The sequence below is a fragment of the Paraburkholderia ginsengisoli NBRC 100965 genome, from assembly GCF_000739735.1.
In the GTDB taxonomy this organism is placed as follows: domain Bacteria; phylum Pseudomonadota; class Gammaproteobacteria; order Burkholderiales; family Burkholderiaceae; genus Paraburkholderia; species Paraburkholderia ginsengisoli.
The window spans coordinates 57,138-114,167 of sequence record NZ_BBJF01000024.1 but is presented as its reverse complement, the minus strand read 5'-3'; the positions used below and the strand labels follow the sequence as shown (position 1 = coordinate 114,167).

52 protein-coding genes and 1 pseudogene (2 of these 53 running past the window's edge) are annotated in these 57,030 nt (G+C 62.8%); 32 read left to right on the top strand and 21 right to left on the bottom strand.

The window, feature by feature from the left end:
* Positions 1-75, bottom strand: the start of a protein-coding gene (locus BGI01S_RS26910; protein WP_042329390.1) for a LysR family transcriptional regulator. The gene continues 873 nt to the left of window position 1, outside the view; only the first 75 of its 948 coding nucleotides appear in the window; it begins with the start codon at positions 73-75; its stop codon lies off the left edge, out of view.
* 104 nt (positions 76-179) lie between these two features.
* On the opposite strand from BGI01S_RS26910, the gene BGI01S_RS26905 reads away from it, so the two are divergent.
* The 6 genes from BGI01S_RS26905 to BGI01S_RS26880 all read left to right on the top strand — a co-directional run bounded on the left by BGI01S_RS26905 (position 180) and on the right by BGI01S_RS26880 (position 4,068).
* Entirely contained in the window at positions 180-914 is a 735-nt protein-coding gene (locus BGI01S_RS26905; RefSeq protein WP_042329389.1) for an SDR family NAD(P)-dependent oxidoreductase, read from the top strand.
* Between the two features lie 29 nt (positions 915-943).
* Complete coding sequence (locus BGI01S_RS26900; RefSeq protein WP_409372107.1) at positions 944-1,585, top strand: NADPH-dependent F420 reductase; 642 nt, start codon at positions 944-946, stop codon at positions 1,583-1,585.
* A gap of 191 nt (positions 1,586-1,776) precedes the next feature.
* A complete protein-coding gene (locus BGI01S_RS26895) occupies positions 1,777-2,193 on the top strand; it encodes a nuclear transport factor 2 family protein (protein WP_042329387.1) in 417 nt (138 codons plus the stop codon).
* 165 nt (positions 2,194-2,358) lie between these two features.
* The gene (nthA, locus tag BGI01S_RS26890) at positions 2,359-3,027 is read left to right on the top strand and encodes a nitrile hydratase subunit alpha (RefSeq protein WP_042329385.1); all 669 of its coding nucleotides are present in this window, start codon (positions 2,359-2,361) and stop codon (positions 3,025-3,027) included.
* Entirely contained in the window at positions 3,024-3,695 is a 672-nt protein-coding gene (gene nthB, locus BGI01S_RS26885) for a nitrile hydratase subunit beta (RefSeq protein WP_042329384.1), read from the top strand. The genes nthA and nthB overlap by 4 nt, the downstream gene beginning before the upstream one ends.
* A gap of 1 nt (position 3,696) precedes the next feature.
* Entirely contained in the window at positions 3,697-4,068 is a 372-nt protein-coding gene (locus BGI01S_RS26880) for a nitrile hydratase accessory protein (protein ID WP_042329383.1), read from the top strand.
* 221 nt (positions 4,069-4,289) lie between these two features.
* Here BGI01S_RS26880 and BGI01S_RS26875 read toward each other — a convergent pair whose 3' ends face one another.
* The 3 genes from BGI01S_RS26875 to BGI01S_RS26865 all read right to left on the bottom strand — a co-directional run bounded on the left by BGI01S_RS26875 (position 4,290) and on the right by BGI01S_RS26865 (position 7,979).
* On the bottom strand, positions 4,290-4,526 hold the full coding sequence (locus BGI01S_RS26875; protein ID WP_042329381.1) for a hexameric tyrosine-coordinated heme protein: 237 nt from the start codon (positions 4,524-4,526) through the stop codon (positions 4,290-4,292).
* 216 nt (positions 4,527-4,742) lie between these two features.
* Positions 4,743-6,314, bottom strand: a complete 1,572-nt coding sequence (locus tag BGI01S_RS26870) for a tannase/feruloyl esterase family alpha/beta hydrolase (RefSeq protein ID WP_167335680.1) — start codon at positions 6,312-6,314, stop codon at positions 4,743-4,745.
* A 720-nt stretch (positions 6,315-7,034) separates the two neighbouring features.
* Positions 7,035-7,979: a LysR family transcriptional regulator gene (locus tag BGI01S_RS26865; RefSeq protein ID WP_042329380.1), complete on the bottom strand. Its 945-nt coding sequence runs from the start codon at positions 7,977-7,979 to the stop codon at positions 7,035-7,037.
* Positions 7,980-8,117: 138 nt separating this feature from the next.
* Between BGI01S_RS26865 and BGI01S_RS26860 the strand changes: the two genes are divergently transcribed.
* Entirely contained in the window at positions 8,118-8,882 is a 765-nt protein-coding gene (locus BGI01S_RS26860; protein ID WP_042329378.1) for an SDR family oxidoreductase, read from the top strand.
* 73 nt (positions 8,883-8,955) lie between these two features.
* A complete protein-coding gene (locus tag BGI01S_RS26855) occupies positions 8,956-9,747 on the top strand; it encodes an SDR family NAD(P)-dependent oxidoreductase (RefSeq protein ID WP_042329377.1) in 792 nt (263 codons plus the stop codon).
* Between the two features lie 1,265 nt (positions 9,748-11,012).
* Here the strand turns inward: BGI01S_RS26855 and BGI01S_RS31335 are convergent.
* Together BGI01S_RS31335 and BGI01S_RS26845 are read right to left on the bottom strand one after the other, a co-directional pair.
* Entirely contained in the window at positions 11,013-12,281 is a 1,269-nt protein-coding gene (locus tag BGI01S_RS31335; RefSeq protein ID WP_322786974.1) for a two-partner secretion domain-containing protein, read from the bottom strand.
* Positions 12,282-12,706: 425 nt separating this feature from the next.
* A complete protein-coding gene (locus tag BGI01S_RS26845; protein WP_408638634.1) occupies positions 12,707-13,618 on the bottom strand; it encodes an AraC family transcriptional regulator in 912 nt (303 codons plus the stop codon).
* A gap of 154 nt (positions 13,619-13,772) precedes the next feature.
* On the opposite strand from BGI01S_RS26845, the gene BGI01S_RS26840 reads away from it, so the two are divergent.
* Together BGI01S_RS26840 and BGI01S_RS26835 are read left to right on the top strand one after the other, a co-directional pair.
* The gene (locus BGI01S_RS26840) at positions 13,773-14,606 is read left to right on the top strand and encodes an oxidoreductase (RefSeq protein WP_042329375.1); all 834 of its coding nucleotides are present in this window, start codon (positions 13,773-13,775) and stop codon (positions 14,604-14,606) included.
* A gap of 151 nt (positions 14,607-14,757) precedes the next feature.
* On the top strand, positions 14,758-15,417 hold the full coding sequence (locus BGI01S_RS26835; RefSeq protein WP_042329374.1) for a dihydrofolate reductase family protein: 660 nt from the start codon (positions 14,758-14,760) through the stop codon (positions 15,415-15,417).
* A gap of 257 nt (positions 15,418-15,674) precedes the next feature.
* On the opposite strand, the gene BGI01S_RS26830 is transcribed toward BGI01S_RS26835, so the two are convergent.
* Positions 15,675-16,712, bottom strand: a complete 1,038-nt coding sequence (locus BGI01S_RS26830; RefSeq protein WP_042329373.1) for a helix-turn-helix domain-containing protein — start codon at positions 16,710-16,712, stop codon at positions 15,675-15,677.
* A gap of 298 nt (positions 16,713-17,010) precedes the next feature.
* Between BGI01S_RS26830 and BGI01S_RS26825 the strand changes: the two genes are divergently transcribed.
* Positions 17,011-17,295 carry a hypothetical protein gene (locus BGI01S_RS26825; protein ID WP_042329372.1) on the top strand — a complete coding sequence of 95 codons (285 nt, stop codon included), beginning with the start codon at positions 17,011-17,013 and terminating at the stop codon, positions 17,293-17,295.
* A gap of 728 nt (positions 17,296-18,023) precedes the next feature.
* Complete coding sequence (locus BGI01S_RS26820) at positions 18,024-19,928, top strand: AAA family ATPase (RefSeq protein ID WP_042329370.1); 1,905 nt, start codon at positions 18,024-18,026, stop codon at positions 19,926-19,928.
* 181 nt (positions 19,929-20,109) lie between these two features.
* On the opposite strand, the gene BGI01S_RS29850 is transcribed toward BGI01S_RS26820, so the two are convergent.
* Both BGI01S_RS29850 and BGI01S_RS26815 read right to left on the bottom strand, forming a co-directional pair.
* Positions 20,110-20,361, bottom strand: a complete 252-nt coding sequence (locus tag BGI01S_RS29850) for a hypothetical protein (protein WP_084585512.1) — start codon at positions 20,359-20,361, stop codon at positions 20,110-20,112.
* A 124-nt stretch (positions 20,362-20,485) separates the two neighbouring features.
* A complete protein-coding gene (locus BGI01S_RS26815) occupies positions 20,486-21,673 on the bottom strand; it encodes an acyltransferase family protein (protein WP_042329428.1) in 1,188 nt (395 codons plus the stop codon).
* A gap of 252 nt (positions 21,674-21,925) precedes the next feature.
* Here BGI01S_RS26815 and BGI01S_RS26810 point away from each other — a divergent pair, with 252 nt between their 5' ends.
* Genes BGI01S_RS26810 through BGI01S_RS26800 form a run of 3 tightly spaced genes read left to right on the top strand, consistent with a single transcriptional unit; the run spans position 21,926 to position 25,082 of the window.
* The gene (locus tag BGI01S_RS26810; protein WP_042329369.1) at positions 21,926-22,225 is read left to right on the top strand and encodes a hypothetical protein; all 300 of its coding nucleotides are present in this window, start codon (positions 21,926-21,928) and stop codon (positions 22,223-22,225) included.
* Positions 22,226-22,281: 56 nt separating this feature from the next.
* A complete protein-coding gene (locus BGI01S_RS26805; RefSeq protein WP_042329368.1) occupies positions 22,282-23,415 on the top strand; it encodes an OpgC domain-containing protein in 1,134 nt (377 codons plus the stop codon).
* Entirely contained in the window at positions 23,412-25,082 is a 1,671-nt protein-coding gene (locus BGI01S_RS26800) for a tannase/feruloyl esterase family alpha/beta hydrolase (RefSeq protein WP_042329367.1), read from the top strand. The genes BGI01S_RS26805 and BGI01S_RS26800 overlap by 4 nt, the downstream gene beginning before the upstream one ends.
* A 244-nt stretch (positions 25,083-25,326) precedes the next feature.
* On the opposite strand, the gene BGI01S_RS30400 is transcribed toward BGI01S_RS26800, so the two are convergent.
* A complete protein-coding gene (locus BGI01S_RS30400) occupies positions 25,327-25,752 on the bottom strand; it encodes a hypothetical protein (RefSeq protein ID WP_042329366.1) in 426 nt (141 codons plus the stop codon).
* 362 nt (positions 25,753-26,114) lie between these two features.
* Here BGI01S_RS30400 and BGI01S_RS26790 point away from each other — a divergent pair, with 362 nt between their 5' ends.
* The 3 genes from BGI01S_RS26790 to BGI01S_RS26780 all read left to right on the top strand — a co-directional run bounded on the left by BGI01S_RS26790 (position 26,115) and on the right by BGI01S_RS26780 (position 29,317).
* A complete protein-coding gene (locus BGI01S_RS26790) occupies positions 26,115-27,041 on the top strand; it encodes an ABC transporter ATP-binding protein (RefSeq protein WP_042329365.1) in 927 nt (308 codons plus the stop codon).
* The gene (locus tag BGI01S_RS26785) at positions 27,038-27,799 is read left to right on the top strand and encodes an ABC transporter permease (RefSeq protein WP_042329364.1); all 762 of its coding nucleotides are present in this window, start codon (positions 27,038-27,040) and stop codon (positions 27,797-27,799) included. The genes BGI01S_RS26790 and BGI01S_RS26785 overlap by 4 nt, the downstream gene beginning before the upstream one ends.
* Before the next feature lie 84 nt (positions 27,800-27,883).
* Entirely contained in the window at positions 27,884-29,317 is a 1,434-nt protein-coding gene (locus tag BGI01S_RS26780) for an amidase (protein ID WP_042329362.1), read from the top strand.
* 95 nt (positions 29,318-29,412) lie between these two features.
* Here the strand turns inward: BGI01S_RS26780 and BGI01S_RS26775 are convergent, their stop codons facing one another.
* Positions 29,413-30,414: a helix-turn-helix transcriptional regulator gene (locus tag BGI01S_RS26775; protein WP_042329426.1), complete on the bottom strand. Its 1,002-nt coding sequence runs from the start codon at positions 30,412-30,414 to the stop codon at positions 29,413-29,415.
* 207 nt (positions 30,415-30,621) lie between these two features.
* On the opposite strand from BGI01S_RS26775, the gene BGI01S_RS26770 reads away from it, so the two are divergent.
* From BGI01S_RS26770 to BGI01S_RS26755, 4 genes are all read left to right on the top strand, one after another.
* Entirely contained in the window at positions 30,622-31,533 is a 912-nt protein-coding gene (locus BGI01S_RS26770) for an AraC family transcriptional regulator (RefSeq protein ID WP_042329424.1), read from the top strand.
* 508 nt (positions 31,534-32,041) lie between these two features.
* On the top strand, positions 32,042-32,467 hold the full coding sequence (locus BGI01S_RS26765) for a DUF3830 family protein (protein WP_042329361.1): 426 nt from the start codon (positions 32,042-32,044) through the stop codon (positions 32,465-32,467).
* A 190-nt stretch (positions 32,468-32,657) separates the two neighbouring features.
* Positions 32,658-33,878: a sensor histidine kinase gene (locus BGI01S_RS26760; RefSeq protein ID WP_042329360.1), complete on the top strand. Its 1,221-nt coding sequence runs from the start codon at positions 32,658-32,660 to the stop codon at positions 33,876-33,878.
* A 359-nt stretch (positions 33,879-34,237) separates the two neighbouring features.
* On the top strand, positions 34,238-37,549 hold the full coding sequence (locus tag BGI01S_RS26755) for a YadA-like family protein (protein WP_042329422.1): 3,312 nt from the start codon (positions 34,238-34,240) through the stop codon (positions 37,547-37,549).
* Positions 37,550-37,689: 140 nt separating this feature from the next.
* On the opposite strand, the gene BGI01S_RS26750 is transcribed toward BGI01S_RS26755, so the two are convergent.
* The 3 genes from BGI01S_RS26750 to shiA all read right to left on the bottom strand — a co-directional run bounded on the left by BGI01S_RS26750 (position 37,690) and on the right by shiA (position 40,913).
* Complete coding sequence (locus tag BGI01S_RS26750; protein WP_042329358.1) at positions 37,690-37,824, bottom strand: MFS transporter small subunit; 135 nt, start codon at positions 37,822-37,824, stop codon at positions 37,690-37,692.
* A gap of 10 nt (positions 37,825-37,834) precedes the next feature.
* Positions 37,835-39,238: an L-lactate MFS transporter gene (locus BGI01S_RS26745; protein WP_042329357.1), complete on the bottom strand. Its 1,404-nt coding sequence runs from the start codon at positions 39,236-39,238 to the stop codon at positions 37,835-37,837.
* Between the two features lie 355 nt (positions 39,239-39,593).
* Positions 39,594-40,913, bottom strand: coding sequence for a shikimate transporter (gene shiA / locus BGI01S_RS26740; protein WP_042329356.1), 1,320 nt, complete (start codon positions 40,911-40,913; stop codon positions 39,594-39,596).
* Positions 40,914-41,292: 379 nt separating this feature from the next.
* On the opposite strand from shiA, the gene BGI01S_RS26735 reads away from it, so the two are divergent.
* The 6 genes and pseudogenes from BGI01S_RS26735 (at position 41,293) to BGI01S_RS26710 (ending at position 46,503) form a co-directional block, all read left to right on the top strand.
* A complete protein-coding gene (locus tag BGI01S_RS26735; protein WP_042329355.1) occupies positions 41,293-41,514 on the top strand; it encodes a hypothetical protein in 222 nt (73 codons plus the stop codon).
* Positions 41,492-42,211, top strand: a complete 720-nt coding sequence (locus BGI01S_RS26730; RefSeq protein WP_042329353.1) for a GntR family transcriptional regulator — start codon at positions 41,492-41,494, stop codon at positions 42,209-42,211. Before BGI01S_RS26735 ends, BGI01S_RS26730 begins: the two co-directional genes overlap by 23 nt.
* 475 nt (positions 42,212-42,686) lie before the next feature.
* Positions 42,687-43,238, top strand: a pseudogene (locus BGI01S_RS26725) (thiamine pyrophosphate-binding protein); the annotation flags it as partial.
* Between the two features lie 153 nt (positions 43,239-43,391).
* A complete protein-coding gene (frc, locus tag BGI01S_RS26720) occupies positions 43,392-44,639 on the top strand; it encodes a formyl-CoA transferase (RefSeq protein WP_042329351.1) in 1,248 nt (415 codons plus the stop codon).
* Positions 44,640-44,693: 54 nt separating this feature from the next.
* Positions 44,694-45,515, top strand: coding sequence for a fumarylacetoacetate hydrolase family protein (locus BGI01S_RS26715; RefSeq protein ID WP_042329350.1), 822 nt, complete (start codon positions 44,694-44,696; stop codon positions 45,513-45,515).
* 61 nt (positions 45,516-45,576) lie between these two features.
* Positions 45,577-46,503 carry an NAD(P)(+) transhydrogenase (Re/Si-specific) subunit beta gene (locus BGI01S_RS26710; RefSeq protein ID WP_042329349.1) on the top strand — a complete coding sequence of 309 codons (927 nt, stop codon included), beginning with the start codon at positions 45,577-45,579 and terminating at the stop codon, positions 46,501-46,503.
* 74 nt (positions 46,504-46,577) lie between these two features.
* On the opposite strand, the gene BGI01S_RS26705 is transcribed toward BGI01S_RS26710, so the two are convergent.
* Together BGI01S_RS26705 and BGI01S_RS26700 are read right to left on the bottom strand one after the other, a co-directional pair.
* A complete protein-coding gene (locus BGI01S_RS26705; protein WP_042329347.1) occupies positions 46,578-46,886 on the bottom strand; it encodes an HAD family hydrolase in 309 nt (102 codons plus the stop codon).
* Positions 46,887-46,982: 96 nt separating this feature from the next.
* The gene (locus BGI01S_RS26700) at positions 46,983-47,930 is read right to left on the bottom strand and encodes a LysR family transcriptional regulator (protein WP_042329346.1); all 948 of its coding nucleotides are present in this window, start codon (positions 47,928-47,930) and stop codon (positions 46,983-46,985) included.
* 410 nt (positions 47,931-48,340) lie between these two features.
* Between BGI01S_RS26700 and oxlT the strand changes: the two genes are divergently transcribed.
* The 3 genes from oxlT to BGI01S_RS26685 all read left to right on the top strand — a co-directional run bounded on the left by oxlT (position 48,341) and on the right by BGI01S_RS26685 (position 52,231).
* On the top strand, positions 48,341-49,684 hold the full coding sequence (oxlT, locus tag BGI01S_RS26695) for an oxalate/formate MFS antiporter (protein ID WP_042329345.1): 1,344 nt from the start codon (positions 48,341-48,343) through the stop codon (positions 49,682-49,684).
* 30 nt (positions 49,685-49,714) lie between these two features.
* Positions 49,715-50,695, top strand: coding sequence for a LysR family transcriptional regulator (locus BGI01S_RS26690; RefSeq protein WP_042329344.1), 981 nt, complete (start codon positions 49,715-49,717; stop codon positions 50,693-50,695).
* Positions 50,696-50,779: 84 nt separating this feature from the next.
* Complete coding sequence (locus BGI01S_RS26685; RefSeq protein WP_042329419.1) at positions 50,780-52,231, top strand: aldehyde dehydrogenase family protein; 1,452 nt, start codon at positions 50,780-50,782, stop codon at positions 52,229-52,231.
* Between the two features lie 106 nt (positions 52,232-52,337).
* Here the strand turns inward: BGI01S_RS26685 and BGI01S_RS26680 are convergent, their stop codons facing one another.
* The 4 genes from BGI01S_RS26680 to BGI01S_RS26665 form a co-directional block, all read right to left on the bottom strand.
* On the bottom strand, positions 52,338-53,315 hold the full coding sequence (locus BGI01S_RS26680; protein ID WP_042329418.1) for a 2-dehydropantoate 2-reductase: 978 nt from the start codon (positions 53,313-53,315) through the stop codon (positions 52,338-52,340).
* Positions 53,316-53,609: 294 nt separating this feature from the next.
* The gene (locus BGI01S_RS26675; RefSeq protein ID WP_042329343.1) at positions 53,610-54,230 is read right to left on the bottom strand and encodes a LysE family translocator; all 621 of its coding nucleotides are present in this window, start codon (positions 54,228-54,230) and stop codon (positions 53,610-53,612) included.
* Positions 54,231-54,355: 125 nt separating this feature from the next.
* Positions 54,356-54,898 carry a hypothetical protein gene (locus BGI01S_RS26670; RefSeq protein WP_042329417.1) on the bottom strand — a complete coding sequence of 181 codons (543 nt, stop codon included), beginning with the start codon at positions 54,896-54,898 and terminating at the stop codon, positions 54,356-54,358.
* A 274-nt stretch (positions 54,899-55,172) separates the two neighbouring features.
* Complete coding sequence (locus BGI01S_RS26665) at positions 55,173-55,757, bottom strand: IMPACT family protein (RefSeq protein ID WP_042329342.1); 585 nt, start codon at positions 55,755-55,757, stop codon at positions 55,173-55,175.
* Positions 55,758-56,160: 403 nt separating this feature from the next.
* Between BGI01S_RS26665 and BGI01S_RS26660 the strand changes: the two genes are divergently transcribed.
* Positions 56,161-56,787: a LysE family translocator gene (locus BGI01S_RS26660; RefSeq protein WP_042329340.1), complete on the top strand. Its 627-nt coding sequence runs from the start codon at positions 56,161-56,163 to the stop codon at positions 56,785-56,787.
* Positions 56,788-56,836: 49 nt separating this feature from the next.
* On the opposite strand, the gene BGI01S_RS26655 is transcribed toward BGI01S_RS26660, so the two are convergent.
* Positions 56,837-57,030 carry the 3' portion of a hypothetical protein gene (locus BGI01S_RS26655; RefSeq protein WP_042329339.1) on the bottom strand. 175 nt of this gene lie beyond the right edge of the window, so 194 of the gene's 369 nt are visible here — the last part of the coding sequence; its start codon lies beyond the right edge, outside the window — the gene reads right to left on this strand; the stop codon is at positions 56,837-56,839.

Here is a 57,030-nt window from a genome sequence, read left to right as displayed (position 1 = left end):
AGCCCCGGAAAAGCTTCCCTGATCACACACGGCAACGAAGGCCCGAAGTTGATTGATGGTGACGTTATCGAGCATATATCTAAAAAGTAGATGGTACTGATAGATATTCAGTCAATTGGACTCATGAATCAAGTGGTCCAGAATTGCATTTCTCGCTTTTGTTTCGAAGGACGTATGACATGAACAGACTAAATGGAAAGACCGCCGTGATCACCGGTGGCGCTACCGGCATCGGCCGGGCCGCAGCAAAGCGATTCATCCAGGAAGGCGCCTTCGTCTTCATCTTCGGCCGGCGGCAAGACGCACTCGACGCCGCTGTTGCCGACCTCGGGCCCAATGCCCGCGCGGTGAAGGGCTCGGTCTCCGATCTGGCCGACCTCGACCGACTCTACGCGGAGGTGAAGGCCGAGCGCGGAACCCTCGACATCGTTTTCGCCAATGCCGGGACGGGAGGCCAGCTTGCGCTAGGCAAGATCACCGCCGAGCACATCGACGAAACTTTCGACACCAACGTGAAGGGTACGATCTTCACGGTACAGCAGGCGCTGCCGCTGATGGGCAAGGGCGGTTCGATAATCCTGACCGGATCGAGCGCCGGCACCACGGGCGCCCCGGCAATGAGCGCCTACAGCGCGAGCAAGGCGGCAGTGCGCAACCTTGCACGGACCTGGGCGGAGGACCTGAAGGGCACCGGCATCCGGGTCAACGTGCTGTCACCCGGCGCGACGGCAACCGAACTCGCGAAGGAAGCGCTAGGCGAGGAAGGGCAGAAGGTCTTCGCCTCGATGACTCCGCTTCAGCGCATGGCCGATCCGGCGGAGATCGCAGCGGCGGCCGCCTTTCTCGCGTCGTCGGACAGCAGCTTCATGACCGCCAGCGAGGTTGCCGTTGACGGCGGCCTTGCGCAACTCTGACAGGCTACGCCCGCCGGTCACTCCATTCGATATTCGGAGCCCGTAGGGCGTCGCACACCAAAGGAAAATATATGAGCTACGCAATTATTGGCTTCGGCAAGATTGGCCAGGCGCTTGCCAGGGCGTTTGCACGAAGAGGCATCGAAGTATCCGTTGCAACCACTCGCGACCCGGAAAGCTTTGCGTCCGCTGCGGCCGCGATCGGACCTGAGATCATTCCTAAAAAACTGGCGGAAGCGGTCAAGGCGGACATCGTCTTTTTGGCTGTCGGTTACAAGTCGCACCAGGATGTCGCGAAGGCGCTGTCTACCTGGCAGGGGAAGACTATCGTCGATGTGACCAATGCCTACGGCGTGCCCCTCGAGGAACTGGGGGGACAACCTTCTTCCAGGGTTGTCGCGCAGGCGTTCACTGGCGGCAGGCTGGTCAAGGGCTTCAATCATTTGGGCGCTGCCGTCCTTGAACAGGATCCGGCGGTACATGGTGGCAGGAGAGTCGTGTTCCTGGCGAGTGACGATGATGGCGCCGCAGAGGAGATTGGTGCGCTTGCGGAAAGTCTCGGTTTCGCGCCGATCAAACTTGGCGGTCTTTCGGAAGGCGGACTTCTTGTGCAGGGGCGGGGAAATAGTTGGGGTCAACTGATCTTTAAGGATTTGGTCAAGTTCGACTGATGAATCGTGCTCGCAAATTTCGATGTGATCCTGCCTCGGGGACAAAGGGCCAACCACAGTTTGATTGAAGCGAGCGCGACGCCGGCAGTAAGCCGCGCTCCGCTCAGCTTGCGCCACGTCCTCGCCGGCAAATCCGCAAGGTAGCCGATTAGATCGGACACGATTCGATAAAAGGAAAATGGAGAGACTCAATGAGCATCGAAGAGAACATTCAGATCGTGAAGGATTTCTTTGCAGCGATAGGCGGCGGCGATAAGCAAGCTCTGCTGGCGTTGGTTGCCGAAGATATCGAGTGGATCATTCCGGGCGAAGACTGGCCACTGGCCGGCACGCACCGCGGGCACGCCGGATTGGCGAAAGTGCTTCAGAAGGCTTCCGACGAGGTGGAAATGACATATCCGAAGCCTCCCGAATTCGTGGCGCGGGGAGACCGGGTTCTGGTCGTCGGGGTCGCTATGGGGAAAATCAAAGCCACGAACAGGACGTTCAAGGACGACTGGGTATTCGCCATTACCGTTCGAAATGGCAAACTGACGAATATCCGGGAATATATCGACACGCAAGCACTGGCGCGAGCCTCCGGGACGGACGCGAGTCCCGAGCCCTGAACCATCGAGATCGATACCACGCACCGTCGAATTCGCCGCCTGAATGTCGCGATAAGACCGAAGGTCGATGTCTTTTGTTGGCCGGGAACGATGCCCAAGCGTTTTGCTTTTGGGTCATGGAGCAACCATACTGGTTCTAAATGGCAATCTTCGGAGCGGACTTCGATGAGCCGAAACGATCCTGAAAGCGACCCGCAAGAGCATGCGCATGCCGACGCTCATGACCACATCGGTAGCGTGTTGTCAGAGATGGATTTGCGTGTGCGTGCGCTGGAGTCCCTGCTAGTGGAGAAGGGGTACGTCGATCCCCGCTCCCTTGATATCCTGATCGAGACATACGAGCACCAAGTCGGGCCGCACAATGGCGCGCGCGTGGTCGCGAAGGCATGGCGCGAGACGTCGTACAGGCAATGGCTGTTAGCCGACGCGACCGCTGCGATTGCTTCACTCGGCTACACCGGCAGGCAGGGCGAACACATGGTGGTGCTGGAGAACACGCTCGCGGTGCACAACATGGTGGTCTGCACGCTGTGTTCGTGCTATCCGTGGCCGGTGCTTGGGCTTCCGCCGGTCTGGTACAAGTCGGCGCCGTACCGGTCGCGCGCGGTGATCGATCCGCGTGGCGTATTAAGGGAGTTCGGCTTCGAATTGCCTGCCGAAGTAGAGTTCCGCGTGTGGGACTCCACTGCGGAGGTGCGTTATCTCGTATTGCCCATGCAGCCAGCTGGAACCGTAGGCTTCTCTGAGGAGGCGCTGGCTGAACTGGTGACACGTGACTCGATGATCGGCACAGGATTGCCGAAGATGCCGGAATCGAAACGGGGGGCCGCATGAACGGCGCACAAGACGTTGGCGGCATGCAGGCATTCGGCCCGATACGCGCGGAAGCGGACGTCTCGCTTTTTCACGCCGACTGGGAGCGCCGCGTGCTGGCGATCACGCTGGCGATGGGCGCAACCGGCAAGTGGAACATCGACATGTCTCGTGCCGCGCGGGAGAGCTTGCCACCTGTGCAATACCTTTCCAGTAGCTACTACGAGATCTGGTTCGAAGGATTAAAGAGACTGCTGCTGAGTACGGGGCTTGCAACGGCAGAGGAAATCGGGACGGGCGAGGCGAAGGGTGCTGCGGCACCGGTCCCTCGCGTGTTGACGGCCGACGCGGTAGCCGCCGCGCTGCTCCGGGGCAGTCCGGTCAATCGCCCCACGGCCGTCGTTGCACGCTTCAAGGTCGGTGACAGGGTGCAGACCCGTCAGCTGAACCCATCCACGCATACCCGTTTGCCGCGATACTGCCGTGGCAGACGAGGGCGCATTATTGCCGTGCATGGTGCGCACGTTTTCCCCGATGCCAACTCAGTTGGGCTCGGCGAACAGCCGCAATGGCTCTATACGGTGTGCTTCGATGCCGCCGAACTCTGGGGGACCGATACGACAGCGGCATCGGTCTGCGTCGACTGCTGGGAGCCTTATCTTGACTACCCGAACGCGGGGTCTGCCTGATATGACTTTCGCCCTGCCGGATCTTCCGGAACTGCCTGCCGCTTTGTCGGCGTTGCCTTGCAACGACGCGGGACCCACTTTCGCCGCACCGTGGGAAGCCCAGGCGTTTGCCATGACCGTGGCCTTGCACAAGAGCGGCATGTTCACCTGGGCTGAGTGGGCAGAATGTCTTAATCAGGCAATCCGCGATGCGCAGGCCGTCGGCGACCCGGACCATGGCAACACGTACTACAGTCACTGGCTAACGGCGCTGGAGCGAATCAGCACCATCAAGGGACTCGTGACAGACGAGGTGCTCCGGCAGCGTCGCAATGCGTGGAATGACGCCGCACGCGATACTCCGCATGGGCAGCCGATCGAGCTCCGGCGATAGCGTCCCTCACACGCCAGTGAGAGGTCCATGTCATGCTTCCTTGCCCAGGAATAGGTTTTAGAATTTGTCGTCTGTCTTCGTGCGGCCAGCATGTGACGTTCGCTCGGGCAGGTGAGGCGACGCTCGAACGACTCTCGCATCTCAACAGCGGCCATACCGCTCACGAGATCATTGGTCAGCCGATCGGCCTTCGAGGTTTACCGGCAGCAATCTTGAGGCGATTAGTCTCGCCAATAGTTATTCGCCGCAGCGATGGTGGCGAACTCGAGCGCCACGACGTGGCCAACCTGAATGAGGTCCGAAGCATCGTTCGCATAGATTGCGCGCAACTTCGCTCGCGTGTCGTCGTCAGGTTGGGTGGCCTTGACTACAAGGCGCGCCATTTTGATCGCCAGGTGTCGACCATCCTCGGGCGTCGCCGTAATGAGGGAATTGCCGGGTACAAGCGTGATGTCCATCGAACGACTCCTTTAGTTTGGCTAATAAAACTGGCAGCGCCGCTTCGAGTTTGGGCGCTCTTTCTTCCACCACCAGATCACGGTCGACAGATCGCGCGTATCCAGGACGAGATTCACGTGGTCGATGCAGGCACGCCAGCGCTGAAGATTGCCGCTGATACGCGACGCGCGAAGATAACGGGTGCGGCAGCCCCTCGCGCGTCGCGCTGGCGTGCGTTATCCCTGCACGCAGGTAAATGAAGCCGCGCTGTTCACGTCGCCCGCGCCGTTATAGCTAGGCCACGCCGGATACTGGCATAGCGGGCGCGTGCGTCCCGGTACGCCCGCGGTATCGGTGACCACCTGATGCACCGGCTGCGTGCCGTGCTCGGCCCAGTTCTCCAAGGTCGTGAGCGAGTCCCACGACGCGTTGAACTCGGTGCCGACCCCGTGCTGCATCCCCGGAATCTCGTAGAAGCGCACGAACGAGTCGACGGCGCCAAAGCCCATCGTCAACAGTAAGCGCTGATAGTAGATCTCGGTTGCCCGCGTGCTGACGGTCTCGTCCACCGTGCCATGCGCCATCAGCAGCTTGCCGCCGCGTCGCATGAAGGACGTCAGATTTGCGTCGGTCGCGTCGAGTCCAGACAGCGTGCTGATCCGCCCAGACCATCGACCGGCAAGCGCCGGATTGAACGTCAGCGAGTTGGCGTTCGGGTTGTCCATGACCGTGTAGCGGACGAACTCGTCGCTGATCTGTCCGTCGAACATCGCGCTGCTCTGCAGCGGATACGACGGCTGCGTCGTACCGAGCGCGAGCAACGTGACCGTGTCCTCGAGCGGCGAACTGCTGCCCACTCCGAGATCGGCGCCATACACGTTAAAGCCAGGGTACTGCGTTTCGCCGCTTTCGAGCGGATACTCAAATACGAGGGGCGTGTTCATCGTGTTGAGCGCCGCGATCTGCCGGTCCGACAGACACGTGTCGTCACGTGCCGTACCGCCGGGGCAGCGCAGTCGCTTGCCGTCGACGTACGCTGTCGCCGGATTGAACGTCGCATTGCACGCCTGCACGTTACTGATCAGCCCGTCGACGACGCCGTCGAGCCCATCGCACGCCTGCATCACCGCTTTGAGGAGTAGCGCGCGCTGCGCCGTGTCGAGGTACGCGCCCGGCGCCGCGAAGCCTTCCGTCGCTCGCAACTGCTGCAGGCTCAGCGTCGTGAAGTCGTACGCGGGATAAAATGCGATCACGCCATCCCAGTCCTGCGGCCAGCGTTGCGCGACGGTCAGCGCTTCGCGTCCGCCAGTTGAGCCGCCCGCGAAATACGCCTTGTACGGATGCGTGCCGTAATGCTTGTCGATGATCTCGAGCGCGGCGTCATGCGTCTTCTTCAGCGCATCGCCCATGAAGTTCTCGTACGCCTCGGCGTTGACGGAGAACGCACCGTCCACCGAGTCCGTCCCCTCGTGCCCGGAATCACTCGCGAACACCGCGTAGCCGCGCGACAGCGGTCCCGGCAGATGGGTCGGCGCGCTTGGCACGTTATCGGTTACGTCGGGAATCGAGCCGTTGAAACCACCGCCGCCGAGCATCAGGATCTTGCCGTTCCACCGGTCCGGCAACGCGACATTGAACAGGATGTCCGGGGCGGACCGATCGACCGGATGAATCGCGCCGGCCACGAGGCAGTACGACCCTGTAGCCGTCGGCCCGTTGCCGCTCGCTGCCACCTGTATCGTTGATGTGACGACGGCGCCGGTTGTCGGCAAGTCGATCTCGCGGGCCCGGATAGTCAAGCCGTTCAATTGCGGACAGCCTGTTTTCGACGAGGGCGGCGCTTTGTGCGGTGCGCATGCCGCGCCGCGGCATGGACCGGTCGCCGGCTCCGCATACGCGCCGCTGCTCCACATGGCGCACAGGACCAGCACACGGAACGCACCCAGCCACGTTGGCACGCGTCCACACTCACGCCACAGCCTGCTGCTCGAGTTCATCGCGTTGTCTCCTTCCAAATGAGGCCTTGGAGACGGCGCCGGACATTGCGGCATTGGCCTGTACGCCGCAACGCACACATGACCGTTATCTCTTCCGGTCAACCGCGCGGCCACCGCGTGCGCGACGATCAACAGCCGTGTTGCGCGCGATACCCGCCCGACACCGCATAGCTGAACCTGCTGTCAACTCAGTAGAAGATTTTCAACGGCCCGTCGATGCAATGCTCGAAGGTCGTCGCATTCGCGCTCGTATTGACGTATGACCAAAGCCGCTGCGTTGCGCTATTGCAAGCGAAACCGCAACGGCTCAACCGGCACATTGGCCGTAACGCTCGCGAAGGAGATGGTTCGATACATCATAGTCGCTGACGCGCGTAGCAGACACCGAATCGCGCTCACGTGCACGCTTGATGTTCACACGGAGTTTTATGCTGTCAAGCGTCTGACGTTAGACGCTCGGGTCAAACGGTCGCGAGCCTGGTATTGAACGATCTTGTCCGAACATATCGGACGCATGGTCTGGACGCGCCTTCAGTTCTTCTTCGGCGCGACAGCTGTCCGATTACCATCATCCCGATCCCATGGGGGCACGCCACCGAACGCATCGACAAGGAAATCGATCATGACACGCACTCTGGCGCTCAGGTGCCGACGGCTTGGGTACATGGCGAGTATGTCGATCTCAGGCAGGCGATACTCAGGCAACACGTGAACGAGCGTGCCGGCACGGAGATCGTTGCCGATCAGGAAGGTGGGTTGCCAGATCACGCCTTGCCCGGCGAGCGCTGCTGCGCGCGCCGTATCGCCGTTATTCGTATGCATGTGACAGTCGACCTTCACCATATGAGTCTTGCCGCCATCGTCGATCAGTTGCCATTCGTCGCCAGTGGTCGCATAGGTGTACCCGATACAACGATGGCCGAGCAGGTCGATTGGCGTTGCCGGAACGCCGGCGCGAGCCAGATAGGCTGGCGACGCGCACAGAATGTTTTGCGATGTCGCGAGCTTGCGGGCTGCGTGGTTAGTCGAGCCGGCGCGCGAAATGCGAATGGCGAGATCGTAGCCTTCATCGACGATATCGACGACGCGATCAATCAGCCCAACGTCGAGTTCGATGCCAGGATATCTCGACATGAACTCGGCCCATAGCGGCGCGAGATACAGAATGCCAAAACTCACGGGCGCATTGATGCGCAGGCGTCCGCGGGGTTCGACCGATGCGGATGACACGAGCCCCTCTGTCTCGGCGACCTCGTCGAGGATGGACTTGCAGCGGGCGTAAAGCGTCTCGCCGCCCTCGGTCAGAGACAGCGTGCGTGATGTGCGATTCAGCAGGCGCGTGCCCAGGTGCGCTTCCAGTTCATTCACATAGCGGGTCACGTTCGCGGGCGACGTGCCGAGCGCATCCGCTGCGCGCGCAAAGCCACCACGGCTCACCACCGTCACGAAGACCTCGAAGGCACGCAGGCGGTCCATGCAACCCTCCCGTCATTCACAAAAAGTGAGTGATAGAACCATGTTTTAGGCCTTCCTGGCACCAGGACTGAAGCCTATATTCCTTTCACGGGCCAAGGCATAGGGCAGTGGCCGACCAGATGCATCAGGAGATAACACATGCAACGCTTGACAGGAAAAGTCGCCATCGTGACGGGTGCCAGCGCAGGAATTGGCCGCGCTACTGCAAAGCTGTTCGCGAAGGAAGGCGCCAAGGTAGTCATTGCGGCGCGCCGCGCGGCGGAACTTGAAAAGCTCGCTGCGGAGATCGTCGGCGAAGGCGGCGAAGCCGCGTATCTGGCCGGCGACGTGCAGTCGGAGGACTTTGCGAAGGCGCTGGTCGCACTCGCAGTGAGCCGCTTCGGCCGTCTGGACATCGCCTACAACAACGCCGGTACGCTGGGCGAGATGGGCCCGACCACTGGCATCTCCGAAGCTGGCTGGAACGCCGCGCTTGCGACCAATCTGACCAGTGCCTTCCTGGGAGCGAAGCACCAGATTCCTGAAATGCTGAAGCAAGGTGGTGGATCTATCATTTTCACGTCGACGTTCGTCGGTTACTCGTTTGCGTTTCCCGGCACCGCGGCTTACGCGGCGAGCAAAGCCGGACTGATCGGCTTGACGCAAGCACTCGCCGCCGAGTACGGCGCGCAAGGCGTGCGCGTCAACGCGGTGTTGCCGGGCGCGGTGGACACGGAGATGTATCGCGACATGAACGACAGCAGCGAATCGCAGGCGTTCGTCACCGGGCTGCATGCGCTCAAGCGCGTTGCCAAGCCAGAAGAACTGGCGCGTTCGGTGCTGTATCTCGCATCGGACGATTCGTCCTTCGTGACCGGTACCGCTTCCCTGGTCGATGGTGGCGCATCGATTACACGTACGTGAACCTCCTGGCGGCGTCCGACGTTCAAGACCGGTTGTCGCCATTTCTACTTTATCCATTGAAAGGACATCACTCATGGACCTGGATCTGACAGGCAAACTCGCGCTCGTGAGCGGCAGCACGGCAGGCATCGGTCACGCTATCGCCCGTACGTTGGCACAGGAGGGCGCTCGTGTGATCGTGAACGGCCGCTCCCAGTCATCTGTGGATGACGTAGTCGCGCAGCTGAAAGCGGAAACGGGCAGCGACGTGCGGGGATTTGCGGGCGATCTCAGTACGGCCGCTTCAGCAGAAGAACTCGCGCGACGCTATCCGGGCGTGGAAATTCTGGTCAACAACCTGGGCATCTTCGAGCCCAAGCCGTTCGAAGAGATTCCCGACGCGGACTGGCAGCGGTTCTTCGACGTCAATGTCTTGAGTGGGGTACGCCTCGCTCGCCTCTTTTTGCCCGCGATGAGGCAGGCCAACTGGGGGCGCATCATTTTCATTTCGAGCGAAAGCGGGGTGCAGATTCCAGCTGAAATGATCCATTACGGGATGACCAAAACCGCGCAGCTGGCGGTTTCACGGGGACTCGCCGAAGCCGTTGCCGGCACGGGCATTACAGTCAATAGCGTGCTGCCGGGGCCGACGAAATCGCGGGGAGCGAGTGAATTCGTGGAGAACCTCGCAAAGGCCGACGGCAAATCGTTTGAAGCGTTCGAAAAGGAGTTCTTCGAGAAGGCACGTCCCACGTCGCTCATCAAGCGATTTAGTTCGCCGCAGGAAATCGCGTCGCTCGTGGCCTATATCGCCAGTCCGCTTTCGTCGGCGACGACGGGAGCTGCGTTGCGGGCCGACGGAGGCGTCATAAAGAGCGCCTTCTAGACCCACGCCAGCATTGAGCCGGGCTCTCCATCTGTTTCGTCGATCGATATTCCGACGCAAACCGGCCCGGCTGAACCTTGATCCGACGATTACCCATACGTCCGTTTCTGCCCGCGCCCGCGCTCGCCGCTGCTGCTAGCGGCGCCCCCATTTCGCGTCAGGCCTACCAGTGCAGCGTCGGCAACGAACCGGCCACCCACGTGCCGGTCGCGGTGAAATCCCACGTTGGGCCGAAGCTCGCCGGGTCCCTCAACTGCGCTTCCGTGAGTCCGCTCGAGGCGGCCACCGACGTGCCCGAGCCGACGCCCGCCAACGCTCCTGACGTCTCGCTGTTCCAGAACACGTTCGCGGCAATCGAGCCGCTGTTCGTGCCCGCGATGCCGCCCGTCGTCGAGTTCGCGCCAACCGGGAGATGGGACCAGGCATACGATTCACTGATGGAGCCCGTATTGCTGCCAACTAGCCCTCCGACGGCTATCGCGCTGCCGTTCAAGGGTTCTTGCGCATACGATCGGGAGATCGCGCCGTTGTTCGTACCGACAAGGCCGCCGACTGTGCTTTGCGCGCCGGCTGTGACCGAACCGAGCGCATAAGACTTGTCGATGGAACCGTTGTTGAGGCCGGCGAGTCCGCCTATCTGGCCCGCGCCATGGATGTTCACGCCAGTCCACGACTGCTCGATGCGTCCGAAGTTCTCGCCGACGAGCCCGCCGGCCACCGTGCCCGTGTTGCCGATGGCAGTGATGGTGCCCGTTGCGCCGTCATTGACCATATACCCCCAGTTAATAGCGGCTAGCAGTCCGACCGCTCCTCCCGAGGAGGTCGCGGTGCCATCCGCGAGCGTGAAATTTCGCACGACGCCGGTTTTGCCGATTGCGCCAAAGAGGCCGGTATTGGCCGAGAGATTCAAATCCGCAGGGAGATGCCCCATGCCGTCGAACTGGCCGGTGAACGGATTCGCTGCGGTGCCGATGCCGCTGAAAGCCGGCGCAGCCGCGAATTCCAGCCCCCCGGCACCGAATGCGTAATTCCCGGCGAGGTTGTTATTCACCGCGCTCAGATCTGCCATGGAGTTCACAAGCTGATAAGCCGTGAACTGCGTCACGAGCCCGCTGAACGGCGTAGGGCTCCAGGATGGGTTGGTGCGGACGTCGCCACGCGTGTAGCTGCCGTTCCTGTCGTAAAGCGCCACGACGATACCCGTACTACGTGACCAGTCGACCGTGCCGAGATTGAGCACGCTGCCGCCGTTGTCAAATCCGTGACTATCGGCGGACAGCGTGAGAGAGCCGGCGCCCGTATTGGCGATGTTCGCCTGCGGTGCGATAGTCAGCGAGTGCGCCGCATTGAGCGTCAGCGACGCGGCCCCTTGCCAGCGCACGCTCGACTGCACCGCGATGTCTCCCTCGCCGTTCGCACCATACTTGCCGTCGGCGCCGATCGCGTCCACGGTGATCGACGCGCCACGGCTCAGACTTGCGACGAGGGCGCTGGCCGTGCTGGCATCGGCGGTTGAAATCTCCGGCGGTGATATTCCACGCTTTCGCCTGAACATCTGCGCCACCGACCTTGACGCTCCCGCCCGCCATATCAACGATGCCGCCGCTGCCGTCCGCATTGCGCGCACTGATCCGCGCCCCGCTCGCATCGACATTGCCGGCGACGAGGTTGCCGGCCTGGTCGACCGTGTTCGCGACGAGCCACACGTGGCCGTTGCGCGTCGCAGTGCCTGTGGCCCGCAGCGCGGCTGAACGGCCCGCAAGCGCGAAGATATTGCCGTCGGCCGCTTGCAGGTTGATCAGCGCCGCCTGCACGGCGCCTGAGTTCGTCACCGTGCCGCCGCTTCCCACGTCCACGAAGACCTGCTGATACTTGCCGTCGGATAACGACACCTTACGACCCACGGCGAGTTCGGCATTGCCGTTCGGCGCATCGATTTTCCCTGAGTTCTTGACCTCGTTGGCCGATATGAGAAAGACGTCCCCGCCCGACGAACTGATCTTGCCGAGATTGACCACATTCGCCGTAGAACTGCCTGTGTACGACGCTCCACCGTACAGAGGGGGATTGAGAAAATCATTGTTGGAGACATCCAGTGTCGAAGCGACGAAGCGCGTGCCCGTCGACACCACGCCGCCTGGTCCGATGAGCACGCCATTCGGATTGACAAGATAGACACTGCCGGTGCCCGTCAGCGAGCCATAGATCGCCGAGAGATCGTTACCGGTCACGCGATTGAGTGTGGCGCCCGTGCCGTTGTCGATCGACACCTTGTGGCCCGATCCGATCGAAAAACTGTTCCACTCGATGATGCCCCGCGAGCCGGATTGCGTGATGCTCAGGTTCGCACCGTGCTGGGCGATGCTTCCCGAACCCGCGACATAATGGCCGCCTTGTGGCAGGATTCCCGCCGCGAAACTTGGCTGTTCGGCAAACAGCCCTGGCAGCGAGAGGCCTACCGCGAGCCAGGTGTTTCGGATCGGGCGGCGGCGGGCCGCGCGCTTGACGCGCGCAGATCTGGCAGCATGGCTCATAGGTCACCTTTCTGCGTGAGGGCAAAACGATGGGCCAACATAGGGGAGGCAAACCGGGCCCGGCCGCGTGCGCCCGTGTAGGGAAAGTAGCACACGGCAATGTCGAGATTCGTCTAAACCTAGCGTATCCAGACCAAACACAAGCGACCCCAAAAACGGTCGCCACGCGCGGCTGCGAGCACGCAGTTCTGTAAAGGAAGCCGGGCTAGTCGGAGTTCGATCGCCTCTCAGGATTGAGTGGCCGATATGAACGACCCTTCTCGCGCAAAGCATTGATGTCCTGGTCGGACGAACCACGTTAGCGACACTGATCGGCCGGTATCCGTCCGCCATGACGATGTTGTGGGCGCCTGCTTCTCGCCGTCGAGACGCACATTCGTGGATGTCCGATCACCGATCTGCGATCAAATCGAACCGCGCGCAATTCAGTGCGACGAGACATAAGCCGTATCAGCGAATGCTGCGGGGATTGCGAAGCTCTCACGCATACGCTTAGCCTCTGCGGCCGGCGTCAAGCCAAACAGACGCTTGAATTCCCTGCTGAACTGAGACGGGCTCGTGTAACCCACCGCGTGTCCCGCGGCCTCTGCGGTCAACGCCTCGCGCACCATTAACAGGCGAGCCTGATGAAGGCGGGTCGACTTCACGTATTGCATCGGCGACACCTGCGTAATGGCCTTGAAGTGGCTGTGGAAACTCGGGATGCTCATACCCGCTTCGTGGGCCAGTTGCTTTACGTCGAGAGGCTGCGCATAGCTTGCATGAATCACGCGGAGTGAGCGGCCTATCTGCCCGAACTGTCCTCGCATCGCCAAGGCCTCGCGCAACGAGCTTCCCTGGGCGCCGGTCAGCACCCGGAAATACAGTTCACGCAGCAGCCCTGCGCCCAACACAGCGGCTTCGAGCGGCCGATGCATCGCCTCGAGAAAGCGCAGCACGGACGCTTGCATCGCGTCATCCATCGGCGTCGACATCATGCTCTGAGGTGCTGGTGCGCGCCGCGCCACGCCTTCGCGGTCGATCCGCTCCGCAAGTTCGGCGGCCAATGCGAAATCGAGGTGCAAATACAGCGCGAGCAGTGGGCGCTCCTCGGTTGCGTCGGTCTCCATGCTGAACGGCACTGGCACGGACACCGCCAGATAGTGACGCTCGTCGTACAGGTAGAGCCGATCGCCGAAATAACCTCGCTTGCGGCCCTGGCAGACGATCACGATACCTGGGTCGTACAGAACCGGGGTGCGCGATAGCGCCCGGTTCGACCGCAAGATGCGAACGCTTGGGAGTGCGGTCAGGTTGTAGCCCTCGTCGGGCGCCAACGCGTGCAGCAGGGCAACCATGCGTTTCTGGCTTTGCGAGGATAAAGCCGGAGGCTGGGTGGAAGCGCGTGACGTGTTCATAGTTTTATGCAAGAAAATCAGCGGAATTCCGCTTAGCTTGGCTCGTCCATCAGATTAGCATGCACTCTCCAATCGACATCCGGGAGAAGCTTCAATGGCATCGAGCAAAACTCTACTCATCACCGGCGTTAGCAGCGGTTTTGGCCGCGCACTCGCACAGGAAGCGCTGGCGGTGGGTCACAAGGTCGTCGGCACGGTGAGAAGCGCGCAGGCAAAGCGTGAATTCGAGTCCCTATCCGAGCATGCCGCCTGGGGGCGTGTGCTCGACGTGACCGACTTCGACGCGATCGACGGCGTCGTGGCGGAAATCGAGGCTGACATTGGACCAATCGATGTGCTGGTCAACAATGCCGGCTACGGCCACGAGGGCATCATGGAGGAATCGCCGCTCTCGGAAATGCGCCAGCAGTTCGATGTGAATGTATTTGGCGCGGTCGCCATGATGAAGGCCGTGCTGCCGTTCATGCGTCAGCGCCGCCGCGGCCACATTCTGAATATCACGTCGATGGGCGGCTACATCACCATGCCGGGAATCGCTTATTACTGTGGGAGCAAGTTTGCGTTGGAGGGCATCTCCGAGGCACTCGGCAAAGAGGTCAAGCCCTTCGGTATTGCCGTAACGGCCCTGGCGCCGGGCTCATTTCGCACCGACTGGGCAGGTCGCTCGATGACGCGCACCCCCCGCTCGATCTCGGATTACGACGATATCTTCAATCCTATCCGCCAGGCCCGCGAGGAAAAAAGCGGCAAGCAATCGGGAGATCCCCGGAAAGCGGCGCGCGCGATGCTGGCCGTCATGGCAGCGGATCATCCGCCCACACATCTATTGCTCGGTAGCGACGCGCTCGGGCTCGTTCGAGACAAGTTGTCGGCATTGAACGTTGAAATCGGTGCGTGGGAGGCGACCACCGTTTCGACGGACGGATGATGCCCGCCGGGACGGAGAATCTGTCGAGAACGGTATTCGGCGGCGTCGGCACAGGCGTTTTATCATGGCCATGCATCCCGCAGTGACAGATATAAGCCGCACGTCTTGCAGTTGACATCCCGTCTGACGTCAAACGAAAGGAGGGCATGAAATGACACGCGTCCGAGTTGAGGGCTTTACCATCTCGCTTGACGGATACGGAGCTGGTCCGGATCAGGACATCAGGAATCCGCTCGGCGTGGGCGGGACTGATTTGCATCAGTGGTTAATCCCGACACGCACGTTCCAACGGATGCTCTTTGGCGCCGACGGTGGCACAACAGGGATCGATGACGACTTCGCCGCGCGGGGCTTCAAGAATGTTGGCGCCTGGATTCTCGGAAGAAACATGTTCGGCCCGATTCGTGGTCCCTGGCCCGACATGAACTGGAAAGGATGGTGGGGGGACAGCCCGCCCTATCACGTTCCAACTTTCATCTTGACTCATCACGCGCGCGCACCTATCCAGATGGAAGGCGGAACGACGTTCTACTTCGTCACAGGCGGTATTCACGAGGCGCTTGAGCGGGCGCGCGACGCAGCCAACGGAATGGACGTGCGCATTGGCGGCGGGGCTGACACTATCCAGCAGTATCTTCGGGCGGGCCTCATCGACGAGTTGCACGTCGCTATTTCGCCGGTCCTGCTGGGCGGGGGAGAGCGACTGTTCGAGGGGATTGACGCACGCGCTCAGGGATACGAATGCGTTCAGTTCGTTGCATCGGAGAAAGCCACCCATGTTGTACTCCGGCGCAAAGGGCACGGTGAGTGACGCCTGACAACGTATTGCAGCGGAGGCGCTGCCGCGCCTCCGCTGAACTGCCCGTTAGGGGAGCTTCATTGATGGAAGCACCCACGTCTTCTGCTGGATTCCGCGGTCGCGTCACGAGACCACGCGCGGCAGATCGGCAGATCGCGATGGACACCTCTCTGTTCAACGCATCGCCAGTTCGAATTGCCACGAACGCGGCGGCCTGAACCTCCGCGACAACCGGTCAAGCGACCTCAGCGCTACATGAACCCCAACAGCTACGCCGGCTCGCGACGCTGCAAGTCCAGCGCGCAGGCGCGCAGATCCTGCGGACTCAGGTCGAACGCGCGGCGAAACGCGCGGTTGAAATCGGATGGGCTTTTGAACCCGAGTCCGTAAGCGATCTCCGCCACCTGGCGCTGCGGGAAACGGACCAGCTCGTCGGCAGCTTCGCGCAACCGGCGATTGCGGATATAAGCGCCGAGCCCGCCCTCGTGCTCGAACCAGCGATAGATCGTCGCGCGCTTCAGTTGCAGCGCCTGAACCACGCTGGTCGGCGTGAGGTCAGGCTGATGCAGGTTGGCTTCGACGTGGCGGCGCACTTGTCCCATCAGCGCGGCTTGCAGCGCGGCGCGGTCCGCGCCGCTCAGATGCGCGGCCTTGCGGAACGCGGCGACCAGCAATTGCGCGCCCGCGTGCAGCGCGTCGGTTGCGGCGGCTGGATCGAGCAGCGGGATGTCGCGCGCGAGCGCCGCCAGGTGGTCGAGCAGGAGGCCGGCCAGCGGCGCCTCTTTCTGGACGATGCGGCCGTGAATCCCGGCGCCATCGCGCAAGCCCTCGTCGACCAACGTCGCCGGCACGAAGAGGCTCAGCAGGCGGCACCTGGGGCGTTCGGCGCGAAACGGCTGGTTCAGATCGAACGCGACGATGCCTTGCACCGAGCCCGGATCGCTGCGCTTCCTGCGCATGCCGGTCACGTGGCCGACCTCGCCCTCGACGAACAACTGGAACACGTAATCGCGCCGCTGATCCGTGGACACGCGCGCCACCGAGCGTTCCAGCCGCATCTGATCGGTGCGGCAGTCCGTCAGCATCATGCCGCCGACCGCATACAGATCGATTTCCCCGTGAAAGCCGCCGGCAAGTTGCTCCTTCGACGGCGGCGCGTCGACCACATGTCCCACGCGCTGACGCCACGCGAGGAACTGCTCGCTGGCCGCGAGTCCGCGCGTGCTGAAACGGCTCGTCGACATGATCGAGCGCGAATCGGCGGCGGTTGCCGCGGCCAGATGCGGCGGGAGTGAACGATGGTTCATGAATCCGTTGCGGCAGGCAAATAGGGCGGTTCGGCGACGGAACGGCGGCGAGCGGCTGGGCAAACGGAGTTTTTTTGCGCCGCGCGGCCAATATTGAGACGTATGGTAAAGCGTCCCAGGCAACTTGGGATATCGTCGCACGATTAGATTGCAGGTCGCTTTCACCGAGGGTGCCGCCGATGGCGTCGCTTGCCCTGTCGGGAAACCGCCACTGCGCAGCAAAGCGCCGGCCAGCCAGGCATGGCGCAACGGAAGCGAAGTCCACACTTTGCCGACAGGCATACACGGGGTGTGAAAGATGAGCGGCACGAGCAAGCAACCGACCGCGCAAAGCGGCGGGCGGCGTCCGGCCAATCTGGTGGACAGCCAGTTGGAACATATCGAGAACATGGTCGAGTACGTCTCGCGAGGACACGCAGCGGACGTGCTGCATGCGTTCGACCATGAGTATTGGGAAAAGCGGGTCCGCGCATTGGAAGAGACGCACGAGCTGATCGCGAGTCAGCGAACGCGAACGGCGAGGCTGCTGGAGCGGCTGGCCAGCGATGCGCGGATCGGCGCGAAGCGGCACACGGCCGCCTGAGCCGGTGGAAGAAATGCGAGGGCCGGATAGCAAAGGAGAGCAGAGGACGGCCATCGATGGGGATCTGCATCGACAGTAAAAATCGTAGGACCTGAGAGAAGTGGCGATGATGCGAACGGGCCCCCAGAGGCCCGTCGCTCATCAGCCCTGACGTAACGACTTCCGCGGCGTGACTCCACGCCGCTGCGCCGGCGGCCTCGAAATAAGGTCGAGCCGGTCCCGCACCTTCCCCTCGTTCACAAATCGACCGGCATCGGCTGCGCCTTCCTTTGGACACAAAGAAAAATCGCACGCTCGTTTGACGGCTATTTCTTATTTAACCCGGCGCCGGTAGGCATTTAAATAAAATCATATTCAAGTAACTCTGACCGGTTTTAAATGGGGTGCGGTTAAATATAGGAATTCAAAATACGCAATGAATTTAACGCTGATAAACTGTGCGCCGGAGCAGTGGTGCAATGCCTCGCAAATCTTCGCCTGTTCGCCGCTTCCGGCAGCCTGAAACGCCGGATAGACGGCAGAAACAGGCCTTTTCCGCGAATTGGAACACGCGTTCACACCCATACTGTCCCTGGTGAATGCGGCAAAAAGGGACGCATGCCTGGTTGTCCTGTCTTCCTGGCACGCGTGGTGTTTTCGCCTCAGCCGATTTCCTCCGCCACAGTCCAGCTCTCTGATTTCGACTAGGTATCGGGGCTTGTTTTCGAGCCCGTTTTTGGAAGTGACTCATGAAGCCGGGAAATAATTCGCTTGAGAAAAGACGCACACGCAGAGTCGCCGTCGCGATGATGGCGGTGTTGATCGCGGTATTGCTCACATTGGGCGTCTGGCATTCCCGGCAGCGTGCGGCGCAGGGAGCGCCAGCGCTGACCGGCGTCGCGAGCCAGATGCGCCACGATCCGTCCGCCTGGACGCGCGAGGAGAAAGATGCGTCGGAGATGCTGCGCGACATTCACGACGCGAACGTCGCCGCGATCGGCGTGAGCCCGAGCGCGATCCTCGTGTCGACGCGCGATGGCGCGAAGTACTTCGTCACCGACCACAACGCAACGTTCTCGCACGCGCTGCTGCTTGGCGAGCCGAGGTCCGGCGAGGCCGCCCCGTATCAACTCGTGTGGCTGCCCGATGCGGACATCCGCACGGACGGCGCGCGCCTGACAGCGGCGTTCGACCATCTGCGCGACGCCATCAGCGTGTTGCTGCCGCTGCTGCTGGTCGGCGGCATGGTGTGGTTCATGCGGCGCGAAATGAAGGGTGGCGCGAAGCTGCTCAGCGAGACGCCCGCGTTGCGTTTCGACGATGTGATCGGCGCAGGCGAAGCGAAGGCCGCGCTCGCGGACATTCGCGGCTATCTGTCGGACCCGAAGCAGTTCACGTCGATGGGCGTGCGCGCGCCGTGCGGCATTTTGATGGTGGGCGGCCCGGGCGTCGGCAAGACGCGGCTCGCGCAGGCGCTGGCCGGCGAATGCGGCGCGAGTTTCATCTCGATCACGGGCAGCTATTTCAGCGCGAAGTACTACGGAGTCGGCATCCAGAAGGTCAAGCATCTGTTCGAACTGGCGCGCAAGAACGCGCCCACGGTGATCTTCATCGACGAAGCCGACGGCCTTGCGAAACGCACCGACACCGGCGGGGGTCCGGTCGAAGCCGAGAGTAACCGCATCATCAACCAGTTGCTCGCGGAAATGGATGGCTTCGCTTCGAACGAAGGCGTCATCATCGTCGCGGCGACCAATCACCCCGACAATCTCGACGAAGCGTTGCGCCGGCCGGGCCGTTTCGATCGCACCGTGCAGGTTCGTTTGCCCGATCGCGAAGACCGCGCGAAGATTTTCCGCTTCTACGCGGAGAAGCTGAAGTCGAAGGCCGCGGATATCGACTACGACCAGCTCGCGCGTCTGACCACGGGCCTCTCGCCGGCCACCGTCGCGATGGTGGTAAACCAGGCGGGGCTCGTCGCGCGTAAAGCGGGCGACACCGAAATCGCGGCGAAGCATTTCATGGAAGCGATCAAGATTGCGCGCATCGGCGATGTGAGCGGCGCCGAGCGCGCGCTCAGCGAAGACGAACGCACGCGCATCGCGGTGCATGAAGCAGGGCATGGCCTCGTCGCCGCGCTGCTGGGCACCGGCGTGCTGGAAGAGGTCACGATCCTGCCGCGCGGCGGCGCGTTGGGCGTCGCGCTCATCACCAAGGCGCAGGACAAGCACCTGTATCGCGAGACCGAAATCCGCAACGAGATTCAGGTGCTGCTCGGCGGGCGCAATGCCGAAATTCTCACGTTCTCCGAAGCATCGAGCGGCGCCGCGTCGGATTTGCAGGAAGCGTCGCGGATCAGTCTCGACATGGTGTCGAAGTTCGGCTTCAACAGCGACGGCAATCTGTTCAGCCTCGCGGCGCTGCCGTCGCAATACGCGGGTCTGCAGATGAAGAGCGCGATCGAGCATGCGAACGTGCTCCTCAAGGAGTTGAACGAGCTTTGCTACAACCTGTTGCAGGCGTATGAACCGGTGCTGCGCGCGATTGCCGACGAACTGCTCGAGCAGGAGACCGTGCCGGGCGAAACGGTTTATCGGTTGATCAAGGAACACAAGAGCACGCTCAAGATCGTTCACGAGCCGGCTGCGGCTTGAGGATTGAGCGCAGTCTTTGAACGTTCGGTTTCGACTCGGTTTCAATCCAATGAGTGCAACGCTCATTGAATGTGAATGCAGGCAGCGCAGCCAGCACAACGACGTGCACGATGAGCGCGGACCCTTTCTGGCCGCGCGCTCATCGGGACCGATTGAAGGCGGATTTCACACCGCCGCCCCGTTACGCGAAATCGGATGGCCCAGGCTCAGGCACACCCGGCGGCGTGTCGGTATCGCCTAACGGGGTGCCGTCGTCCTCGTCTTTCCTCGGGGCGGGTGTCTCGCCCTTATGCGGCAAAGGTTGATCGAGGCCCGGCTCGACCGGCGTCGGAATTGCATCGCCGAGCGGCTTGGAGACTTCGGTGGGCGGGCTGCCGGGGTCTTCGTCGGGCCGGCGCTCGGGCTCGTCATGCTGATTCGGGGAATTTGCCATGTTTGCCACGACGTTCTCCGGTGATGAGGTAGAACCAGAGAGCAGCAATGCGCGTTCCCACAGTCCATTCACCTTCGCAGCGTGCGGCGCCGTGCCAGCTAAAAACGTGTCCTTGCTTGATTGCTCACACGGTGTCCGATGCGGTGCTGTCCTCGCGCAACGTGCGCTCGCTGCGCGGCGCGAGGGTTGTGTGCGGGTGCGTCGGCATTGAAACGGAACGGGCGGCCGGCGTCGGCCGCCTTGTCTTCAGCCGAAGAATCGGCTCTTCGATCAGCCGCCACGACAGCGTCGCAATCGTCAGCGAGATCGCGAACGACGCGGCGATGCCCGCCGCGTGCGCCCACATCGGCACGGTGCCGCCGAAGAACGCCGCAGCGCGATGGTTGCGCGTCAGGTCCGGAATCAGGTTGTGATAGAGATAGAAGCCGTAGCTGATGCGTCCAAAGCTCACCAGCCAGCGCGTTTCGAGCAGCCCGATCACTACGGCGTTGCGGCAGCATGCAACCGACGCTACCAGCGCCGCGATGCAGACGCCGTATGACGCGCTGATCGCGGTGAACAGCAGCGAACTGTCCAGCTCGCTCCATCGCGGTTCGGTCGCACACAAAATCACTAGCGCGAGACTCACCGCACACAATGTGACGCCGTGGCCCAGCCACGCCCGCACGCGGCTCCGTTCGTGCGCGATCATCAGGCCGCCGATGCCGCCCAGCGCCAGCAACCAGAAGTTGCTCAACGGATGCGTGTAGATCGTGATTTCGTCCCAATGCGCGGCGCGCATCGCCAGCAGTGAGCCCAGTCCAAGCGCGACGATCGTCCAGCACACCACGCGATGCCGCTGCACGGCGACCAGCAGCAACAGCGGCGCCACCACGAGATAAAACTGCTCCTCGATCGCGAGACTCCACAAATGCGAGTAGCGCCCCGGCCAGTAACGCAGCACGGAGCCGATCCAGATGTTCGACAGATACGCGAAATGAAACGGCATGCCGCTCGCGAGTTCGGGACTCGCGAAGCCGAACGCCATCAGCACGCACATCACCACCAGCATCAGGTAGTAGATCGGAAAGATGCGCAGGGTCCGTCGAAACAGGAAGCGCTTGAGCTCGGCGCCGAAGCGGCTCGCGCCCGCTTCGATGCGCGCGCGTTGCGTCGACAGAATGCCGATGATCAGAAAGCCGCTCAGCGCGAAGAAGATCCACACGCCGAGGTGACCGATCTCGCCGATATCGCCAAACAGGCGGTGCTGAAAAAACACCATCAGCACTGCGATGGCGCGCAATCCGTCGAAGCCGGCGATCCTGTTGTTCATGTGCTTGTCTTCCAGAGCGAAGGCCGCGCGCGACGCGCAGCCGTTCAGGGCGGTAGTGGAAGGACCGGAGCGTGCCGTCGACGGCGCAGCCGGGCGCGGCAAAAAGATGGCGTCGTTATGACGCCAGGCGCGCCGGCCGATGGAGGATCGGCCGGCGGCGTGTCCGGTCCACATGAGTGGCCGCCGCCGGTAGAGCGCATCGCGCGACAGAGGCAGGCGAGCGCCGGCGGGCAAGCATGCAAACATCGTACGATGAAAAAAAGCGAAAAAAATCGCCTCGCGTGCCCAGCGATTTTTTTTCCTCGCCGATTGCCGACCGTGCTCGCCACGCCCACGCGAAAGTCGCAAAACTTGCCGACGAATGTGCCGGAAAGCGAAGACACAATGACTCAGTATTACCGCACGCCGACAGCGCGATTTCAGTCGGCCGTCGTGCGCGACGCGATTAAAGGCCGGTTGTCAGCGCGCGCCGGCGGCGCGCACGAGGCCGGCCGGAACAAATTATTCTGGGCGTGTTCCTACGAACAACGGCGCTTCATGACCGCCTCATAGCGGCTTCACGAGCGTCTCTTCCGGCGCGCCGCGCGCGCCATTCTGCGAGAACCCGAATGGAAATTCGTCGCGGTCGTCCCGAAGGAAACCCCCGTGGGGGGCGTTCGATCGAAGTGGATTTCTTCCGGGGCGTCGTGCTGATCGTCATCGTGCTGGACCACATTCCCGGCAGTACGCTGTCGCATCTGATGTTGCACGCGTATGCGCTGTGCGATTCGGCGGAAGTGTTCGTGTTCCTCGGCGGTTATGCATCGGCGGCGGCTTATACGGCCGTGCTCGCGGGCCGTGGCGAGAGCGCCGCGAAGATGCGCTTCGTCAGGCGTTGTTGGGAAATCTATCGCGCCTATCTGCTGACGGCGGTGTTGACGCTCGTATCCGGCGCATTGCTTGCGCTGCTGCATCTGAATCCGCCGATGGTCGAGCTCACCGGCTGGGCGCCTTTCGTGGATCAACCGCTGCGTTCGGCGTTCGATATCGCGGTGCTGCGGCGTCAACCGTATCTGTCGAGCGTGCTGCCGATGTACGTGATGTTCGCGCTGTGCGTGCCGTTCGCGGTGCCGCTCGCGCGCCGCTCGCCCTGGCTCGCGCTCGGTGTGAGCGCGACGATCTGGGCACTGGCCCGGCCGTTGGCCGCGTTATTCAGCATTGACGACATGGTCGACTGGGCTTTTAATCCGTTTGCATGGCAATTGATGTTCGTGCTCGGCATACTGTGCCGCGTGCAGCCCATCAGCGAGTGCTTTCACGCGAGCCGCACCGCGCGCTGGTTCACATACGCCGCGGTGGTCGCGGTGCTGGCGTTCGCCATCGTCAAACTCTTCGTGCTGATGCAACCGTTGCCCGGCACGCTTAAACAGAACCTGTCCGTGGATCGTGTGATCAACTTCGTCGTCATTGCCTGGCTCGCCGCGCAACTCGTGCGGATGGGCAGCATCGCGCGGCTCGCCCGCCGGCTGCCCGCAGTGGTCACCGTGGGCCGCACCGGGCTCGTGTGTTTCGTCGCCGGCACGCTGGTGTCGTTGATCGTCGATACGGCGACCCCGCACACGTTTCATGGATTTCGCGGCGTGTTGATCGGACTCGGCGGCGATCTGGTCGCGATCGGTGCCGTGCTGATGATCGCGCGCGGCTGGAGCGGCTGGAAAGGGCAGCAGTCGGGTGCGCCCGCCAACGGCGCGGGTTACGGATGACGGTGCGGCGGCGCGGTAGGCGTCGAACGTGGAATGCGCGCGCGCTCGCCGGCGGCGCGCTCGGTGCGTTGCTCGGGCTCGCGGCGCATGGCGCGCTGGCCGCGTCCACCGAGCCGCTCGCGCTGCGTTGCGCGGAATTCGCGGGCGCGGTGCTGCCGCCCGAACTGATCGCGTTGCCGACCGCCGGCGCGCAGATCGAGAGCGCGGTGATGGTGCGCGCGACCGCGCCTGGCAATCAGCAAGGCGGCGAGTATTGCCGCATCACCGGCCGCATCAAGGCGCTCCAGGCGAGCACGCCCGATATCCGTTTCGATCTGAATCTGCCGCGCCGCTGGAACGGCCGCGCATTGCAGATCGGTGGCGGCGGCTACAACGGCGTCGTGGTGAGCGGCACCGGCGTGATGCCGTTTTCGCCGGATCGCGCGCCGCTTGCGCAAGGCTATGCGACGTTCGGCGATGACTCGGGACATGTCGGCGATTCGTCGCTCGCGGTGTTCGGCCTCGTCGACGAAGCGGTGACGAACTTCGGCTACGCGCATCTGAAGAAGACCCACGATGCCGCGCTCGCGTTGATTGCGCGCGCGTACGGCCGGCCGCCGCAGCGCATGTATTTCGCCGGCGGTTCGACGGGCGGGCGCGAAGGCTACACCGTCATGCAGCGCTTTCCCGATGACTACGACGGCGTGATCGCCAATTCGCCCGCGCTCAATTTTTCCGGCGTGCGCCTGCTTGGCGTGAAACTCGGCCGCGCGGAATACGCGACGCCCGGCGGCTTCGTGCCGCCGCTGTTGCTCGAACGCGTGTATCAACGCACGCTCGCCGCGTGTGACCGGCTCGACGGCGCGGCGGACGGCATCGTCAGCGATGTCGCCGCGTGCCGCGGGCATGAAGCGGAGATCGTCGAATCGCTGCATTGCGCGGGCTCCGCGCGCCCGCACGACGAATGCCTGAGCGACGCGCAACTCGCTACGTTGCTGGTGATGCGCGACGGGCTCTCGTTGCCGTACCGGCTCGCCTGGGACGTCGGCGGCTATCGCGGCTACAACGTTTTTCAGGGCACGCGTCTGACCGGGCTGCTTGGGCTCGCGCATCAACCGGAGCGCCTGCCGGTGCCGACGTTCTATGCGAACGGCTATCTGTTCGCGCAAGGCGACGGCTACCTCCGCTACTTCGTCGCTCGGGACGCGGACTACGATTCGCTTCAGTTCGACCCGCAACGTCCGGGCAAATATCGCGCGCAACTGATCGCGCTCTCGCAGACGATCGGCGCGATGAACCCGGACCTGTCGCGCTACATGGCGCACGGCGGCAAGCTCATCACCGTGCAAGGCCTCGCCGACGAAGTCATCAGCCCCAATCAGACGATCGCGTATCGCGACGCGCTGATCGAACGCTTCGGCGCGCCGCGGGTCGACGGTTTCATGCGCTTGTACATGGTGCCGGGGTTTCAGCACGGCAGCGGCGTGTTCGTGCCGTCGGTGGATCTATTGGGCGCGCTCGACAACTGGGTGACACGCGGCGTGTCACCCGAAACCCTGACCGCGACCGACATCGCCGCGGCGACCAATGGGCGCTCGCGTCCGTTGTGCCGTTATCCGCTGTTTCCGCGTTATGTCGGTAAAGGCAATGCGAATCTCGCGAGCAGTTTCGAGTGCGCGACACCGTGAGGTGAGGTGGCGCTGCGTGCCATGAAGTTGAAGTGGCGCGCGGACTCTGGCTCCAGCCTGCGGTTCTTGCAAAAACTGCTATCGAGGTTGCAAGGCTAACCTTTTGCTGGAATGCGTAGCGCCTCGGTCCAAACGACACAGGGCGACGGCGCTTTATCGGCGTCGTCGCCCTGTGTCGAGGTAGGCGGCAAAGCTCGTCGCTCTATCTCGCGTTAACGCACATCACCGCTTTGTCGGCCACTTATTACTGGCCGTTGCGCATCGTGCCGCCGGTCCCGTTGTTCATCGTATCGGGGGTGCCGCCGCGCGTGCCGCCGTGGTTCATGCCCTGGGTCGCGTCGCCGTTCGAACGGTTCATCGACGGGCTATTGGGTGTTGCGCCGGTGCCGGTGCCAACGCCGCCGCCGGTGCCGGTCACGCCCGGCGAGCCGTAGCCCGAATTGTTCGGCGCCTTCATCGAGCCGGCGCCGACGCCTGGCGTAGCGGTCCCGCCCGCGCCGCCCGTGGTGCCGCCGCCCGCGCCGATGCCGTTACCGCCTCCCGCACCCGCACCGCCGGCCCCGCCCGCGCCGCCGCCACCGCCCGCTCCGCCGCCTGCCTGTGCGTAGGCGCCGCCCGACAGCGCCATCACGAGTACCGAAGCGAAAATTGTCCTGGTCATGGGTTTCATGGTTCATCTCCAAAGAATCGGGTTGATATCAGCGAGCGCTGTCTTGCACCGCGGTCTTTAACCTTTAACATTTCGCTCACGTGACTGAACCCCCGCAAGCGGTGTGCCTTCGTCATCGTCGATGCAGCGCCGTGGCGGCCTGCGTGCTCCCATTGCATCTGATGCGCCGGATTGCCCTCGCCGAATCGATACGGAACCCGAACTATTTTGCATTGCAGCGAAATAGCCGCGCCGTGCTGCCGGAGCGCTTACCCCGCCGCACCGCGCTGCACGCTTTCGCACTTTCCATTACATTGCGGGTGCGGTTGCCTGTTCGCGCCGCTCCTTCCAATCCAATAACGGTGTCTGCCATCGTCGACTCCATGCAGCCAATCGTCTCGGTCACGAATCTGTCGAAAACCTATGCCAGCGGTTTTCACGCACTCAAAAACATCAACCTGGCCATCGACCGCGGAGAAATCTTTGCATTGCTCGGCCCGAACGGCGCCGGCAAAACCACCCTCATCAGCATCATCTGCGGCATCGTCAATGCGAGCGAGGGCAGCGTGACGGTGGACGGCCGCGACATCGCGGCCGACTATCGCGGCGCGCGTTCGCTGATCGGCCTCGTGCCGCAGGAACTCACCACCGACTCATTCGAAACCGTGTGGGCGACCGTCTCGTTCAGCCGCGGCCTCTTCGGTAAGCCGAAGAACCCCGCCTACATCGAGAAGGTGCTGCGCGACCTGTCGCTATGGGAGAAGCGTGACAGCAAGATCATCACGCTGTCGGGCGGCATGAAGCGCCGCGTGCTGATCGCCAAGGCGCTCTCGCACGAACCGCGCGTGCTGTTCCTCGACGAACCGACCGCCGGCGTCGACGTCGAATTGCGGCGCGACATGTGGAAGCTGGTGCGCTCGCTCGCCGAAAGCGGCGTGACGATCATCCTCACCACGCACTACATCGACGAAGCCGAGCAGATGGCCGACCGTATTGGCGTGATCAGCGCGGGCGAGATCATGCTGGTCGAAGAGAAGACGGAGCTGATGCGCAAGCTCGGCAAGAAGCAACTGACGTTGCAACTGGAGAGCCCGCTCGCGCAGGTGCCGGCCTCTCTCGCCGGTTACGCGCTGGCCGTCGCGAAGGACGGCAATGAACTGATCTACACCTACGAAGGCGAGGGCGGCCGCACCGACATCATCGCGCTGCTCAAGGCGCTCGACGACGCCGGCATCCGCTTCAAGGACCTGCATACCACGCAGAGTTCGCTCGAAGACATTTTCGTCAGTCTGCTCCGAGGTGACCAATGAATATCTACGCAATGCGCGCGATCTACAAGTTCGAAATGGCGCGCACCTGGCGCACGCTGATGCAGAGCATCATTGCGCCGGTCATTTCCACGTCGCTGTACTTCGTCGTCTTCGGCTCGGCGATCGGCTCGCGCATCAAGGAAGTGGACGGCATCAGCTACGGCGCGTTCATCGTGCCGGGACTGATCATGCTGTCGCTGCTGTCGCAAAGCATTTCGAACGCGTCGTTCGGGATTTACTTTCCGCGCTTCACCGGCACGATCTACGAGTTGCTGTCGGCGCCGGTGTCGTATCTGGAGATCGTCGTGAGCTATGTGGGCGCGGCGGCCACCAAGTCGATCCTGCTCGGGCTGATCATTCTCGCGACCGCCGGGCTGTTCGTGCCGTTGCAAATCCAGCACCCGTTCTGGATGGTGCTGTTTCTGGTGCTGACGGCGGTCACGTTCAGTCTGCTCGGGTTCATCATCGGAATCTGGGCGGACGGCTTCGAAAAGCTGCAGATCGTGCCGTTGCTGATCGTCACGCCGCTGACCTTCCTTGGCGGCACCTTCTATTCGGTCAACATCCTGCCGCCGTTCTGGCGCGTCGTGACGTTGTTCAATCCGATCGTCTATCTGGTTAGCGGCTTTCGCTGGAGCTTCTTCGGACTCGCCGACGTGAACGTCGAGTTGAGCCTCGGCATGACCGTGCTGTTTCTGCTGGTGTTCCTGGCGATCGTCCACTGGATCTTCAGGACCGGCTACCGGCTCAAGAGCTGAGCGGCCCCTATGCGGACCGCACGCCGCTGACGAACGCGGCGTGCGAAACTCTAGGGCACCTTCACCCCGGAGCCGATAGCCACCATGTCCGTCGATTTGAGTCTGATTGAGCGCAGCGCGTGCGATGTCGTCGAGTTACTGCGCGCAGAGGAAGTGAGTCCGCATGACCTGCTCGACACCGTTGCCGCGCAGGTGGAGCGCGTTGAACCGCAGGTCAACGCGTTGCCCACGCTGTGTTTCGAGCGCGCGCACGCGCATGCCGACGCGCTGCTGAAAAAGCCGGTGAACGAACGCGGCCTGTTGTGCGGCTTGCCGGTGCCGATCAAGGACCTGACCGATGTCGCGGGCGTGCGCACCACGCGCGGCTCGCTGGTCTATCGCGACCGTATTCCCGCCGCGTCCGATGCCGGTGTGACGCTGCTCGAAGCGCACGGCGGCGTGGTCTACGCGAAATCGAACACGCCGGAGTTCGGCTCGGGCGGTCATACGTACAACAGCGTGTTCGGCATCACGCGCAATCCGTGGGACCTGTCGCGCTCGGCGGGCGGCTCGTCCGGCGGCGCGGCGGCCGCGTTGGCGTCGGGCACCGCGTGGGTCGCGCAGGGCTCCGATCTGGCGGGCTCGCTGCGCACGCCGTCGGCGTTCTGCGGCGTGGTGGGTTTGCGTCCGACACCGGGCCGTGTCGCGTACGGGCCGGCAGCCAATCCGTACGACACGCTCGGCATTCACGGCCCGATGGCGCGCAACGTCACCGACGCGGCGCTGTTGCTCGACGCGATGTGCGGTGAAGTCGCGAGCGCGCCGTTGTCGTTGAGCGCGCCGTCGAATTCGGCGGGTTCCGGGAGTGCATTCCTCGCGCACGCGCGCAGCCCGAAGCGACCGGCTCGCGTGGCGTTCAGCGCGGGGCTCGGCATCGCCACGGCGGAGCCGGAGATTCTCGCGCTCTGCCGCAAGACGATGGACCGTCTCGCGGCCGCGGGTGTCGGCGTGGACGAAAGCGATCTCGATCTGAGCGCGGCGACGCAGGCGTTCCACACGCTGCGCGGCATCGCCTACGCGACCAACTACGAAGACGTGCTCGCGCAGCACCGCGATGTGCTGAACCCCAACGTGGTTTGGAACATCGAATTCGGTCTGCAACTGGACAACCGCGCGATGCGCTCGGCGCAGCGCACGCGCGCCGAGCTGTTCCACAAGACGAATGCGTTGCTGCAACGTTACGACGTGCTGATCTGCCCGGCGTCGATTGTGCTGCCGTTTCCGGTGGAGGCGCGCGATATCCGCGAAGCGGCCGGCCAGCATTTCGACACCTACATCGACTGGCTCGCGATCACTTATGCGTTGACGCTCACCGGCCTGCCGGTCATCGCGATTCCGTGCGGGATGAGTGCGAGCGGTCTGCCAGTGGGGATTCAGATCGTGGGGAAGGTACGCGGCGAGGCGGCGTTGCTGTCGGCGGCGCGGGCGATCGAGGAGATCATCGGGCCGTGGGCGAGCGGCAAGCCGCAAGCGCGCTGAGCGTTTCCCCTTCGGCCGTGCCCGTTCGCTTCACGCTTGCGCAACGTGATGGTGTGACGGCGAAAGCCGTCACACCATCGACCGCCGGCCTTCGACTACGACACATACGCCTGCGCGACATTGATCAACTGTACGCGATTGCGCACGTTGAACAACTGCCGCAACCGCCGCAGGTGATAGTCGACGTTATGCGGCGACAGTCCGAGGAAATAGGCGATTTCCTTGTCCCGCTGACCTTGCACGACCGCCCTCAGCACCGCGTGCTGCAACTCGCTCAACGCGACGCGCTGCCGTTGCTCGGGAGCCATGCCGATCGCGCTCTTCGCGTGCGTCCAGATGAACTCGTGAATCGTGTGCGCGAACATCAGCGTTTCGGCCACGATCGATTCGGTCATCCAGCGCGGGTTGCCGATCTCCGAGTTGAAACACAGGCTCGCGTTCAGCTCCGGCTCGGGTAGCGGCATCTGCGTGAGAATCCCGCTTTTGCGGCCGGTCGCCTCCAGCATGTCGATCAGTCCCGTGAGGCGTTCGCTGCGCATCTGCGCGCGCGGCAGGTCGGCGCGCATGTCGGCGGTGTTCCAGAGGAACGGCATGCCGGTCGGCGACGCGAGCGCGACGCGCGGGTCCAGCTCGAAATAGCGCTCGCGGAAGTAGCGCGTGAGCCAGGTCTGCGACTCGTAGCTGGTCAGCACGAACATCGTCTTGTGATGCGACGACGTGCGCGTGGCCGTGTAGCTGAACGAGTCGAAGCCAAGCTGCCTGATGCGCCGCCGCACGAATTCGATGCGGTCCTGCGCGCTGCCGAATCGTCCCAGCGGACCGATGTACGGCGCGGCCCGTCTCGCGGCGGGCGACGGCGTGCCGATCTCCTCCTCGGTGAAGAGCGTGAGAAAGCCACTGGGCGCGGCACCGGTCGCGGTGCGGGTTTCTGCTCTCGATGCATCAGCCGCGTGGGCTGAGTTCACGGCCTGCCGCGCGCCGGCCGGGTAGGCCGGTTGTGCGGACACCGTTGACTTGTATGCTGCCGACGCGTGCCCGGCTTCGCCTTGCGGCGAGCCGGTCAGCCAATGCGGCAGCGTATCGCATTCGTGTTCCATGAAACGGTAGCTCCGGCGTTCGAAACGCGTGAAAGACGACAACCTGAATGATTAGCTATTTCCAGAAATTGCGGTAGCCGGTTCCTTGCTATCATTTTCGCGATCTTGCGCTGACTATTGCGCGGACTGCGACGCCGACAGCGGACCGGCTACGCGGGTATGGCGGGTTTTCTTCCTGCATACGACACCTCCCTGGGAGTGGACGTGATGTCACGAATTCCGAAGCTGACGACGACGCTTGCCTACGATCGCTACATGGCGGGCCAGAGACTCGTGTCGAGCGTGGATCGGCCGTGGCGTCACCTCGTGCTGCGCTCGTATCTCGAACCGGCCGAACAGGAACTGCTGGAAGCCCCCGGCTTGCAGGACTTCACACTGATGACGCTCGCGAGCGGCGCCGAGCATCTCGAACGCAATCTGAACGGACGCTGGGAGCACGCCGATCTGCGCGTGGGCGACGTCTGGTTCGTGCCGCCCGCGCCGATCTCATGGCGTTGGCGTGCGCTCGGCGACGAGCCGTTGTCGACCGTGCATCTGCACATCGAGCGCGGTCTGATCGACAGCGTCGCCGAGCAACTGGAGCTCGGCGGCTCGCGCGAACTCGCGCTCGGCGACGCGATGTGCTTTCACGATCCGCTGATCGCCGCGATGCTCGGCGCACTGCACCGTGCGGCCGCCGATCCGGCCGATTCGCGGCTATATGTCGACGCGCTCGCGCACGCGCTTGCGGCGCATCTGCTCCAGCACTACTCACGCGGCCGCCCGGCGCCCGGCCGATTGCCGGCGCGGCCCGAACGGCTGGTGCCGCGGCGGATTCGTCGCGTGACCGACTACATCCGCGCCAATCTCGCCGCCGATCTGAGTATCGACGAACTGGCCGGGCAGGCCGGCCTAAGCAGTTTTCATTTTGCGCGGGTGTTTCGCCGCGAGGCTGGTGAGACGCCGCATCAGTTCGTCACGCGCCTGCGGCTCGAGGAAGCGGCGAGACTGCTGCGCGCCACCGATCAGACCGTGCTGCAAATTGCGATTGCGGTTGGTTTCGAGAGTGCCAGTCATTTCTCCGTGCAGTTAAAGCGTGGCTATGGTGTGACGCCGCTCGCCTACCGGCTGCGCGGCTGAGGTGCGGATAGCGCGGCGGGATGCGGGCGGCGCGCCCGTGGGTCGGGACGGCCGTCGGCGGGGACGGCGTCGGGATGTCGTGCTGCGTCCGGCGCACCGACGCGCCAGGGCTCATCGATTGCGTTGTCGTGTCTCGTCTATGGCGTTGGCTTTCGCCGCGAAGCCGGTTCGCGCCATGGCTCGCGGCCAGCTGCGAGACCGAATCGGATACGCGGCGCGCCGACGGGAATCACGCGCAATGCGCAGTGTGCTGCGCATTGCGCGGCTTGCAAACTACGAACTTTCGTGGCGGAACCCTGGCAAGACCTGGCATGACCGTGTGGCGCGTGCTTCGCCGGCCCGTCTCGAAGCAAGCCGTGGCCGCGGTCGAACTGGCCTGACCGGCTGGGAAGCAACTGTACCTGTCGAAGCCTTGCACCGGACGACAGAATGACGTGCGCCCGGCCCTGGCCAGCCCGCGCCCGCCCGACCGCCGCTCAACTCTCAACCTTCAACCGGATATCCTGCGATGACCCGACTCCGAATCACCTCCTGCGGCCATGAGTTCGTCGCCGAAACCCATCCCGACGCGCCGCATACCGTGGCCGCGTTCCTCAAGCTGCTGCCGTATCGCCAGAAGATCATTCACGTGCGCTGGAGCGGCGAAGGCTGCTGGGTTCCGCTCGGCGACTTCAAGCTGGAAAACGACGGCGTGGCGGTCGGCTTCGAGAATCACACGAGCCATCCGTCGGTCGGCGACATTCTGTTCTACCCGGGCGGCTACAGCGAGACCGAGATCATCCTCGCGTACGGCTCGTGCTGCTTCGCGAGCAAGATGGGGCAACTGGCGGGCAACCATTTCCTGACTATCGTCGAAGGCCGCGAGAAGCTGCGCGAACTCGGCACCAAGGTGCTGTGGGAAGGTGCGCAGGACGTGCTGTTCGAGCGGATCTGAAACGGCCGCGTCGCGCACACGTCCTAAACCCTGGTTAATTTCCGGTTGCCAAATCGCGCATACTGGAGGCGCGGGAGCGGCTGGTGAAGCGCTCGCGATTGGCCTCCCGAGCGCGGTTTGCAGCCCATGCGTCGCGTCGGATTGGGGCGGTACACCTTTTTTCGCCGCGCTGCGGCGCCAGGGCTCCTAGATGACGGACTCGCACGTACCTCCGCTAACCGCCTTCGCCGCGCAGTTGCGCTCGCAACAGGTCGATTTGACCGAACGCTGGATGAAGGCCGTCTTTCACGACGCCGAACTGACCGAATCCGACCGGCTGACTTACGAGCAACTGGCCGACCATGTCCCGAACATCCTCGAAGAAATCTGCAGCGTGCTGGAGAACCAGGATCTCGACAGCGCGGAGAGCGCGATCGAGCGCGACGCACGGCTGCACGGCAAATTGCGCTGGAAACAGGGCTACCGCATCGAGGAGCTGGTACGCGAACTCGATCTGTTCCGCCAGATGCTGACTGGCGCGATCGTCGAATTCAGCGAGGCGCGACCGTATTTCACGCGGCGTCACGAGGAGCGGGCGCGGCATTTCATCGACGAAGCGGTCAGCTTTGTCACGCTGACCTCGATCCGCGAGGTCGTCAACGAGCGCGACAGGAAGATCGACGATTACACCAGCCGGCTCGAACGGGCGAATCACGAGCTCACGCTCAAACAGCGGCTGGTCGGCGATCTGTACGAGTCGCGCATGCAGATCACGCGCAGCGTCGTGCACGATCTGCGCAATTTCCTCAACGTGTTTTCGATGGCGCTGCAACTGATGAGCCGCGCGCCGGCCAGACTCGAAACCGCGCTCGCGCTGGCGAACCGGCAGGCCGCCGACATGAAGACGCTGGTGGATGAGTTGGTCGAATATTCGGTCGTCCTCGGCGACAGCAGCCCGCTCGTGCTGGAGCGTTTCGCGCTGCGCGAGCTATTCGACGAACTGGTGATCTCGTGCGCGCCCGCCATCGAAGCAAAGGGGCTGCGCCTGCGCACCGCGTTCGACGGCGCGCTGGAGGAAGTCGTATCCAACCGGCTGAAACTCAAGCAGATCGCGCTGAACCTGCTGACCAACGCGTCGAAATACACGAAGGCCGGCGAGATCGAGTTGACGATGATCGCCACGGAAGGCGATCGCTGGCGTCTGCGGGTGTCGGACACCGGCGTCGGGATCGGGCCGTCCGACCGCGAGCGCGTGTTCAAGGAGTTCGAGCGCGCCACCGACGACGACATTCCGGGCGCGGGGCTCGGGCTCGCGATCGTCAAGGAGTTGTGCCGGGTGCTCGAAGGCGACATCCGTTTCGATTCGCAGGAAGGCGCGGGGACGCTGTTCGAAATTACTTTCCCGATGCGGCTGCATGAGCCAGGCGCCTGAGCCGGCCGCTGCGTTTCTCCTTGCGCTTGCCCATGCCGGGTTCGGCGAGCCATGTCTGGCCGTACTCTGAGACAGATTAAGCTGCGACCTAAAACGAACTAGAAGAACCAAGCTCTCATTAAGAACGCTGGCAGTTTTCTTCCTGGTACTGCTATGCCGTTTGTCTCATTCGAGCAAAAATTTAGCTTTTAAGAGTAGTCGTATTCCCCCATTCGATCCCGTAAAAGAAACTGGCCACTTCGCTTTTGTCGGTCCAAGTGGAAGCGCGCCGCATTCCTAATTCACAGCCTGTCCGAGCTAATTAATTAGGATGGCGTAAGAAAAATCTTGGCGGTTGAGTTTCGATAAGAATGGGAGGCATGTTGAACAAGACATATCGCACCGTATGGAACAGAGCGACCCGCACCTATGTCGCCGTATCCGAAGTCGCAACGCGTCGTGGCGCGACCGGCACATCGGTGTGCCGCGCGCTGGTGGCCGCCAGCGCCGGGCTGTTGGGCGTGCTGGCAGTATCGCAAGCAGCCCGCGCCGACACTTGCACGTTGCAGACGCAGAACTGTCTCGACATCGCGCAGGCATTGACGACGCAAGTGGCGAGCCCGTCCACGCCGGCCGCCAACGACTCGGCGATCGCGCCGGAAACGGCCGCCGCGATCCAGAACGCCAGCGTGTTTGCCGGTACGCCGGCGGTCGCGGGTACGACGAGTCAGCCGCTCATGATGCTCGCGGCGGCGACCCCGGCGGTGACCGACTATATCTCGGTGAGCCCGAATGTCGTTCAGGGGACTCGCACGAGTGCATCGGACTCCCTGAACGCGATGGCGATCGGTCCGGCGGCCGCCGCGACGGGCATCAATGCTGTGGCTGTCGGTGGGGCGGCGGCGGCCGGAAGCGACGGCTCGACCGCGGTCGGCTCCGGAGCGGGTGCACTGTCGAACAATTCAACCGTCGTGGGGGCAGGCGCGACCGTCGGCGCAATGTCGGACAACTCGATCGCGCTCGGCTACAACGCCCGTTCGGTTGGGCTCAACAGTGCGTCGATCGGTGGATTCGGCACTGCGGCCGCAGTGGGCGGCGTAGCGATCGGCTATCAATCGTTCGTCATTCCCACGGCGACGAACGGGGTGGCACTCGGCTCGAACACCACCGCGACCGCAGTCGGTGCGGTCGCGCTCGGCGGTGGCTCGATTGCGGATCGTGAGAACGTGGTGTCGCTGGGCAACAGCACGCTGAACCGGCAGATCGGTTATCTCGCGGCGGGCACGCAAGCCACCGACGCGGTCAACGTCGGCCAGCTTGCCGGCGTCGCGGCCGCGCTCGGCGGCGGCGCATCGATCGACGCGAACGGTGCGATGGTCGCTCCGTCCTACAACGTGGGTGGCACGACTTATAGCGACGTCGGCGCGGCGCTGGCCGCGGCCACCTCGGTCGGCGTGAACGCGAGCGCCGACGCAGTGCGCTACGACACGGCAGCGCATGACATCGTCACGCTCGGCAGCTCCGGCACGCCCGTCAAGCTCACCCACGTCGCGGACGGCACGTTGAGCGCCGACAGTTCCGACGCCGTAACCGGCTCGCAGCTCTACAGCGTCAATGAGGCGGTCACGCAGAATACGTCGGCCATCACCGACATCACCAACAACATCAGCAATATCACCAACGGGAGCCTGGGTCTGCTTCAGCAAGACCCGGTTTCGCGCGACCTGAGCGTTGCGAAAGATACGGACGGCACACATGTCGACTTCACCGGCACGGCCGGGCCGCGTGAGATGATCGGCGTCGCGGCGGGTACGGCGGCGAGCTCCGCCGTCAATGTCGGACAACTCAGTCCCGTTGTCGAGTCCCTCGGTGGGGGCGCCACGGTCAATCCGGACGGCACGATCCAGAAGCCTGTCTACAGCATCGGCGGGACCACGTATAGCGACGTGGGCGCGGCGCTCGCCGCAGCGGTCACGACCAGCGTGAGCGCGGGCACCGACGCGGTCCAGTACGATTCGGCGGCGCATGACACGGTCACGCTCGGCAACACGGCCGTGCCGGTCCAGCTCACCAACGTGCGCGCCGGCAATCTCGCCACCGACAGCTCGGACGCGGTCAACGGCGCGCAGCTGTTCAGCACCGATCAGGCGGTCGCGCAGAACACCAGCAATATCTCGAACCTCGACCAGCGCGTCACCGACAACACGTCGAGCATCACCAATCTCGACGCGCGCACCACGACGATGGAAGGGGACGTGAGCAACATCACGAACCAGATCACGAACGGCGAAATCGGTCTCGTCCAGCAGGATCCGGTAACCCGCGCGTTGAGTGTTGCGAAGGACACGGACGGCGCGCGCGTCGATTTCACCGGCACGGCCGGCGCCCGCGAACTGACCGGCATTGCGGCGGCCACCACGGATTCGTCCGCGGTCAATCTCGGCCAGTTCAGACCGATGGTCGCCGCGTTGGGCGGCGGCGCGCAGATCAACGCGGACGGCTCGATGACAGCGCCGACGTATCACGTGCAGGGCGGCACGCAGGGCACCGTCGGCGACGCGCTCGGCTCGCTCGACAGCGGGCTCTCCACGTTGCAGCAGAACATGGCGACCGGCGGCATCGGCGTGGTCACGCAAGATCCGGCATCACGCACGATCAACGTCGGCGCGACGACGGATGGCCTGCTGGTCAACATGGCCGGCACGGCAGGCAACCGGGTCGTCACCGGCGTGGCGACGGGCGCGGTCAGCCCGTCCAGCAGCGACGCGGTCAACGGGTCGCAACTGTATGCGCAAGGGGCGAGCACGGCGGTGGCGCTCGGCGGCGGTTCGACCGTCAACCCGGACGGCACGGTGACGGCGCCTTCGTATAAGGTGGGCGGGACGGTGGTGAACAACATCGGCGGCGCGCTTACCAATCTGGATGGCCGCGTCACGCAGAACAGCACGGATATTGCCGGCTTGCAGAGCACCATCGGCAACCTCAACGGCGCGGTGGCGAATGCGGTGCAGTACGACAGTTCCGCGCATGACAAAGTCACGCTCGGCGGCACCGCGGCCAATGCGCCGAAGGTTCAGTTGACCAATCTTAAGGATGGCGAACTATCGGCCAGCAGCACCGACGCCGTGACCGGCGCGCAACTTTATAGCACCAACCAGCAGATCAGCAGCCTCGGTCAGGTCGTCAACAACATTCAAACCACCGGCGACGCATACGTGTCCGTCAACAGTGCCGGCAATGCGGCGCAGGCAATCGGCAACAGTTCGGTCGCGATCGGCGGCGGAGCGAAGGCGTCGGCGCCGAACTCGGTGGCGATCGGCGAGGGCTCGCTGGCCGACCAGACGGGCACCGTGTCGGTGGGTTCGTCCGGCAACGAGCGCCGCATTACCAACGTCGCGGCAGGGCAGGCGCCGACCGACGCCGTCAACATGCAGCAGTTCCAGGGCGGCATCAACGACATCGCGCGTAATGCGTACTCGGGTACCGCGTCGGCTATTGCGCTGACCATGGTGCCGGAAGTCGATGCAACGAAGAACCTCGCGCTCGGCGTTGCGACGGCCGGCTACAAGGGCTATCAGGCGATGGCGGTGGCTTTGTCGGCGCGCGTCACGCCGAATCTGAAGGTGAAAGTCGGCGCGGGCATCAGTTCGGCCACCACGACGGTCGGCGCCGGCGCGGCGTATCAGTGGTAGCGGGGAGCGGACAGGCGGCGCGAGGGATGGTGGGGGAGACTTCGCAGTGGCATCGGGCAAGCCTGACGAGGCGACGCGATGAGCGGCACATGCGCACTGCCGGCACCCCGCCGATAGAACGGGCGGGGTGCCTCGGGGAGTTACTTGAACAGCTTCGTCGCCTGCGAAATCGTATTGACCACGCCCCATGCGAGCGGCACGGTCACGTACAGCCAGAAGATCGCGAGCTTCGCTTTGCTGGTCGGATGCACGGGTTGAGTCTGAGCGGTCGACATGCGAATCTCCTTAAGCGCCCTTGGCGAGTTGTGCGTCGGTCATGTGGTGTTTGTCGTCCACACGCTTGATCAGCAGGTTGCAGACGAAGCCGATCACCAGCAGCACGGCCATGATATGAACGGTCATCGTGTAGGCGTCGGCCTTGGCGACGCCGTTGGCGACTTCGTACGCACGGATGTAGTTCACCAGAACCGGACCGGCGACGCCCGCCGCGGCCCAGGCCGTCAGCAGACGGCCGTGAATGCCGCCGACGAACGCCGTGCCGAACATGTCCGCGAGGTACGCGGGCACGGTCGCGAAGCCGCCGCCATACATCGACAGGATCACGCAATAGGCGAGCACGAACAGCGCGATCTGGCCGGAAGCCGCGAAGCCCGGCACGAGGTAGTACAGCACGGCGCCGAACGCGAAGAAGATGAAGTACGTGTTCTTGCGGCCGATCCAGTCCGACGCCGACGCCCACACAAAACGGCCGCCCATGTTGAACAGCGACAGCAGACCCACGAAGCCGGCGGCCGCGGCGGCCGTCACCGTGTTCTTGAAGCTCTCCTGGATCATCACCGAGGCCTGGCCGAGAATGCCGATGCCGGCCGTCACGTTGAGGAACAGCACCAGCCAGATCAGATAGAACTGCGGCGTCTTCAATGCCTGGTCGATATGCACGTGGTTACGCGAAATCATCTTGTTCTGCTGGGTCGCGGGCGGCGTCCAGCCGGCCGGCTTCCAGTCGGCGGCCGGCACGCGGATCGCCAGGGCGCCGATCGACATCGAGATGAAGTACGCGATGCCGAGCACGACGAAAGTCTCGGCCACGCCGACGCTGGTCGCGCTGCGGAAGTGGTTCATCAGCGCGACCGACAGCGGCGCGGCAATCATCGCGCCGCCGCCGAAACCCATGATCGCCATGCCGGTCGCCATGCCGCGGCGGTCCGGGAACCAGCGGATCAGCGTCGACACCGGCGACACGTAACCGAGCCCGAGCCCGATTCCGCCGATTACGCCATAGCCCAGATAGAGGAGCGCGATCTGATGCAGATGCACACCGAGCGCGGAGACGAGGAAGCCGCCGCCGAAGCAGCACGCGGAGGTGAACATCGTGCGGCGCGGGCCGACGTGTTCGAGCCATTTGCCGGCGAACGCCGCCGACAATCCGAGGAACACGATCGCCAGCGAAAAGATCCAGCCGAGCGCGGTGAGCGACCAGTCATCGGCGGCGGATTGGGTGATGCCGATGACCTTGGTCAGCGGGCCGTTGAACACGGAGAATGCATACGCCTGACCGATACACAGATGCACGGCGAGCGCCGCGGGCGGCACCATCCAGCGCGAAAAACCCGGCTTTGCGATCGTGGCCTGTTTCGAAAAGAAGGGGGCGGAGCCTGGCTGGCCGCCCGGCTCGGTGATGCTGCTCATGATTGGTCTCCTGTGAGAACTCTTTGTTATCGGCGTTTCGTACAGAATGCTTTAGGCGGCGCAGTGTAAGGCGTGCGGACTCTCACGTCACCGATATATGCAATTTATTTTCATGTGCCCCGAGCCGATTCGCGCCGAATTTTTCTTTGACGAACGATAGGGCGCGAGGGTGCCCTTGGCAATATGAGACGCAAAAACATAAGGCATTATCCTGGTGAAAACTGACCGTAGCCCCCGGGCGGAGGCAACGCCGTACGGCGTTGCACAACGGCTGTTGTGCGCCCAAAAGCAAACGGGCCGGCGGTGGCATCTGCGCCACGCCGGCCCGTAGGGGACGGTAATCGTCCGGTAAGTATCAGACGACGCCGCGCCCGGTCTTCATTTTTGCCGCGACGAGCACGGAGATCAGGCAGCCGATCGCCAGATACGCGGCCACCGGATGCCACGAACCGCCGGCAAAGCTGACCAGCGCCACTGCGATAAACGGCGTGAAGCCACCGCCGACCACGCTCGCCACCTGATAGCCGACGCCCGCGCCGCTATAGCGGTACTCGGTGCCGAACAACTCGGTGAACATCGGCTGCTGCACGCTGACCACCATGTCGTGCGCGATGTTCGCGAGCATCACCGCGAAGACCACGATCCACACGGTCGCGCGCGCTTCGAGCGCAAGGAAGAACGGCACCGCGCTGAACATGCCGACCAGCGCGCCGATGATGTAGACGCGCCGGCGCCCGAAACGATCCGCCGCCAGCGCAAAGCACGGAATCGTCACGCAGCTCAGCGCGCCGACCAGCAGCCCGATCGTCAGGAAGAATTCGCGCGGCATGTGCAGATTCGCCGTCGAGTAGTTCAGCGCGAATGCCGTCACGATATACATCGTGAACAGCTCGGCCAGACGCAGCGCGATGATCAGCAGGAACGCCTTCGGATGCTTCAGCAGCGCTTCGACGATCGGCAGGCGCACGCTGCGCTCACCGCGCTTGCCCACTTTTTCGACGAACTCCTTCGACTCCTCCATGCTCGAACGAATCCACAGCGCGATCAGCACCAGCACCACACTGAACAGGAACGGCAGACGCCAACCCCAGCTCAGGAACGACGTGTTGTCCATCGACCGGCTGATCAACGCGACCAGCCCGGTCGACAGAACGAGCCCCACGCCGTAGCCGACCTGCACGCCGCTGCTGTAGAACGCCTTCTTTTTTTCCGGCGCGCTTTCGACCGCCATCAACGCAGCGCCACCCCATTCGCCACCGACCGCGAAGCCTTGGATCGCGCGCAAGGTCACGAGCAGCACGGGTGCCCACCAGCCGATCGTCGAGAAGGCCGGCAGCAATCCGATCGCGGCGGTCGACAGACCCATCATCATCACCGTGAGGACCAGCATGCGCTTGCGGCCGAGGCGGTCGCCGTAGTGGCCGAACACGAAGCCGCCGAGCGGACGGAACAGGAAGCCGACGCCGAAGGTCGCGAACGCGGCGAGCGTGCCCATCGCCGGGCTGACTTTGGGGAAAAACTCGGCGTTGAAGACGAGCGCCGCGACGATGCCGTACAGCAGAAAGTCATACCAGTCGACCACGGCGCCGACGAAGCTGCCGAGCGCCGCCTTGCGCGCCTGATCGCGTGCTGTGCGGTGTTGGGCCGTCGCGGCCGACGGAAGGGTGGTGCTCATGACGTTGTCTCCTTGAAAGGCTGGAACTGCGGGGCTCTGGCGGCGTCAGCGCGGGGCGCGACCACCGCCGAGCCGTGGCAGGATGTCCGGAAGATTAAAGAGGCGAGGCTTATCTCACAATCCGCCAGGCGATGAAATTGCGCGATTATCGAACGCGACTGCGCGAATAGCGCGCGTTTTGCGCGTTTACACCAAGCAGATGTGTGAGGACCGCGACTGTCGGCGAGCGCGCCGGTTGCGTTGCGGGCGTGCTAACGTGAGTCCTGTCGATGTCACTTCAAAACAACAATCACTGATATACTACATACCGAATATTGATAAATGCGGCAATGCAGCATATGATTGAGTCATTCGTTCACTCAATCATCCGGAGTTACAAATGGAATTTGTGCCTCTCGCGCTGCTCGCCATTGGTGTTATTGGTTTGGGCGCTTCCGCCACCGTGCTGTTGACCGACTGGATTCCCCAGCGGGTCGCGCAACTTGCATCGCACCATGGCCGGTTTTTCGGCTTGGGCGAACAACGCGGCGGGGCAGCCCCCGCGCCGTACTGCGCGCATGTTCATTCCGAGGCGATGAATGTCGTCAGAACTTCAAACTGAAACAGTGGCAACACCGCTGACCTTGTCGTTGCAGCCGATCGGCGCGAGTGCGAGCTTGCGCGATCAGGCCTACGCAATGCTCCGCCAGGCGATCGCCGACGCGGATATCTATCAGAATCGCGAAGAAATCCGTCTCGACGAGCGCGTCCTCTCCGAGTCGCTCGGCGTGAGTCGCACGCCGGTGCGCGAGGCAATGACCTTGCTCGAGCAGGAAGGTTTTCTGCGCATGGTGCCGCGGCGCGGCATCTATATCGTGCGCAAGAGCAAGCGCGAGATCGTCGAGATGATCCAGATGTGGGCCGCGCTCGAAAGCATGGCCGCCCGACTCACCACGTTGCACGCAACGGATGAGGAAATCGCCCGCCTGCGTCACATGTTCGACAATTTCCGCGACGCGACGCCGGCCGAGCACATCGCCGAGTATTCCGATGCGAACATCGCGTTTCATCAGGCGATCGTCGAGCTGTCGAAATCGCAGATTATTCTCGACACGATCAAGAACATCTTCATCCACGTTCGGGCCATCCGGCGTATGACGATTTCGCAGAGCGACCGCGCGTCGCGCTCGATCGTCGACCATTTGCGTATCATCGAAGCGCTGGAGCGGCGTGACACCGAGCTGGCCGAGCGGCTCGTGCGTCAGCATTCGCTGGATCTGGCGACGTTCGTCGAGGCGAACTGCGATTTCCTGGATTAACGGCTACCTGAGCGGTTGACCGAGGTTGCGGACGAAGAAGGCCCGCGGTGTGAAAACATCGCGGGCCTTTTGTTTTGTGCGCGGATCCGAGGGGGCGGGGTAAACCGTTCTTGACGCTTTTAAAAATATGGTATGTGATATATCAACACGGACACCAGCTGAGACCCGTGAGGCGGAAAGTCAGTAGTTTCCCGGGTCCGCACAACGAATCGCGCACGTCTTTCGTCGCAAAGCCTTAAGCAGCAAGCCGCGCAGCATGCATTCAGAGGCAAAGGCATCTCCAAATTAAGCTTGATCGAACTTGATATATCACATACCGTATGTGGCACGGCCAGCGAGACGTCGATCACGACGGGTGCATGCCGAAGCGGATATGTCCATGGATCACCGTTGCACAACCAAGTGAGCAGCAACAGCTTTTGCATGGGACCTGACCAGGCGCCGAAGCGCTAACGGGTCGACACAGGAGACGACCATGTCCGCAGGTGTTTCATCCCCGAGCCCGCTCACGGGCAATACGACAGCCGACGACACGCCCAAGCAGAAGACGCGCAATGCCAGCGTCGTCTCGGGTGGCGATGTGACCGCGAAGGTGCTGAAAAACGAAGCGGTCGATACGATCTTCGCGCTGTGCGGCGGCCACATCATTGACATCTACGACGGCTGTGCCGACGGAGGAATTCGCATCGTCGATGCGCGCGATGAGCAACTCGCGGCTCACGCGGCCGACGGCTATGCCCGGCAGTCCGGCAAACTCGGCCGCGTGGTCACGGCGGCCGGCCCCGGCCCCGGCCGCACGAACGCGGACACGGGCGTCGCCACCGCATTCCGCTCCAAGCGCGCGATCCCGAATACCGGCGGACGGGGCGCACAAACGCAGCACGAGATGCGCTCGCTGCGCGACCTGCCGCACGTCGACATCATGGCGTCGATCACCAAGGTCGCCGCCAGCGCATCGAACACCGAACGGGTCGCGGACATGATTTCGATGGCCGCGCGCGAGCGCTTCAACGGCGCGCCCGGTCCGCAGATCTCTGGCGCGTTGCAGCGCGCTCGCGAAACGATGCATCGGACCGGCCGCCCGGCGATGGTCAATATCTGGGTCGACCTGCGCGAGTGCGCGCCGGGCACGAAGAACCGGACCCTGTACAAGTAAAACCTTGCCTTCAGGAGACACGACATGGGCAAAGCACTCGACGGTGTACGCATTCTCGATTTCACGCATGTGCAATCGGGTCCGACCTGCACGCAATTGCTGGCGTGGTTCGGCGCGGATGTGATCAAGGTGGAGCGGGCCGGTGCGGGGGATATCACGCGCGAGCAGTTGCGCGATATCCCCGACGTGGACAGCCTGTACTTCACGATGCTCAATCACAACAAGCGTTCGGTCACGATCGACACGAAGAACCCGGAAGGCAAGCAGGTTCTCGAAGCGCTGATCCAGAAATGCGACGTGCTGGTGGAGAACTTTGCGCCGGGCGCGCTGGATCGCATGGGCTTCACGTGGGAGCGGATTCAGGAATTGAATTCGCGCATGATCGTCGCGTCGGTGAAGGGCTTCGGTCCTGGACCGTACGAGGACTGCAAGGTCTACGAGAACGTCGCGCAATGCGCAGGCGGCGCGGCGTCGACGACCGGTTTCGACGACGGGCCGCCGGTCGTGACCGGCGCGCAGATCGGCGATAGCGGCACGGGTTTGCATCTCGCACTCGGCATCGTCACGGCGTTGTATCAGCGTACGCAGACCGGTCGCGGCCAGCGCGTGCTCGCCGCGATGCAGGACGGTGTGCTGAATCTGTGCCGCGTGAAACTGCGCGACCAGCAGCGGCTCGCTCGCACCGGCACGATGAAAGAGTACCCGCAATATCCGAACGGGAAGTTCGGTGAAGCCGTGCCGCGTGCGGGCAATGCGTCGGGCGGCGGTCAGCCGGGCTGGATTCTGAAGTGCAAAGGCTGGGAGACGGACCCGAATGCGTATATCTACTTCATCACGCAGGCGCCGGTGTGGGCGAAGATCTGCAACGTGATCGGCAAGGAAGAGTGGGCGACGGATCCCGACTATGCGACGCCCGCAGCGCGTCTGCCGCATCTGAAGGATATCTTTGCCGAGATCGAGCGCTGGACCATGACCAAGACCAAGTTCGAGGCCATGCAGATCCTCAACAAGTACGACATTCCGTGCGGGCCGATCCTGTCGATGAAGGAAATCGCCGAGGAGCCGTCACTGCGCAAAACCGGCACGATCGTCGAAGTGGATCACCCGACGCGCGGCAAATATCTGACGGTTGGCAATCCTATCAAACTGTCCGACAGCCCGACCGAGGTGAAACGCTCGCCGCTGCTCGGTGAACATACCGACGAAGTGATGGCCGAACTCGGCTATTCGCCCGAGCAGATCAGCGCGTTGCGAACCGCAGGCGCGATCTGAACGCGCTTGATCTGGTCGACGCAGGATCGTTTTGAAGCGCTGAAGGAGTGACGTATGGATACGTGGATGCGGTTCATGTCGAGCGACGGTGGCATCGTGTTCGGCCGTGTCGAAGGTGGTTATCTGCACGAGTACGAAAGTCTCGAGCAGCCGGTGCCGACCGGCGCGGTGCTGTCGGCGCGCGCGCTGACGCCGCTCGCGCCTTGCGCGCCCGGCAAGATCATCGCGTTGTGGAACAACTATCACGCGCTGGCGGCGAAGCTCGACAAACCCGTGCCCACGCATCCGCTCTTTCTGCTGAAGCCGGCGGCCTCGGTCATCGGCGCGGGTGAGCCGATCCGGCGGCCGCTCAGTTATGCCGGCAAGATCGTCTACGAGGGCGAGCTGGGCATCGTGATCGGCCGGCGTTGCCGCGACGCGAGTCTGGAAGAAGCCGCCGCTGCGATTTTCGGCTATACGCTCGTCAACGACGTGACCGCAGCGGATCTGCTGAACGAGAATCCGCATTTTCCGCAATGGTGTCGCGCTAAAGGTTTCGATACGTTCTGTTGTATCGGGCCCGCGATCGTCTCCGGGTTCGAGTGGCAGCACGCGCATCTCGTGACGACGCTCGACGGCGTGGAACGGCAGAACTATCCGCTTGCCGACATGGTCTTTTCGCCCGCGCAGCAGGTGAGTCTGATCTCGCAGGATCTCACGCTCGAACCCGGCGATGTGATTGCGTGCGGCACGTCGGTCGGCGTCGGATCGATCAAGGATGGCGCGACCGTGTCGATTACGATCGATGGGATCGGCACGCTCAGCAATACGTTGAGCGCCGCGCGTGACGCAACGATGGCACAGGTACCGCCGATCGCCGTGGCGGGATCTGTCTGAACGTGAACTGAATCTCGATTCATCGCCCCAGCGTTTTGCATCGCAACTCGAAGGAGTACGCATGCCGCAAGCGTCTGACAGTACCGCGTGGATGGGCGTGTTCGTCTCGCTGGCGGCGTTTGCAGCGGCGTTGATTTCCGTGCTGATGGTTGCGCTTGCGGCAGTCGGGCAGCGGCAACTCGAACTGCGCGTCACGCGTCGACCTTACTGGCATGCCGGCGCGTTGGCGGCCGTGTTCGCGGGACTACTCGCCGCGGGCATGGGAGCGAGCGATGTTGTGGTCGACGCAGCGGTCATTGGCGCGGTGCTTGGCGCCTGGATGGTACGCGGTTGCGATCTGACCCGGCGACCGGGTCTCGTTGCGCTATTGGGCAGCGGCATGGGACTCGCTGTGATGTCGGGCGGCATTTTGCGTTATCTGGCGGCGGATGCGCGCGAGAGTGCCGAGCGTATCGAACTCTATGCCGCGGTATTCATCGGCGCGCTCATCTTCGCGACGTCCGCGATTGCCTTCTCCAAACTGCGCGGTGCATTGCAGTTGAAAACGATCGCGCGACCAGGCCACCGCGTTGTCAATCTGCTCGCGATGCTGTTATGCGGATGGCTCGGCTACGGCTTCGCAACCGAACAGGCGCAGCCGTTCGGACTTGGCGCGCTGCTGGCGATGAGCGCGCTGGCATGTGCAATGGGCACGCATCTGATGATCAGCCGCGAGTATTCCGACGGTCACGACGATAACCACGCGTTACACATGCCCGCGTTCGCCGCGCGTTGCGATGGTGTGGCGATGTACAAGCGCGGACTGCTTGCGCGCATCGAATGGCATGGCGGAGAAGAGCAGGCGTGGACGCTCCGCGAAATAACACCGGGCGTGGTGCGTACGGCTGCATATCGGCATCGGCGAGGCGAGCAGAACAGCGGGAGTGTGAACAGGCGCCAACGTGAATGCATTCGCCATCGGTCGAGTCATTTCACGGCGCGCCATTGAACATGAGCGCACACACTCGCGCACTAGCAGGCGCAACACGCGGCGAGACCGCAATCCCGCCTATGCCTGTGCCCTCAAGCGCCTGCCGCCGCGAACTCGCTGTAGTACTGGTCCTTCTTGTGCAGGATCATTTGCGCGAGAAAGTCGGCATCGTACGCGCGGTGCAAATGACTGTGATACCGCTCGATGTACGCAGTAATGCGCGCCACTTCGCCGTTGAATTCATTCAGCAGGTCGAGCGTCGCGCGGTCCCAGCGGAACCGCAGGCCGAGGTCGCTGAACGCGGCATTGTAGGCGCTCAGATGAGCGTCGTCGGAAGCGTCCGTGGCAAGACGGATTGCGCGCGTGTTGCCGGCGTGCGATTCAACCGGAGCATGGGTCATGATCGGCCTCCTGTACTGACAAGTGAGAGAACTCGCTTGCAGCATAGAAGTACCAGTCGATTTGCAATAGTTAAAGTTTTATTGGGTCTTCATAGCTTACTGCTTATACACGCTCAATTCCTTGACGCGCGTGATCTTCTCGATCAGGTTCGCTCCTTCTTCCATCAGGAAGCGTTTGAACGCGACGGCCACCGGCGGCAGACGTTTATTCTTCCGATGCACGACATACCAGTTGAGCATGACGGGAAAGCTCTCGACATCCAGTACGACCAGATGGCCCAGCTGCAATTCGAGGCTAATCGTATGCGCGGAGAGGAACGCGATGCCCATGCCGGCGATCACCGCCTGCTTGATCGTCTCGGTGCTCTTGATCTCCATGGCGATCTTCAGATTGGCGAGACGTCCCGCGAAACCTTCTTCCATGGAATTCCACGTGTCCGATCCGCGCTCGCGCACGATGAAAGCCTCGTTCGCGAGTTGACTCATCCGGATGTTGCGCTTGTGGGCGAGCGGATGCGTGGGCGCCGCGACGATCACATACGGATGCGGCGCGAACGGCTCGTTGGTGGCGTCGGTTTCGTGCGGCGGCCGCACCATGACGGCAAGGTCGGTCTGGTTCGTCCCGAGTTGGTGCAGCAGTTCTTCGCGATTATGAACAGCGAGATTGAGCACGACGCCCGAATAGCGGCGAGTGAATTCAGCGAGCAATCGCGGAAAGAAGTAGTCGCCCGCGCTGATCACCGCGACATTCAGCTTGCCGCCCGAGACGCCCTTGAGCTGACTCATCGCCTCGTCGACTTCGTGGAACTGCTGAATGATCGCGCGGCTGTAGTGGAGCATCTCGGTGCCGGCCGGCGTCAAATAGATCTTTTTGCCGAGTTGTTCGAACAACGGCAGCCCCGCATGTTCTTCGAGTTGCCGCACCTGGGTGGAGACGGCGGGCTGCGTCAGATGCAATTCCTCCGCGGCACGCGAGAAGCTCAGATGGCGCGCCACCGTTTCGAACACTTTTAGTTGCCGCAGAGTCGCATTGCGCATCGTCATGGCCGATGTATAAGCAATTGTGAATCAACATAATAACAAACTTTAATTATTAGTAATTCAGCAATGACCCTAGCATGAAACGAAGCCGTATAAGAACGTGAAATTGCGTCGAAGTACTCGGAAAAGTACTCGGGTTAACGCGCGGATGGCCGTCGTGGCGGACGAATTGGCCGGTCAAGCTTTCCGCTTTTTCGTTTAATTGATCGGAATAAAGAAGTTTCGAAATTGCGATCAGTCAGCCCGGCTGTTTTAAAGAAGTAGATTAAAGACGCAAATGTTAAATATTCCCGAAAAGCAAGGCTTTTCGGGTCCTAACCATAAGGTGGGACACATACGGCGCGGCACGTCCTCCGAGGGAACTTCGTCGGGGCGCTGACCGGCTGCATATATAAATGGTGGAGACAAAGCTCATGGACAATATCACCCAGGAAACCACGCCCCGCTCGTTTTTGGGGAATCGTTGGTGGCAGCTTGTCATCGGTATCGTGTGCATGGCGCTGGTGGCCAATCTGCAATATGCATGGACATTGTTCGTCGGGCCGATGAACGCCAGGCATCACTGGGGCGAAGCGTCCATTCAACTTGCCTTCACGATCTTCATCCTGACCGAAACGTGGCTCGTGCCGTTCGAAGGTCTGCTCGTCGACCGGTTCGGACCGCGGCCCGTGGTCGCCGTGGGGGCGGTATTCGCGGGTTTGTCGTGGGTGATGAATTCGTATGCGACGACATTGGGCGTTCTGTACGCGTCCGCGGTCATTGGCGGCATCGGCGCAGGCGGCGTGTACGGCACGTGTGTCGGCAATGCGCTGAAGTGGTTTCCCGATCGACGTGGTCTCGCCGCTGGTCTGACAGCCGCGGGCTTCGGCGCCGGTGCGGCGATCACTGTGATTCCGATCGCCAACATGATTACGCGCTCCGGCTACCAGCACGCGTTCTTCTTCTTCGGCATTCTGCAAGGCGTCAGCATTCTGTTGCTCGCGCTCCTGTTGATCCGGCCGACGCTTCGTCAGAAGGCCGTGCGCAAGAGCAAGTTCGCCGTGTCGAAGGCCGACTTCACATCGCGCCAGATGCTCAAGACGCCGGTGTTCTGGGTGATCTATGCATCGTTCGTGGCGGTCGCGGCGGGCGGTCTGATGGCGACAGCGCAAATCGGCCCGATCGCGAGAGACTGGGGGCTCGCCCGCATTCCGATGTCGTTCTTCGGCATGACCTTGCCGCTGCTCACGATGACGCTGTCGATCGACAACATCTTCAACGGCCTCACGCGTCCGTTGTGCGGTTTCATCTCCGACAAGATCGGCCGTGAAAATACGATGTTCGTGATCTTCATCGGCGAGGGTCTGGCACTGCTCGGCCTGATGCAGTTCGGCAGCAACCCGTACGCGTTCATGACGTTCGCCGCGCTGATCTTCCTCTTCTGGGGCGAGATCTTCTCGATCTTTCCGGCAATCTGCGCCGATACGTTCGGCAGCAAATACGCCACGGCCAATGCGGGCACGTTGTACACCGCGAAGGGCACGGCGGCTTTGCTGGTGCCGATCGCGTCGGTGCTGGCGGCCACGGGTGGCTGGAACCTTGTCTTCATCGTCTCGGCGGTCATCACGATCGCGGCCGGCGTGTCGGCCAAATTCGTACTCGCGCCGATGCGTTCGCGCTGGATCGAATCGCACAACGAGCCTCAAGGCGTGCTGGCGGTCGCGGGCAATGGCAGCGCCTCGCGCTTGAGTCACTGGCCTGAGCAGACAGGGGAATAGCGTGAGCGGTCCGCGTCCGGCAGTAACGACATGAATGTTTCGTTGCAGCAACTCAAGGTGTTCGTCGCCGTCGCGCGTGAGCGCAGTTTTACGCGCGCGGCGCGCGAATTCGACCTGACACAGTCGGCAGTGAGTCGCTGCGTGCGTGAGTTCGAAGATGCGGTCGAATTGAAACTGTTCGATCGCACCACTCGCCAGGTGGAGCTGACCAAGGCAGGCGCGAGCCTCGAACGAAGAATCGGCCGACTGCTCGACGAGATCGAACTGACCCTGCTCGAAGAACGCGCCGCCTACGACGGACATACCGGCGTCGTGATGCTGGCTAGCAATCCGGTGTTGTCGTCGAGCTGGGTTGCACAAGCGCTGGCTCGTTGCGCGTCGGTCTATCCCGAGTTGGTCGTGTCCGTCCGCGATCAGCCGCAAAGCGGCGTGCTTGCAAGCGTGGAGCAGGGCGAGGTGGACTTCGGCGTGGTGTCAATGGCCGAACCGTTCGACAGCGAAGTGCTGCACGCGCAAGCCATCTTCACGACGCCGCTGCATGTGGTGATTCCGCCGGCACATCCGTTAGCCCGGCATGACAGCGTTGCATGGCGCGCCTTGCATGAGTGGCCGCTCATCACGCTGAACGCGGACACGGGCGTGCGTGCAGCGCTTGAACTCGCGTTCAGCGCGAATGAATTGAAGCGGCGCCCGTTGCAGGAACTCGGCCATGTGGCGGCGGTGTCGCGCATGGTCGAACTGGGCCTCGGCGTCGGCGTGTTACCTGTCGACGCGTATTGGCCGGCGCCGGGCGTAGCGCTGGTGAGTCGACCATTGGCGCCGGAGATGCGTGTGGCCACGTTGCTGGTGCAGCGCCGGAACCGCTCGCTACGGCCGAACGCCGCTGCGGCGTGGGCGCAGTTCGCGGCGTCCGCGAGCGCTTCTCCTCAGATGGGCGTTGCGTCGTCCGCCTCGCCATCAGTCACGCGGCCTGCCGCTGCGCAGCGCCGCACCGTTTTGCACGAGCCGTAGCGTCAGCGGCGCTTGCCAGCGCCGCACCTCATTCCATTCGCCGACGGCCAGCGACACGACAACATCCACTCAAGGAGCTTCATGATGCAAACTGACACCGACCTCAGCCAGCATGATCTGCTGATCGACGGCAAGCGTTTGCCGCCCGGCACCGGCGAGTATTCCATCGACATCAACCCGGCCACTGAAGAGCCGATCGCATTGGTGGCCCAAGGGAGCGCCGCCGACGTGGATGCAGCGGTGCACGCGGCGCGCGCCGCGCTGAAAGTGTGGAACTCGATCCGGGCCGCGGACCGTGGCCGCATTCTCGCGCGTCTCGCAGGACTGATGCGTACCAATCTCGACGAACTCGCCGCGCTCGAAAGTCTCGACGCCGGTAAGCCGATTGCCGCCGTGATGCGCCAGGACATTCCGGCCGCGATCGATACGCTCGAATACTACGCAGGCTGGTGCGACAAGATCAACGGCCAGGTCGTGCCGACGCGCCCCGACGCGTTGACGTACACGATACGTGAGCCGGTCGGCGTGGTCGCCGCGATCGTCCCGTGGAATTTCCCGCTGATGATCGGCATGTGGAAAATCGCGCCGGCGCTCGCGTGCGGTTGCACGCTGATCGTCAAGCCCGCGGAGATCACGCCGTTGACCGCGTTGCGCATCGGCGAGCTTGCGCTCGAAGCGGGGGTACCTCCCGGAGTACTGAATATCGTCACCGGCAAGGGACGTGTGGTCGGCGATGCGCTGGTCGCGCACCCCGGCGTCGATAAGGTGACGTTCACGGGCTCGCCGTCGGTTGGACGCGGCATCCTGCAAGGTGCGGCCGGCAACTTCAAGCGCGTCACGCTGGAGCTCGGCGGCAAGTCGGCGAACCTGATCTTCGCCGACGCCAATCTCGACAACGCGGTGCGCGCCGCAGCGTCGGGCATCTTCTTCAATACCGGGCAGGTGTGTTCGGCGGGCTCGCGTATCCTCGCGCATCGCGACGTCTACGATGAAGTGGTCGAGCGCCTCGCCGCGCGAGCGAAGTCGATCAAGGTTGGCGATCCGTCGGCGCGCGAAACGTCGATGGGGCCGCTCATCTCGGCCGCGCAGATGAAGACCGTGCTCGGTTACGTGGAAACGGGGCGAGCTGAAGGCGCGTCGCTCGTGACCGGCGGTGCACGCATCGGCGAACGCGGCTTCTTCGTCGAGCCGACGGTGTTCGCCAACGTCGAACACGAAATGCGCATTTCACAGGAGGAGATTTTCGGGCCGGTCGCGAGCGTGGTTCGTTTCAACGACGAAGCCGATGCGATAAGGATAGCTAACGGTACGGCGTATAGTCTTGCGGCCGGTGTGTGGAGCGGGGACATCGGCCGCGTGCATCGGGTCGCGCGGGACCTGAAGGCGGGAACTGTGTGGATCAATACCTATGGGTATACCGACGTGCGTCTGCCGTGGGGCGGGTCCGGCGATTCTGGCTTCGGGCGCGAACACGGCGACGTCGCGATCGAGAACTTCACCGAGCCGAAGGCGGTGTGGCTGGCGATCGACCAATAGCGTCGATGGTGGAAAGAGCAGCGTAAAACGAGGATCGAGTGCGCGGAGCGTTCGATCCTCGTTTCATTTTAAGGAGGCAGATAAAGAGGAAGTCAGCGACGTTCCATCAATTGCCCTGCAACGCCATCCGCTCGCGCAACTTGATCAGTGCGAGTACTACGTCGATCGTCGGTGTAGGTTCGGCGACAAGGCGCCCCATTTCCTGAACGACCGTCAGGAGCGGGTCGATTTCCATCGGACGACGATTCTCCAGATCAACCAGAGTCGATGTCTTATGCGCGCCGACCGCACCAGCGCCGTCAATCCGCTTTTCCACATCGACGCGAAAGTGCACGCCGAATTGTTCGGCAATCCGCTTTGCCTCGAGCATCATCGTGCGGGATACCGCGCGCGTACCCGGGTCGCTGGTGAGCACGTCGAGCGTGGCGTGCGTCAATGCACTGATGGGGTTAAAGCACAGATTGCCCCACAGTTTGAGCCAGATTTCGTCGCGGATGTTGTCGCGGATCGGCGCTTCGAAACCCGCTGCCTGCATGATCTCGTGCAATTGCTGAATGCGCGGCGTACGTTCGCCGCTCGGTTCGCCGATCGGGAATTTCTTGCCGTATACGTGTTTGATCACGCCCGGTTCGACGATTTCGGCAGCAGGATATAGCACGCAGCCGATTGCCCGTTCGGGACCGAGCTTCGTCCATTGACCGCCGTCCGGGTCGACGCTCGCGAGGCGTGTGCCGGCGAATCGTCCGCCATGCTGATAGAAGTACCAATAGGGAATACCGTTGACGCCTGTGACGATCGCCGTGTGCTTGCCGAGCAGAGGCTGCATCGTATCGACCACGCCGGGCAGCGAATGCGCTTTTAGCGTGATGATCACGAAGTCCTGCACGCCGAGCTCACCTGGGTCGGACGTACAGCGAACCGGCGCGCTGAACGTCTCGCCGTCCATGATCAGACGCGCGCCATGCTCGCGCATGGCTGCCAGATGGGGGCCTCGCGCGACGAAACTCACGTCCGCGCCCGCGCGTGCGAGCTGCACGCCCATCATGCCGCCAATCGCTCCCGCTCCAAAGATGCAGATCTTCATGATGCCGCTCCCTTGACTATAAAAAGTCGCTTGCCCATTGCCGATCATTGCCGTGCGCGGCAACAGGTCACTGTTCGAGCATAAAGGGGCGCGACGAATGCAGATAGTTAAAGTTTGTCGGCCGGACCATTAGCTATCGGTTATGCAAGAGAGCATCTGACCTGATCGAAACGGTTCGGATCAAATTGATAAGTGAAGCTCGCGCCTTTGGCCGATTCTGTATGGACATAAGTGGTGAGCAGGAGCGCATTCGATAGTATGAGCGGCGTGCGCGATGCCGATGCGTGCATTCCCTCATCCCCTTCGCACCAACAAAAAGCTCACCCCAATCGCCGCGAGAAATCCTCCACAAAACCGATTAAACCACCGCCTCACTTTCGCCCTCACCAGCCATTTCCCGAGATACATTCCCGCCCACGAATAGAGTGCAATCGCCACCCACTCGAGCGCCAGAAAACTCGCGCCGAGCACGGCAAACTGAGGGATGATCGGTCGCGCGACATCGACGAATTGCGGCAGGAACGCAGTGAACACAAGAATCGCTTTCGGATTACCGGCCGCCACGAGAAACTCCCGCCACGCAATCCGCCCGAGCGACGCATCCTGAGGCTGTGAAGTGTCGATGGTTGGCGCATCGCTGCGCCACAATTGAATGGCCAGCCAGATCAGATATGCAGCGCCCGCCAGTTTGATCGCGAGAAAGAACCACTCCGACGCATGCAGCACGACTGCCAGACCGGTCGCGGCGAGCACCAGCATCATCGCAAACGCGACCAGCCGACCCGTGCCGCCGACGAATGCCGTCATGAAACCATGACGCGCCGCCACATTGATCGACAACAGATTGTTAGGTCCCGGCGCGAGATTGATGGCGAAGCAGGCGGGCAAAAAGAACAGCCAGGCGGTGAGGGACATGACGGCTCGCACGATGTGGGCAGTGGATTGCGGCGCATCGCATGGCGAGAGGTCGTCCAGGCCGGCGCGCGACACATGGTCATGAATTGTAGCGAAACCGGCCTGCAACTACGCGCCAACGCAGTCTAATTCACCGCTTTGACAAAGCCCGGATCTTCAATCAACGCATCGACGCTCAGCTTGACGGTATCTTCGATTGCAATCGTGCTATTGGTAAATTTCGGCGACTTCTGTTTGACCGTCTTGATGGTGGAGAACACGACCTTCCGGCTTGCGGTATCGATGACGACGTAGCGCATCTTCAACGTCCAGCTCGCCGGCGAGCGCGTATCGTCGACGCTGAATGTCTCTATGCTGCCGCAAAGCACGCGTTTGCGATCGTTGAGATGAAAGCCCGCGATCTGCAAGCTATTCGCCACGCCGTTGCGCACAGCGCCATTGACGTCCTCTTTGAGCACGATGCCGGTCATCGCCGTATTCTCGATACGATTTGGCGAAACACGTCCGCTGCGCGCCGGCATGTAGTCGAAGTCGCGGGCAGGGGCAACGCTGAGCGAGCCAGTGGAATGCGCGCTCACGCGCGGTGCGCTGCTATTCAGGCCGAACCACGACCAGGAACACGCCGACAGCAGCAACGGCAGCGCGAAAGCGCCGCAGCCCTTGAGCAGGGCGGCGCTCAGCGTTGAATCCGCGGCACTGGCCGGGCGCGGCAGAGACGGGCTCAGTTGCGGCGACTCAGGCGCTGTGCTGGAAAAAGCGGCAGTCGAAGTCAGAGGAGTTGCCCTTTCAAATGGAGTCATCCCGATAGAGATCAGCATGGTAACAGCGCGCGACGCCTGGACCATTTTGCCGGCACCGTTTGCGGCAGAGCGCAGTGCGGTTTCTTGCCTGACCGCTCTCACAGAACCGATCTCACAAGAGAAGCCCTGGCCAGGCCGACCGTCAGAAGAACCCGGCTTTCCCCTGAGTCATATCCACCAGCGCTCGCTGAGCGTCGTCGACCGCGTTGACGGGCAAGCGGATCGTCATCCTCACCAGCATGCCGTAGGCACTATCCGCCAGCGCATATCCTTCGGCGTCGATCCATCTGCGCACCTTGGCCTCGTCGGCATAGCTCACTTCGACGATCAGCGAAACCTGAGCAATCCTCTCGATTCGAGGCGCATCCAGCAACGCGGAAGCGATTGCATCGGTGTACGCGCGCACGAGACCGCCGGCGCCGAGCTTCACGCCGCCGTAGTAGCGCACGACGGCGGCCAGCACGCCGTCCAGATCGTGATGCCGCAGCACTTCGAGAATCGGCCTTCCCGCTGTGCCGGACGGTTCGCCATCGTCGGACATGCCGGACTGGCCGCCGGCCAGCAGCGCCCAGCACACGTGCGTGGCGGCAGGATGTTCGTCACGCAGACGACGCAGCTCGGCCATCGCGGCGTCGCGGTCGGCGACCGGTATCGCGTAGGCGATGAATCGGCTCTTGCGAATCTCGAGTTCCGCGCTCAACGGCGCGGGCAAGGTATAGGTGGGCAAGGCGAAGACTTCAGTGGACAAAATATACGCGCCGGGCGCGCCTCTGTGCTCGCATGGTAACGGATCGCCGACGCTTCGCGTACGCGTGTGCTTTTTTGTTTTCGCGCTTTTTGCAGAACCCGTCCTGGGTCGCCGTCCCGCGCCAGGTGACGAAACGTTACGGCGGGTCATGTTGCGTCATGTCGTGTCATGTCACGGCATCAGCGTCCACGCCGCACGCACATCGAAGTCCCGGTGTTCGTTTACAATTGCCAGCTAAACGCGCGTCAGTCCGCTGAATCCAGCGCGTCGACAGCTTTGCATGAGACTGGCCAAGTGGCTTTGCATGGGATCAGAGTAATGCGCTAAAGCGCGAACTCTGGCCGACAGCTAAAGCGCCCACTCTGGCCAACAAGGAGACGAAATGCTTGACCTATCCACGTTGGGGACTTTCGTTGCCGTCGTACTCGGGCTTTTCCTGATTCCGGGTCCGGCGGTGCTGCTGGTTTTGACGCGCACCGTGCATGGCGGGCGCAAGGCCGGCATTCTCACCGGCCTCGGTATCGCGGTCGGCGATTTCATTCACACACTGGGCGCAGCGGTCGGCCTCTCGGCGTTGTTGATGACTTCCGCGCTCGCGTTCAACGCGGTGAAGTTCGTCGGCGCAGCCTATCTCGTCTATCTGGGCGTTCGCGCGTTGCGCGAAAAGCAGGCGAGCGCGCATCTGCCGACGGTCGCACCGGTATCGGCGTCGAAAGCGTTCTTTCAGGCGATTCCCGCCGAAGTTTTGAATCCCAAGACCGCGCTGTTCTTTCTCGCGTTCCTGCCGCAGTTTGTGCGGCCCGAGCACGGCTCCACGTTTATGCAGTTCACCACGCTCGGGCTGATCTTCGTCGCCATGAGCGCGCTTTATACGACGCTGATCGTGTTGACCATCCGGCCGCTGGGCAAATTGGTCAAGCGTTTGACGTGGCTGGCGCGTTGGCAGAACAAGATCATTGGCGTGCTGTTCATTTCGCTTGGCTTGCGCGTGGCGGCGCAAACGCGCTGAGATTCGCGCGACCGCGCTCCGTCGAGTACGCAGCGCGGCCGCATTCCAGCTAGATGTTACGGCGCTGCCGTTTCAGACGCCCTTCGCGGGCGTACTCCATCTGGCTTTGCGTGCGTACGGCGAGCCTGTCCCGTTCGGCGCGGCTCATTTGCCGCGTATCGTCGATGTCCCCGACGCGCAGCACTTCCTGCGCGATCCTGATGCGTAGCGTCATCAACGGTTCGCCGCGCTCGACCAGTGCGC

Coding starts and splice junctions, on each gene's coding strand:
- BGI01S_RS26905 (WP_042329389.1), top strand. CDS start 180: ATGAACAGACTAAATGGAAAGACCGCCGTGATCACCGGTGGCGCTACC.
- BGI01S_RS26895 (WP_042329387.1), top strand. CDS start 1,777: ATGAGCATCGAAGAGAACATTCAGATCGTGAAGGATTTCTTTGCAGCG.
- nthA (WP_042329385.1), top strand. CDS start 2,359: ATGAGCCGAAACGATCCTGAAAGCGACCCGCAAGAGCATGCGCATGCC.
- nthB (WP_042329384.1), top strand. CDS start 3,024: ATGAACGGCGCACAAGACGTTGGCGGCATGCAGGCATTCGGCCCGATA.
- BGI01S_RS26880 (WP_042329383.1), top strand. CDS start 3,697: ATGACTTTCGCCCTGCCGGATCTTCCGGAACTGCCTGCCGCTTTGTCG.
- BGI01S_RS26875 (WP_042329381.1), bottom strand. CDS start 4,526: ATGGACATCACGCTTGTACCCGGCAATTCCCTCATTACGGCGACGCCC.
- BGI01S_RS26865 (WP_042329380.1), bottom strand. CDS start 7,979: ATGGACCGCCTGCGTGCCTTCGAGGTCTTCGTGACGGTGGTGAGCCGT.
- BGI01S_RS26860 (WP_042329378.1), top strand. CDS start 8,118: ATGCAACGCTTGACAGGAAAAGTCGCCATCGTGACGGGTGCCAGCGCA.
- BGI01S_RS26855 (WP_042329377.1), top strand. CDS start 8,956: ATGGACCTGGATCTGACAGGCAAACTCGCGCTCGTGAGCGGCAGCACG.
- BGI01S_RS31335 (WP_322786974.1), bottom strand. CDS start 12,281: ATGAGCCATGCTGCCAGATCTGCGCGCGTCAAGCGCGCGGCCCGCCGC.
- BGI01S_RS26845 (WP_408638634.1), bottom strand. CDS start 13,618: ATGGTTGCCCTGCTGCACGCGTTGGCGCCCGACGAGGGCTACAACCTG.
- BGI01S_RS26840 (WP_042329375.1), top strand. CDS start 13,773: ATGGCATCGAGCAAAACTCTACTCATCACCGGCGTTAGCAGCGGTTTT.
- BGI01S_RS26835 (WP_042329374.1), top strand. CDS start 14,758: ATGACACGCGTCCGAGTTGAGGGCTTTACCATCTCGCTTGACGGATAC.
- BGI01S_RS26830 (WP_042329373.1), bottom strand. CDS start 16,712: ATGAACCATCGTTCACTCCCGCCGCATCTGGCCGCGGCAACCGCCGCC.
- BGI01S_RS26825 (WP_042329372.1), top strand. CDS start 17,011: ATGAGCGGCACGAGCAAGCAACCGACCGCGCAAAGCGGCGGGCGGCGT.
- BGI01S_RS26820 (WP_042329370.1), top strand. CDS start 18,024: ATGAAGCCGGGAAATAATTCGCTTGAGAAAAGACGCACACGCAGAGTC.
- BGI01S_RS29850 (WP_084585512.1), bottom strand. CDS start 20,361: ATGGCAAATTCCCCGAATCAGCATGACGAGCCCGAGCGCCGGCCCGAC.
- BGI01S_RS26815 (WP_042329428.1), bottom strand. CDS start 21,673: ATGAACAACAGGATCGCCGGCTTCGACGGATTGCGCGCCATCGCAGTG.
- BGI01S_RS26810 (WP_042329369.1), top strand. CDS start 21,926: ATGAAAAAAAGCGAAAAAAATCGCCTCGCGTGCCCAGCGATTTTTTTT.
- BGI01S_RS26805 (WP_042329368.1), top strand. CDS start 22,282: ATGGAAATTCGTCGCGGTCGTCCCGAAGGAAACCCCCGTGGGGGGCGT.
- BGI01S_RS26800 (WP_042329367.1), top strand. CDS start 23,412: ATGACGGTGCGGCGGCGCGGTAGGCGTCGAACGTGGAATGCGCGCGCG.
- BGI01S_RS30400 (WP_042329366.1), bottom strand. CDS start 25,752: ATGAAACCCATGACCAGGACAATTTTCGCTTCGGTACTCGTGATGGCG.
- BGI01S_RS26790 (WP_042329365.1), top strand. CDS start 26,115: ATGCAGCCAATCGTCTCGGTCACGAATCTGTCGAAAACCTATGCCAGC.
- BGI01S_RS26785 (WP_042329364.1), top strand. CDS start 27,038: ATGAATATCTACGCAATGCGCGCGATCTACAAGTTCGAAATGGCGCGC.
- BGI01S_RS26780 (WP_042329362.1), top strand. CDS start 27,884: ATGTCCGTCGATTTGAGTCTGATTGAGCGCAGCGCGTGCGATGTCGTC.
- BGI01S_RS26775 (WP_042329426.1), bottom strand. CDS start 30,414: ATGGAACACGAATGCGATACGCTGCCGCATTGGCTGACCGGCTCGCCG.
- BGI01S_RS26770 (WP_042329424.1), top strand. CDS start 30,622: ATGTCACGAATTCCGAAGCTGACGACGACGCTTGCCTACGATCGCTAC.
- BGI01S_RS26765 (WP_042329361.1), top strand. CDS start 32,042: ATGACCCGACTCCGAATCACCTCCTGCGGCCATGAGTTCGTCGCCGAA.
- BGI01S_RS26760 (WP_042329360.1), top strand. CDS start 32,658: ATGACGGACTCGCACGTACCTCCGCTAACCGCCTTCGCCGCGCAGTTG.
- BGI01S_RS26755 (WP_042329422.1), top strand. CDS start 34,238: ATGTTGAACAAGACATATCGCACCGTATGGAACAGAGCGACCCGCACC.
- BGI01S_RS26750 (WP_042329358.1), bottom strand. CDS start 37,824: ATGTCGACCGCTCAGACTCAACCCGTGCATCCGACCAGCAAAGCGAAG.
- BGI01S_RS26745 (WP_042329357.1), bottom strand. CDS start 39,238: ATGAGCAGCATCACCGAGCCGGGCGGCCAGCCAGGCTCCGCCCCCTTC.
- shiA (WP_042329356.1), bottom strand. CDS start 40,913: ATGAGCACCACCCTTCCGTCGGCCGCGACGGCCCAACACCGCACAGCA.
- BGI01S_RS26735 (WP_042329355.1), top strand. CDS start 41,293: ATGGAATTTGTGCCTCTCGCGCTGCTCGCCATTGGTGTTATTGGTTTG.
- BGI01S_RS26730 (WP_042329353.1), top strand. CDS start 41,492: ATGTCGTCAGAACTTCAAACTGAAACAGTGGCAACACCGCTGACCTTG.
- frc (WP_042329351.1), top strand. CDS start 43,392: ATGGGCAAAGCACTCGACGGTGTACGCATTCTCGATTTCACGCATGTG.
- BGI01S_RS26715 (WP_042329350.1), top strand. CDS start 44,694: ATGGATACGTGGATGCGGTTCATGTCGAGCGACGGTGGCATCGTGTTC.
- BGI01S_RS26710 (WP_042329349.1), top strand. CDS start 45,577: ATGCCGCAAGCGTCTGACAGTACCGCGTGGATGGGCGTGTTCGTCTCG.
- BGI01S_RS26705 (WP_042329347.1), bottom strand. CDS start 46,886: ATGACCCATGCTCCGGTTGAATCGCACGCCGGCAACACGCGCGCAATC.
- BGI01S_RS26700 (WP_042329346.1), bottom strand. CDS start 47,930: ATGACGATGCGCAATGCGACTCTGCGGCAACTAAAAGTGTTCGAAACG.
- oxlT (WP_042329345.1), top strand. CDS start 48,341: ATGGACAATATCACCCAGGAAACCACGCCCCGCTCGTTTTTGGGGAAT.
- BGI01S_RS26690 (WP_042329344.1), top strand. CDS start 49,715: ATGAATGTTTCGTTGCAGCAACTCAAGGTGTTCGTCGCCGTCGCGCGT.
- BGI01S_RS26685 (WP_042329419.1), top strand. CDS start 50,780: ATGCAAACTGACACCGACCTCAGCCAGCATGATCTGCTGATCGACGGC.
- BGI01S_RS26680 (WP_042329418.1), bottom strand. CDS start 53,315: ATGAAGATCTGCATCTTTGGAGCGGGAGCGATTGGCGGCATGATGGGC.
- BGI01S_RS26675 (WP_042329343.1), bottom strand. CDS start 54,230: ATGTCCCTCACCGCCTGGCTGTTCTTTTTGCCCGCCTGCTTCGCCATC.
- BGI01S_RS26660 (WP_042329340.1), top strand. CDS start 56,161: ATGCTTGACCTATCCACGTTGGGGACTTTCGTTGCCGTCGTACTCGGG.